This window comes from Jannaschia maritima, from assembly GCF_030973515.1.
Classification (GTDB): Bacteria; Pseudomonadota; Alphaproteobacteria; order Rhodobacterales; family Rhodobacteraceae; genus Jannaschia; species Jannaschia maritima.
In genome coordinates, this window is sequence record NZ_JARGZA010000025.1 from 1 (window position 1) to 42,090 (window position 42,090).

39 protein-coding genes are annotated in these 42,090 nt (G+C 71.0%); 13 read left to right on the top strand and 26 right to left on the bottom strand.

What is annotated here, in order from left to right; translation table 11 throughout:
- Positions 1-19: 19 nt before the first annotated feature.
- Positions 20-904, bottom strand: coding sequence for a LysR family transcriptional regulator (locus tag P0084_RS17150; RefSeq protein WP_308918107.1), 885 nt, complete (start codon positions 902-904; stop codon positions 20-22).
- A gap of 90 nt (positions 905-994) precedes the next feature.
- Here P0084_RS17150 and P0084_RS17155 point away from each other — a divergent pair, with 90 nt between their 5' ends.
- Positions 995-1,798 carry an aldo/keto reductase gene (locus P0084_RS17155; RefSeq protein ID WP_308918108.1) on the top strand — a complete coding sequence of 268 codons (804 nt, stop codon included), beginning with the start codon at positions 995-997 and terminating at the stop codon, positions 1,796-1,798.
- A gap of 38 nt (positions 1,799-1,836) precedes the next feature.
- Here the strand turns inward: P0084_RS17155 and argJ are convergent, their stop codons facing one another.
- Positions 1,837-3,213, bottom strand: a complete 1,377-nt coding sequence (gene argJ / locus P0084_RS17160) for a bifunctional glutamate N-acetyltransferase/amino-acid acetyltransferase ArgJ (RefSeq protein ID WP_308918109.1) — start codon at positions 3,211-3,213, stop codon at positions 1,837-1,839.
- A gap of 13 nt (positions 3,214-3,226) precedes the next feature.
- Entirely contained in the window at positions 3,227-4,060 is an 834-nt protein-coding gene (locus P0084_RS17165; RefSeq protein ID WP_308918110.1) for a peptidylprolyl isomerase, read from the bottom strand.
- A 174-nt stretch (positions 4,061-4,234) separates the two neighbouring features.
- Between P0084_RS17165 and secA the strand changes: the two genes are divergently transcribed.
- Positions 4,235-6,931 carry a preprotein translocase subunit SecA gene (gene secA / locus P0084_RS17170; RefSeq protein WP_308918111.1) on the top strand — a complete coding sequence of 899 codons (2,697 nt, stop codon included), beginning with the start codon at positions 4,235-4,237 and terminating at the stop codon, positions 6,929-6,931.
- A gap of 151 nt (positions 6,932-7,082) precedes the next feature.
- On the opposite strand, the gene trhA is transcribed toward secA, so the two are convergent.
- The 4 genes from trhA to P0084_RS17190 form a co-directional block, all read right to left on the bottom strand.
- Complete coding sequence (trhA, locus tag P0084_RS17175; RefSeq protein ID WP_308918112.1) at positions 7,083-7,763, bottom strand: PAQR family membrane homeostasis protein TrhA; 681 nt, start codon at positions 7,761-7,763, stop codon at positions 7,083-7,085.
- A gap of 143 nt (positions 7,764-7,906) precedes the next feature.
- On the bottom strand, positions 7,907-9,706 hold the full coding sequence (locus P0084_RS17180) for a TRAP transporter permease (protein ID WP_308918113.1): 1,800 nt from the start codon (positions 9,704-9,706) through the stop codon (positions 7,907-7,909).
- A 1-nt stretch (position 9,707) separates the two neighbouring features.
- Complete coding sequence (locus P0084_RS17185) at positions 9,708-10,640, bottom strand: TAXI family TRAP transporter solute-binding subunit (RefSeq protein ID WP_308918114.1); 933 nt, start codon at positions 10,638-10,640, stop codon at positions 9,708-9,710.
- A 64-nt stretch (positions 10,641-10,704) separates the two neighbouring features.
- Positions 10,705-10,914 carry a zinc-finger domain-containing protein gene (locus P0084_RS17190; RefSeq protein ID WP_308918115.1) on the bottom strand — a complete coding sequence of 70 codons (210 nt, stop codon included), beginning with the start codon at positions 10,912-10,914 and terminating at the stop codon, positions 10,705-10,707.
- A 100-nt stretch (positions 10,915-11,014) separates the two neighbouring features.
- On the opposite strand from P0084_RS17190, the gene P0084_RS17195 reads away from it, so the two are divergent.
- Positions 11,015-11,944: an ABC transporter ATP-binding protein gene (locus tag P0084_RS17195; protein WP_308918116.1), complete on the top strand. Its 930-nt coding sequence runs from the start codon at positions 11,015-11,017 to the stop codon at positions 11,942-11,944.
- Between the two features lie 27 nt (positions 11,945-11,971).
- Here the strand turns inward: P0084_RS17195 and P0084_RS17200 are convergent, their stop codons facing one another.
- Genes P0084_RS17200 through P0084_RS17210 form a run of 3 tightly spaced genes read right to left on the bottom strand, consistent with a single transcriptional unit; the run spans position 11,972 to position 12,645 of the window.
- The gene (locus tag P0084_RS17200; RefSeq protein WP_308918117.1) at positions 11,972-12,238 is read right to left on the bottom strand and encodes a DUF1289 domain-containing protein; all 267 of its coding nucleotides are present in this window, start codon (positions 12,236-12,238) and stop codon (positions 11,972-11,974) included.
- Positions 12,239-12,298: 60 nt separating this feature from the next.
- On the bottom strand, positions 12,299-12,469 hold the full coding sequence (gene hemP, locus P0084_RS17205) for a hemin uptake protein HemP (protein WP_308918118.1): 171 nt from the start codon (positions 12,467-12,469) through the stop codon (positions 12,299-12,301).
- A complete protein-coding gene (locus P0084_RS17210) occupies positions 12,466-12,645 on the bottom strand; it encodes a hypothetical protein (RefSeq protein WP_308918119.1) in 180 nt (59 codons plus the stop codon). The genes hemP and P0084_RS17210 overlap by 4 nt, the downstream gene beginning before the upstream one ends.
- Before the next feature lie 160 nt (positions 12,646-12,805).
- On the opposite strand from P0084_RS17210, the gene P0084_RS17215 reads away from it, so the two are divergent.
- The 5 genes from P0084_RS17215 (at position 12,806) to P0084_RS17235 (ending at position 17,513) form a co-directional block, all read left to right on the top strand.
- Positions 12,806-13,681 carry a LysR family transcriptional regulator gene (locus P0084_RS17215; RefSeq protein WP_308918120.1) on the top strand — a complete coding sequence of 292 codons (876 nt, stop codon included), beginning with the start codon at positions 12,806-12,808 and terminating at the stop codon, positions 13,679-13,681.
- A gap of 100 nt (positions 13,682-13,781) precedes the next feature.
- Positions 13,782-14,639, top strand: coding sequence for a putative hydro-lyase (locus P0084_RS17220; RefSeq protein WP_308918121.1), 858 nt, complete (start codon positions 13,782-13,784; stop codon positions 14,637-14,639).
- Positions 14,636-15,667 (top strand): TRAP transporter substrate-binding protein, encoded by a 1,032-nt coding sequence (locus P0084_RS17225; protein ID WP_308918122.1) that lies wholly within the window; start codon positions 14,636-14,638, stop codon positions 15,665-15,667. Before P0084_RS17220 ends, P0084_RS17225 begins: the two co-directional genes overlap by 4 nt.
- A complete protein-coding gene (locus tag P0084_RS17230; protein WP_308918123.1) occupies positions 15,664-16,233 on the top strand; it encodes a TRAP transporter small permease subunit in 570 nt (189 codons plus the stop codon). The genes P0084_RS17225 and P0084_RS17230 overlap by 4 nt, the downstream gene beginning before the upstream one ends.
- Entirely contained in the window at positions 16,230-17,513 is a 1,284-nt protein-coding gene (locus P0084_RS17235; protein ID WP_308918124.1) for a TRAP transporter large permease, read from the top strand. The genes P0084_RS17230 and P0084_RS17235 overlap by 4 nt, the downstream gene beginning before the upstream one ends.
- Positions 17,514-17,684: 171 nt before the next feature.
- Here P0084_RS17235 and P0084_RS17240 read toward each other — a convergent pair whose 3' ends face one another.
- The 10 genes from P0084_RS17240 to P0084_RS17285 all read right to left on the bottom strand — a co-directional run bounded on the left by P0084_RS17240 (position 17,685) and on the right by P0084_RS17285 (position 27,725).
- The gene (locus P0084_RS17240) at positions 17,685-18,347 is read right to left on the bottom strand and encodes an SOUL family heme-binding protein (RefSeq protein WP_308918125.1); all 663 of its coding nucleotides are present in this window, start codon (positions 18,345-18,347) and stop codon (positions 17,685-17,687) included.
- Between the two features lie 215 nt (positions 18,348-18,562).
- Positions 18,563-19,846 (bottom strand): TRAP transporter large permease, encoded by a 1,284-nt coding sequence (locus tag P0084_RS17245; RefSeq protein ID WP_308918126.1) that lies wholly within the window; start codon positions 19,844-19,846, stop codon positions 18,563-18,565.
- A gap of 40 nt (positions 19,847-19,886) precedes the next feature.
- The gene (locus P0084_RS17250) at positions 19,887-20,474 is read right to left on the bottom strand and encodes a TRAP transporter small permease (protein ID WP_308918127.1); all 588 of its coding nucleotides are present in this window, start codon (positions 20,472-20,474) and stop codon (positions 19,887-19,889) included.
- Positions 20,475-20,478: 4 nt separating this feature from the next.
- Positions 20,479-21,495 (bottom strand): TRAP transporter substrate-binding protein, encoded by a 1,017-nt coding sequence (locus P0084_RS17255; protein WP_308918128.1) that lies wholly within the window; start codon positions 21,493-21,495, stop codon positions 20,479-20,481.
- A 217-nt stretch (positions 21,496-21,712) separates the two neighbouring features.
- On the bottom strand, positions 21,713-22,528 hold the full coding sequence (phnE, locus tag P0084_RS17260) for a phosphonate ABC transporter, permease protein PhnE (protein ID WP_308918129.1): 816 nt from the start codon (positions 22,526-22,528) through the stop codon (positions 21,713-21,715).
- A gap of 2 nt (positions 22,529-22,530) precedes the next feature.
- Positions 22,531-23,370: a phosphonate ABC transporter, permease protein PhnE gene (gene phnE / locus P0084_RS17265; RefSeq protein ID WP_308918130.1), complete on the bottom strand. Its 840-nt coding sequence runs from the start codon at positions 23,368-23,370 to the stop codon at positions 22,531-22,533.
- On the bottom strand, positions 23,367-24,281 hold the full coding sequence (locus P0084_RS17270; RefSeq protein WP_308918131.1) for a GIY-YIG nuclease family protein: 915 nt from the start codon (positions 24,279-24,281) through the stop codon (positions 23,367-23,369). Before P0084_RS17270 ends, phnE (P0084_RS17265) begins: the two co-directional genes overlap by 4 nt.
- Positions 24,278-25,075 (bottom strand): phosphonate ABC transporter ATP-binding protein, encoded by a 798-nt coding sequence (phnC, locus tag P0084_RS17275; protein WP_308918132.1) that lies wholly within the window; start codon positions 25,073-25,075, stop codon positions 24,278-24,280. The genes P0084_RS17270 and phnC overlap by 4 nt, the downstream gene beginning before the upstream one ends.
- A gap of 71 nt (positions 25,076-25,146) precedes the next feature.
- Positions 25,147-26,118 (bottom strand): phosphate/phosphite/phosphonate ABC transporter substrate-binding protein, encoded by a 972-nt coding sequence (gene phnD, locus P0084_RS17280; RefSeq protein WP_308918133.1) that lies wholly within the window; start codon positions 26,116-26,118, stop codon positions 25,147-25,149.
- Between the two features lie 116 nt (positions 26,119-26,234).
- On the bottom strand, positions 26,235-27,725 hold the full coding sequence (locus P0084_RS17285; RefSeq protein WP_308918134.1) for an alpha/beta fold hydrolase: 1,491 nt from the start codon (positions 27,723-27,725) through the stop codon (positions 26,235-26,237).
- Between the two features lie 60 nt (positions 27,726-27,785).
- Between P0084_RS17285 and P0084_RS17290 the strand changes: the two genes are divergently transcribed.
- Positions 27,786-28,460, top strand: coding sequence for a hypothetical protein (locus P0084_RS17290; RefSeq protein ID WP_308918135.1), 675 nt, complete (start codon positions 27,786-27,788; stop codon positions 28,458-28,460).
- 85 nt (positions 28,461-28,545) lie between these two features.
- On the opposite strand, the gene P0084_RS17295 is transcribed toward P0084_RS17290, so the two are convergent.
- The 4 genes from P0084_RS17295 to P0084_RS17310 are packed head-to-tail and all read right to left on the bottom strand — an operon-like array spanning position 28,546 to position 34,852.
- A complete protein-coding gene (locus P0084_RS17295) occupies positions 28,546-29,781 on the bottom strand; it encodes a vWA domain-containing protein (RefSeq protein ID WP_308918136.1) in 1,236 nt (411 codons plus the stop codon).
- Positions 29,778-30,890, bottom strand: a complete 1,113-nt coding sequence (locus P0084_RS17300; protein ID WP_308918137.1) for an AAA family ATPase — start codon at positions 30,888-30,890, stop codon at positions 29,778-29,780. The genes P0084_RS17295 and P0084_RS17300 overlap by 4 nt, the downstream gene beginning before the upstream one ends.
- Positions 30,891-30,923: 33 nt before the next feature.
- Positions 30,924-33,293 carry a YbcC family protein gene (locus tag P0084_RS17305; protein ID WP_308918138.1) on the bottom strand — a complete coding sequence of 790 codons (2,370 nt, stop codon included), beginning with the start codon at positions 33,291-33,293 and terminating at the stop codon, positions 30,924-30,926.
- Complete coding sequence (locus tag P0084_RS17310) at positions 33,290-34,852, bottom strand: proton-conducting transporter transmembrane domain-containing protein (protein WP_308918139.1); 1,563 nt, start codon at positions 34,850-34,852, stop codon at positions 33,290-33,292. Before P0084_RS17310 ends, P0084_RS17305 begins: the two co-directional genes overlap by 4 nt.
- Before the next feature lie 101 nt (positions 34,853-34,953).
- On the opposite strand from P0084_RS17310, the gene P0084_RS17315 reads away from it, so the two are divergent.
- Positions 34,954-35,832, top strand: coding sequence for a LysR family transcriptional regulator (locus tag P0084_RS17315; RefSeq protein ID WP_308918140.1), 879 nt, complete (start codon positions 34,954-34,956; stop codon positions 35,830-35,832).
- Between the two features lie 59 nt (positions 35,833-35,891).
- Here the strand turns inward: P0084_RS17315 and P0084_RS17320 are convergent, their stop codons facing one another.
- Complete coding sequence (locus P0084_RS17320) at positions 35,892-37,505, bottom strand: right-handed parallel beta-helix repeat-containing protein (protein ID WP_308918141.1); 1,614 nt, start codon at positions 37,503-37,505, stop codon at positions 35,892-35,894.
- Between the two features lie 312 nt (positions 37,506-37,817).
- On the opposite strand from P0084_RS17320, the gene P0084_RS17325 reads away from it, so the two are divergent.
- The gene (locus P0084_RS17325) at positions 37,818-38,885 is read left to right on the top strand and encodes a hypothetical protein (RefSeq protein ID WP_308918142.1); all 1,068 of its coding nucleotides are present in this window, start codon (positions 37,818-37,820) and stop codon (positions 38,883-38,885) included.
- On the opposite strand, the gene P0084_RS17330 is transcribed toward P0084_RS17325, so the two are convergent.
- The gene (locus P0084_RS17330; protein WP_308918143.1) at positions 38,879-40,003 is read right to left on the bottom strand and encodes a glycosyltransferase; all 1,125 of its coding nucleotides are present in this window, start codon (positions 40,001-40,003) and stop codon (positions 38,879-38,881) included. The two genes, P0084_RS17325 and P0084_RS17330, sit on opposite strands and share 7 nt — an antisense overlap.
- Before the next feature lie 183 nt (positions 40,004-40,186).
- On the opposite strand from P0084_RS17330, the gene P0084_RS17335 reads away from it, so the two are divergent.
- Positions 40,187-41,350, top strand: a complete 1,164-nt coding sequence (locus P0084_RS17335) for a polysaccharide biosynthesis/export family protein (RefSeq protein WP_308918144.1) — start codon at positions 40,187-40,189, stop codon at positions 41,348-41,350.
- Between the two features lies 1 nt (position 41,351).
- A partial coding sequence (locus tag P0084_RS17340; protein ID WP_308918145.1) for a beta-galactosidase occupies positions 41,352-42,090 on the top strand: 739 nt, incomplete at its 3' end.

Below are 42,090 nucleotides of genomic sequence, written 5' to 3' on the forward strand. Positions count from 1 at the left end.
GGGACCGGATCCGCCACGGTCACGGTTCCAGATGCGCCTTCCCCCATGCGACCAACGCGTCGCGGAAGCGTTCCACCCGGGCCGGGCGGCGCGCACCGGGGGCGGTGGCCAGCGTGACCGGCAGGCGGGCCGCGCGCAGGTCGGGGGCGGCATCGACGAGGGTGCCATCGACCAGGTCGGCCGCGACCAGCCACCGGGGCAGGATGGCGACGCCCAGCCCCGCCCGGACGGCCTCCAACACGGCGAAGATGTTGCCGCTGGCCAGACGGGGGCGGACTGTGAAGCGGTGATGGCGTCCGGCGTCGTCCAGCAGGTCGATCGCGTCCCCTTCGAACGGGCCCAGGGTGATCCAGGGCCGGTCCGCCAGGGGTGACGCGTCGGACGGGCAGGGGTGGCCGACCACCAAACGCTCCACCTGGCCCAGCACCTGCGTCAGAAGGGTGTCGTCCGGCACGGATCCAACCTTGATCCAGGCATCGCAGCCCGCTTCGGCCCAGCGGATCGGTTCGTCCTGCAACCGCCAGTCGATCGACAGGTCCGGATGCGCGGTCAGGAACGGGGCGAGGCCCCGCACCAGAAGGGTCTGACCCAGCGCGACGGGGGCCACGACGCGGATCGTGCCGCGCAACGCGGCCTCCGCCCGATGGCGGTCCTGCAGGACCTCCCATTCCGCGAGCAGGCGGCGCGCATCCGCCAGCAGGGCCGTCCCGTCGGGCGTGGGGGTCACGTCATGCGTGGTCCGGCGCAGGAGGGACGTTCCGAGCGCGTCCTCCAGGGCGGCGATCTGACGGGACACGGATGGCTGGGACAGGCCGAGGTCGCGGGCCGCCGCAGTCAGGGAGCGACGTTCGGCGACCCGAACGAAGGTGGCCAGCAAGCCGAGGCGGTCGAACCGGGTCGTCATTCGTCCGGCGTATAACAGTCGTTCGCGTCATGCAGCTACCGTTTCGTGGGGTCGCGGGTATCTTCGTCGTCATACCCGAAAGGACACGACATGACCGATGCCATCCCCACGACCTTCACCTTCCCGAACGGCCGCACCGTCCGCCGCATGGGCTATGGCGCGATGCGCCTGACGGGGCAGCCCCGCAATTATGGGCCGTATCCCGATTGGGATGCGGGCGTGGCGCTGCTGCGCCGGGCGCGCGAGTTGGGCGTGCAGCACATCGACACGGCGCGCGCCTATGGCCCGCATTGGAACGAACGCATCGTCGCGGACGCGCTGTTGCGCGACGACGGCACCTATGGCGACATGTTCGTCGCGTCGAAGGGCGGCGTGGACAAGGACGCCACCTCGATGACGCGGGACACGTCGGCCGCGGCGATGGCGCGGCACCTGGGCGACAGCCTGCGCGACCTGCGGGTGGGCAGGATCGACCTCTATTACGTGCACTCGCCCGACGGCACGACGCCCATCGCCGAAAGCGTCGCGGCGCTGGACGAGGCACGCCGGGCCGGGAAGATCGACATGATCGGCCTGTCCAACGTGACCCGCGCCGACGTGGAGGCCGCGCAGGCGGTGGCGCCCGTCGCCGCCGTGCAGAACCGGTACTCGCCCGCCGACGACGCGAACCCCGAGGAGGAGGCGCTGATCGATTGGCTGGCCGGGCAGGGCATCGCCTACGTGCCGCACGGGCCCCTGGGCGCGGACCCCATGGCGCACGGCGCGAAGGCGGAGCCTGGCGCGGCGCTGCAGGCCCTGCTGATGCGGTCGCCGAACGTTCTGGTGATACCCGGCACCACGAACGTCGCGCACCTGGACGCCAACGTGGCCGGGCTGCACGGCGCCGCGGCGTAGGGCGCCTGCCCATCCCGGCCCCCCCCGGGGGGGGGTCGTCAGGAGCGGTAATCGGCGTTGATGTCGATGTAGCCGTGGGTCAGGTCGCAGGTCCACATGACGTCCGACGCCGCGCCCAGGCCCAGGTCCACCCCGATGACGATGTGGTCGCGGGCCATGTAGGCGCCCGCCGCCGCCTCGTCGTAGCCGTCGGCGCGCCGGCCGTCCGTGGCGACCGCGATGTCGCCGAAGCGGATCGACAGGGTGTCGCGGTCCGCCGCCGCCCCCGACTTGCCCACGGCCATGACGATGCGGCCCCAGTTGGCGTCACCGCCCGCGATGGCGGTCTTCACCAGGGGCGAGTTCGCGATCGAGGCCGCGACCTTGCGGGCGTCGGCGGCGTTGGCCGCGCCGTCCACGCGCACCTCGACCAGCTTCGTCGCGCCCTCGCCGTCCTTGACCACCTGGAGCGCCAGATCCTGCAGGACCTCGTAGAGGGCGGCCTTCAGGTCGCGGCCGGCCCGCGTGCGGGCCGAGGCGATCGCGGGGCCGGCCTTGCCGGTGGCGGCCAGGACCAGCGTGTCCGAGGTGGAGGTGTCGCCGTCCACGGTGATGGCGTTGAAGGTCTTGGCCGTCAGGTCGGACAGCATGGCCGCCAGCGCCTTCCCGCCGACCTTCGCGTCCGTGAACACGTAGGCCAGCATCGTCGCCATGTCGGGGGCGATCATGCCCGACCCCTTGGCGATGCCGGCGACGGTGACCGTGTCCTCGCCCAGCGGCACCGTGCGGACGGCGCCCTTGGGGAACGTATCGGTCGTCATGATGGCCCGGGCCGCGTCGGCTATGCCGCGGTCGTCCAGCCCCGCCGCCAGGTCGTCCATCGCCGCGGTGATGCGGTCGGTGGGCAGGGGTTCGCCGATCACCCCGGTGGAGGCGGTCAGCACGCGCGTGGCCGGCACGCCCGCGGCCTTGGCGGCCGCCTGCGACACGGCCGCGACGGCCTCCGCCCCCGCGGCCCCGGTGAAGGCGTTCGCGTTGCCGGAGTTCACGAGCATCGCCCAGCCCGCCTTGCCGCGGGCCGCCTTCAGCTTGCCCTGGCAGTCCAGCACGGCGGCCGAGCGGGTGGCGGACCGGGTGAACACGCCCGCGACCGTCGTGCCCGGGTCGCAGACGGCCAGCATCAGGTCGGTGCGGTTGCGGTACTTCACGCCCGCCTTGGCCGTAGCGAAGCGCACACCGGGCACCGCGGGCAGGTCTGGCAGGGGCTGGGCCAGGGGGGCCGCGGCGGGGGGCGCCTTGCCGCCCGCGGGGGCGGCGGGTTCGGCCGCGGGGCCCCCGTCGGCCACCCGGCGTTCCAGGTCCTTCACGCGGGCCTTCAGCTTGGCGACCTTCTTCCTGGCCTTCTTCAGGTCCTTGCTCTTCCGGCCCTTGCCCATCGCGCAGTCCCCTTCAGCGGTCCAGGAGGTCGGTGTCGGCGATCGTCGCGGGATCGACCTCCGCCCCCGTCTCGGTCACGTCGGCCTCCGCGCGGATGCGCTCGATCTCGGCGCGGACGGCCCCCTGGGCCAGGCGTTCCTCCAACTGGGCGCGGGCTTCGTCGAAGGTGGGGCCCTGCACCTCGCGCTGGTCGTTCAGCTTCACCACGTGCCAGCCGAACTGGGTCTGCACGGGGTCGGACACGCCGCCCGTCTCCAGGCCGCCCACGGCCTCCTCGAAGGCGGGAACCATCTGGCCCGCGCCGAACCAGCCCAGGTTGCCGCCGTTCGGGCCGGAGGGGCCTGTGGATTCGCTGCGGGCCAGGGCGGCGAAGTCGGCGCCGTCGTCGAGCTGCGCCTTGATCGCGCGGGCCTCCGTTTCCGTGTCCACGAGGATGTGGGAGGCGTTCCATTCCACGCCATCGGGCATGTCGGCGATCATCTCGTCGTAGGCCGCGCGCAGGGCCTCCTCCGTGATGGCGGACTGGGCGAAGCGGTTCAGCATCCGCCCCGCGAGCAGGTCGCGGGTCTGGTTCTCGAGCGCGATCTGGTCGGCATAGGTGAGCTGCTGCATCGCGACGTCGGACAGGGCCTGCGTGGCGATCAGGCGGTCCAGGAGCGCGGGCAGCAGGGCTTCGGGCGGGACCTGGCGCTGCTGGGGGTCCAGCCGTTCGTAGGCCGACACGACGTGGCCCAGGGTGATGGGCGTGCCGTTCACGGTGGCCAGCACCGTGTCGGCGTCCTGGGCGGGCGCGGCCAGGGGCAGGGCGGCCAGGACCAGGGCGGCGGCCAGGGTCTTCGTGCGCATCTTCGATCACCTTTCCGGGCGTCGCGCCCTTCGGCCGTGGGGCTTCGTTGACACCCGAACGGGGCGGTCCTAGGTGACCGGGATCGGATTTCCACCGCCCGGCCGCGCCCCGTCGACATCGTGTCTGACAGAACTGATATGGGCCTGCCGCCGGGGCGGCAAGGGTGAGGCAGGATGCTCGGATTCTCTAACATCGCGAAGAAGGTCTTCGGCAGCTCCAACGACCGGCTGGTCAAGACGACGCGCAAGACGGTGGCGCAGATCAACGCCCTGGAGCCCGAGTTCGAGGCGCTGTCCGACGAGGGCCTGGTCGAGCGGACGCGCGCCCTGCAGGCGCGCGCGCAGGGCGGCGAGAGCCTGGACGCCCTGCTGCCCGAGGCGTTCGCCAACTGCCGGGAGGCCGCGCGCCGCGCGCTGGGGCTGCGGGCCTTCGACGTGCAGCTGCTGGGCGGGATCTTCCTGCACCGGGGCAACATCGCCGAGATGAAGACCGGCGAGGGCAAGACCCTGGTGGCGACCTTTCCGGCCTATCTGAACGCCCTGACGGGCAAGGGCGTGCACATCGTCACGGTCAACGACTATCTCGCGCGGCGCGACGCGGAATGGATGGGCAAGGTCTTCGCCGCGCTGGGCCTGACCACGGGCGTCGTGGTGCCCCAGCAGCCCGACCCCGAGAAGCGCGCGGCCTATGCCGCGGACGTGACGTACGCCACGAACAACGAGCTGGGGTTCGACTACCTGCGCGACAACATGCGGGCCAGCAAGGCGGACATGGCGCAGCGGGGCCACAACTTCGCCATCGTGGACGAGGTGGACAGCATCCTGATCGACGAGGCGCGCACGCCCCTGATCATCTCCGGCCCGTCGGAGGACCGCAGCGACCTGTACCAGACGATGGACCGCATCATCCCGGAGGTTCAGGACGACCACTTCACCCTGGACGAGAAGACGCGCCAGGTGACCTTCACCGACGAGGGCAACGAGTGGCTGGAGGAACGCCTGTCGATCGCGGGCCTGTTGCCCGAGGGCCAGTCGCTCTACGATCCGGAATCGACCACGCTGGTCCACCACGTGAACCAGGGCCTGCGCGCGCACAAGCTGTTCCAGAAGGACCAGCACTACATCGTGCGCGATGGGGAGGTCGTGCTGATCGACGAGTTCACGGGCCGCATGATGGCCGGCCGCCGCCTGTCGGACGGCCTGCACCAGGCGATCGAGGCGAAGGAGGGCGTGAAGATCCAGCCCGAGAACGTGACCTTGGCGTCGGTGACGTTCCAGAACTACTTCCGGCTCTACGCCAAGCTGTCGGGCATGACCGGCACCGCGACCACGGAAGCGGAGGAGTTCGGATCGATCTATGGGCTGGGGGTGGTCGAGGTGCCGACCAACCAGCCCATCGCGCGGGAGGACGAGCACGACCAGGTGTACCGCACGGCGCGCGAGAAGTACGCGGCCATGGTGGACGAGATCAAGGCGGCCCACGAGCGTGGTCAGCCCGTGCTGGTCGGCACCACGTCGATCGAGAAGTCCGAGATGATCGCCAGGATGCTGGAGGGGGAGGGGCTGCCGCACAACGTCCTGAACGCTCGCCAGCACGAGCAGGAGGCCCAGATCGTGGCCGATGCGGGCAAGCCCGGCGCGATCACGATCGCCACCAACATGGCCGGGCGCGGCACCGACATCCAGCTGGGCGGCAACGTCGAGATGCGGGTCCTGCAGGCCATCGCCGAAGACCCGCAGGCCGACCCGGACGCCGTTCGCGGGCGGATCGAGGCGGAGGTCGCGGACGAGAAGGCACGCGTGAAGGAGGCCGGCGGTCTGTTCGTGCTGGCCTCCGAGCGTCACGAATCGCGGCGCATCGACAACCAGCTGCGCGGCCGGTCGGGCCGCCAGGGCGATCCGGGGCGGTCGGTGTTCTTCCTGTCGCTGGAGGACGACCTGATGCGGATCTTCGGGTCCGACCGCCTGGACAAGGTCCTGTCCACGCTGGGCATGAAGGAGGGGGAGGCCATCGTCCACCCCTGGGTCAACAAGTCCCTGGAGCGCGCGCAGGCCAAGGTCGAGGGGCGCAACTTCGACGTCCGCAAGCAGCTGCTGAAGTTCGACGACGTGATGAACGACCAGCGCAAGACGGTGTTCGAGCAGCGCCTGGAGATCATGGAGGCGGAGGACATCGCCGAGATCACCCGCGACATGCGTCAGCAGGTAGTGGACGATCTGGTGGACGAGCACCTGCCGCCCAAGACCTATGCCGACCAGTGGGACGCGCAGGGCCTGTACGCCGCCGCCCTGGAGACGCTGGGCGTGGACGCGCCCGTGGTCGAATGGGCCGACGAGGACGGCGTCGATCAGGAGGTGATCCGCGAGCGTCTGTACGAGGCGACCGATGCGCTGATGGCCGAGAAGGAGAAGGCGTTCGGCGAGCAGATGCGGTCCATCGAGAAGCAGGTCCTGCTGCAGACGATCGACGCCAAGTGGCGCGAGCATCTTCTGACGCTAGAGCATCTGCGCTCGGTCGTGGGGTTCCGCGGCTATGCGCAGCGCGACCCGCTGAACGAGTACAAGACCGAGGCCTTCCAACTGTTCGAGGGGATGCTCGATTCCCTGCGCGTGGAAGTCAGCAAGAAGCTGGCCGCCATCCGCCCCCTGTCGGACGAGGAGCGCCAGGCGATGCTGCGCCAGATCGCCCAGCAGCAGGCCGCGGTCCAGGCTGCGGCCAAGCCCCAGCCCGTGACCGAGCCCGTGGCCGCGGGCGGGGGAGAGGTCGGGTTCGTGGAGGACGATCCGAGCACCTGGGGCAACCCGGGCCGCAACGATCCCTGCCCCTGCGGATCGGGGAAGAAGTTCAAGCATTGCCACGGGTCGTACTAAGGTCCGCCTGGAACGCGCCCCCTGGCCCCGCGATGCGCCCGCGTCGTCGTCGGACGGGACCCGGACAACGGTCCGGAGGCGTCGTGGGGTCGGGGGGAACGCGTCCCGGCGTTCCTTCGATGGGCACGCGGCGCGGCCGCGCCGGGCGGCGTCAGCCGGTCATCACCGATTGCGCGGCGTGCAGGAAGACGGCGATGAAGTAGATGACGGACGCGGCGACCACGAAGGCGTGCCAGATCGTGTTGTGGTAGCGCAGGCGTTCGGCCATCAGGAACGGCGTCCCCAGCGTGTAGAGCAGCCCGCCCGCCACGATCAGCCCCAGCACGGGCCAGCTGACTGCCGCGATCACCGCGCCGCCGCCCAGCAGCACGGCCCAGCCCATCGCCAGGCCGATCCCGATGGACAGGGCGGTGGACCGGCGGCGGCGCAGGAACACGGTCGCCGTGGCCACCACGGCGGCGGTCCACATCGCGGCCAGGAACCCGGATCCGGCCCCGGACAGCAGCGCGAAGGGCGTGATGGTGCCCGCGATCTTCACATAGATGGCCGACATGTCGAGGCGGCGCAGGGCTTCCTGCCACCCGGGATGATAGACGTGATTGTACGCCAGCGACGCGGACAGCATGGCGATCAGGCTGACCCCATAGATCGTGACGCCCAGGATGCCGGTCAGCGTGCCGTGCCAGATGGCCGTCAGCGTGATGAGCACGGGAACCGCGGCCAGGGCCAGGGTCAGGCCCGCCAGGTGGACCACGGCGTCGCTGAGACGTTCCGCCCGGTCGTAGGGGCGGTTCGGGTTCGTTCCCATCGTGTCTGCGTCGGCGTCGGTCATGGTTCGATTCTAGCGTCCACCCGCGGATGTGTAAGGCGTCTATTCGTTAACGTTGCGCCACTTTCCCCGTTCCCTTTCAAATCGGTCAACGGGTTACGCCTCCGTGAACCCCCACGCCACCCCGGCCGCGGGCCGCTGGACGGTCATCGCAGCAGGCCGGGCCCCAGGATGGCCGCCAGCCCCGCCGCCCCCGCGAGGATGCGCATCAACGCCCCGCCCGGCGCGATCACGGCCCGGCTGAGCAGCGCCAGGCCCAGGGCCACGGCGGCGAAGGCCACGAGCGCCGCGCCGGGGCGGTCCGCGACTTGCAGGAGCGCGGGTTGGGCCACCATGCCCAGCGGGATCAGGTAGAGGCCCAGGCCCAGCGCCATGGCGGTGACGGCCACGCGGAGCCAGTTCTCGGCCACCATGCCGGCGGCGATGAACACCGCGCCGCAGACGGGCGGCGTGATGGTCGACAGAAGCGCGAACCAGAACACGAACAGGTGGGCCTGCAGGGGCTCCAACCCCAGCTGCTGCAGGGCGGGCCCCGCGACCGACACGCAGATGACGTAGGCAGCCGTGGTCGGCACCTCCATCCCCAGGAGCAGGCAGGCCAAGGCGGTCAGGGCCAGCGCACCCGCCAGCGTGCCGCCGCCGCCCGCCAGGATCGCGGAGGTCAGCTTGACCCCCAGCCCGGTGATGCCCAGCACCCCGATCACGATCGACGCGCACAGGATGATGGCCCCGATCATCGCCACCTGCCGGCCCGCCGCCAGGCAGGCGGCGGCCAGGCGGCCGGGCAGCCTGCCCGGTGCCGGGCCGTCCCCGTCGAAGGCCAGCAGGACGAACCCCGCGGCGATGGCAGCCACGGCGGCGTATTGCGGCGTGAAGCCGCCCGCGAACATCATCAGCAGGAGGATCGTGAAGGGCACGAGGAAGAAGGCCGAGGTCACGATGACGTCGCGCCGGGCGGGCCGATCCTCCGCCGCCAGGCCGCGCAGGTCGTGGCGCGCGGCGAAGCCGTCGATGCCGACCCAGACCGCCCAGAAGTACAGGGCCGCCGGCAGGAGCGCCGCCGCCATGATCCCGGTATAGGGGACGCCCGTCAGCTCGACCATGACGAAGGCACCCGCCCCCATCAGCGGCGGCATGATCTGCCCGCCCGACGAGGCCACCGCCTCCACCGCCGCGGCGATCCGCTTGGGATAGCCCAGGCGCGTCATGGTGGGCAGCGTGACGGCCCCCGTGGAGGCCACGTTGGCGGAGGCCGAGCCGGAGATGGATCCGAACAGCGCGGACGACAGGACCGACACCTTCGCCGCGCCCCCCCGCAGGCGACCGGCGGCGGCGGCGGCCACGTTCATGAAGCCCGCCCCCGCCTCGCCCGCGTTCAGGACCGCGCCGAAGATTACGAACACCGCGACCACGCCTGCGGATATGCCTGTCAGCGACCCCCAGATGCCGCCTTCCGCGATCGTCAGCGTTCCCAGGAACGACGCCAAGGGCACGCCCGGGTGTCCGAACGTGCCGGGGATGTGCTGTCCCAGTAGGCCATAGGCCAGGGCGGCCGCGGCGACCGCCGGCAGGGGCCAGCCGATCATCCGGCGCGCGCCTTCCAGCACGAGGGCCAGCAGGAGGACGGCCAGCGCTGTCTGCCCCGGCCCTTCGAGGAAGCCGTACTGGTTCCGCAGCGCGGCGTGGTTCGCCGCGATCCACAGGCAGGCGGCGATGCCCGCGCCCGCCAGCGCCCAGCCCAGCCCCGCGCGCCAGCCCGCGGTGCCCGCGACGAACACCCACGGCAGCAGCAGGGCCATGTGTAGCGGGCGGGCCACCAGGTTCGGGACCAGCCCGTACAGGATCAGCCCGACATGCGCCGCGATCGTCAGCGCGCCCAGCCCGACCCACAGGACGCCGGCCCCCTCCGCGCGCGTCGGGGGGAGCGCCGTCGCGGCGACCGTCACGTCAGCCTTGCGGGACGGTCACGCCGACTTCGGCATAGTAGCGGGCCGCGCCAGGATGGACCCGCGTCGTCACGGCGCCGATCATGTCGGGCGTCACGCCGTCCCACCAGGCGGCCGACCCGCCCAGGGCGTCCTTGTTCTCCCAGTACGCCTTGGTCAGTGCATAGGCCGTGTCGTCAGACATCCCGTCAGTCGCATAGGCCACCACCGGCAGGGACGTGGTCACGACGTCCGCGTCCTGCCCCGCATAGGTGCCCGCGGGGATGACCAGCCGCGTGCGGCCCGTCCGTTCGACCTGCGCGTCGTCCAGCGACAGGACGCGCACGCCGGTGCTGGCCGCCGCCTCGATCACGTTGGGCGCGGGATAGCTGCCCGCCGTGACGAACCCGTCGATCTGCCCGTTCTTCAAGGCCGCGACCGCGTTGGACAGCTCCGCGTCCGCGATCTCGACGCTGTCGGCCACACCGAACAGGTCGAGGTACTTCTCGCCCTCGCGGGCGCCGAAGCTGCCAGAACCCAGCAGGATGGTCTTGCCGGCCATGTCGGCGAAGGTCTCGATCCCGGTGCCCTCGGACACGACGAAGTGCATCGTCAGCGACGGGATGGGGAACAGCGCGCGGATGCCGTCGAAGGCGGGCGCGCCCTTGCCCTCGAACGGGCCGGTGGCGTTCTGGGCGGCCGCGATCAGGCCCGGGGGCGTCGTGAACACGTATTCCCCACCGCGTCCGCGCACCTCCATCACGTTCTGGACGGAGCCCTGGCTCTCCTCCACCGTGACGTCGGCGGTGCCCTTCAAGGCCTCGGCCAGCTGCACGGCCATCTGGTAGTAGCTGGAGCCGGCCTTCGCCGACTTGTAGGTGATCCGCTCCTGCGCGGCGGCGGGCATCGCCAGCAGCGCCAGCGCGGCGGCGGCGATCGTGGTCCTGAACGTCATGGTCGCATCCTCCCCGAATGACGGGGGAACCCTGCCTGCGACGGCGGATGGGTTCAAGCGGGTGTCAGTGCCCGTCGCCTTCCAGCACGAACCGCTTGTCGCAGTACCCGCATTCGACCCAGCCCACCTGCGGGTCGATCGTCAGCCAGACGCGCGGGTGCCCCGACGCCCCGCCGCCGCCCTCGCAGGCCACGCGCAGGGTATCGACCGTCTCGACCTCCGGCGGGGGCAGGTCGGTCTGGCGGCTGGGATAGCGCGGGGTGCCGGTCGTCATGCATGTGCCTCGTCGGTTGCCGGGCGGCGCGGGGGGGGCTAGGTGCGACCCGGCCTAGGGCATCGCCCCTGACCCCGCAAGCCTGCCCAGGAAGGTGCCCATGTCCAACGCCATCGAGATCGAAGGGTTGCGCAAGACCTATGCCGGGGACGGCCGGACGCCGCCCAAGGAGGCGTTGAAGAACCTGGATCTGACGATCCCAACGGGCAGCATCTTCGGGCTGCTGGGACCCAACGGGGCGGGCAAGTCCACGACGATCAACATCATGGCCGGGCTGGTCCGCAAGTCCGCCGGCCATGTCCGGATCTGGGGCTTCGATCAGGACGTGAACCCGCGCCAGTCGCGTGCCGCCATCGGGGTCATGCCGCAGGAGCTGAACCTCGACCCGTTCTTCAGCCCCGCGGGCGCCCTGGAGGTGCAGGCCGGCCTCTACGGCGTGCCGAAGGCCGATCGCCGCACGATGGAGATCCTGGACCTGGTGGGCCTGGCCGACAAGGCCGACGCCTATGCCCGCACGCTGTCGGGGGGCATGCGCCGCCGCCTGCTGCTGGCCAAGGCGCTGGTCCACCACCCCCACATCCTGGTGCTGGACGAGCCCACGGCGGGCGTGGACATCGAGCTGCGCCAGATGCTGTGGCGCAACGTCCGTCGCCTGAACCGGGACCGCGGCATGACCATCATCCTGACCACGCATTACCTGGAGGAGGCGCAGGAGATGTGCGACGAGATCGCCATCATCGGCGATGGCGAGCTGATCGTGCGCGACCGGACCGCGAACCTGCTGAACCGTTTGGACGGCAAGACCATGGTGATCGTCCCCGACGGTGAGGCCGGCGCCATCGATCCCCCCGACGGCGTGGAGGTCGAGCACCGCCCCGACGGGTCGATCGCCCTGACCTACATGCGCGGCAGGACCGGGCCGGAGCAACTGATCGACGCGGTCCACCGCGCGGGCATCACCATCCGCGATGTGCGCACGGAGGAGGCGAGCCTGGAGGACGTGTTCGTGTCCCTGACCCACAGGGACTGAGCCCACGGGGCGCGCGGGGCCGCGAGCTCAACCCGTCCGCCGCACGGCTTCCGGCACGGGGACGCCCTTCTTCAGGCACCGCTTCAGATAGGCGGGGCGCCAATGCCGATAGCGGCCCATCGCCTGCTGCTGTGCCACGACCAAGGCGACGAAGGCGGCCATCGCCCGTCCCTTCGCGGCCTTGCCGAGCCGCTTCTGGTCCTTCGTCATCGAACATCCGATGCAATGGGCGCCGGCGGGGCCGGGGCGCTTGAACTTGCATACGCCGATGCAGGGGCTGGGGGTCTTGGGCATGGCACCTTCCGGTCGGGGACGGGTCCGACCTAGGACGTCGGGGGCCCGTCCGCCACCGCGTCACTTGGTCAGGATCAACTTGCCCGCGCGCGTCAGCCGCAGGGTATAGACGTGCGGGCCCAGGACGATCCGCGCCTCGTCGTGGCCGCGCAACAGATCCTCGATCCGGTGGACGGGTCCGGGGAAGGCGTCCGCGCGTGCGTCGGTCGATGGGGCGGCGGTGGTGGTCACGACCCCCGCTCCCGCCGGGCCTCGACCCGGTCGAGCAGGGATTCCAGCACACCCTCCGACGGGGCGCGCCCTTCCCATAGGAGGTCGAGCACACGGATGGGGCAGGGACCCACGGGCCGGTCCGGCGCATGGGGACGGGCATCGACGGGGGTCGGGTTGGGACGATCGGACGTCATGGCGAAACCTCGCTTGGGTCCAGGCTGGCGCGGGGATCGGTGCGCGGGCTGGGTCTTCGGCAAATCTGACAAGATCACTCGGACATTGCGAGGGCGGATCTCGGTGGTTTCCCGGGGTGCCTGGCGATGGCATCATCCCGCCCATGGATCGGACCGCCCCGTGACCCTGGAACAGTTGCGCACCTTCCTGTGGGTGGCGAAGCTGGGCGGCGTGCGCCGGGCGGCGGCGCGGCTGAACCTGTCCCAGCCCGCCGTGTCGACCCGCATCGCCACACTGGAAGCGCAGTTGCACGCGCGCCTGTTCGACCGCCTGCCCGGCCGGTTGGTCCTGACCCGGGAGGGTCAGTCCCTGCTGACCTATGCCGAGCAGATGCTGTTCGTTGAGGAGGAGATCCGGAAGCAGGTCGCCGACCGGTCCGGCCTGTCGGGCCTGTTCCGGATCGGCGCCTCGGAAACCGTGGCGCAGTCCTGGCTGCCCGCCTTCCTGAAGGCGATCAGCGCCGCGTTCCCGCAGGTGCGCCTGGACCTGACGGTCGACATCTCGCTGAACCTGCGCGCGATGCTGCTGGAGCGCCGCGTCGACCTGGCCTTCCTGATGGGCCCGGTCTCGGAGTTCACGGTGGTCAACCACGACCTGCCGGCCTTCGGGCTGCGCTGGTTCAAGGCGGCGGGGGCGGGTCGGATCGACCTGACCCGGACGCCCGTCATCTCCTATGCCGCGCAGACACGGCCCCATCGGGAGCTGGCGGAGATGCTGGCCCGCGCGCACGGGCCGGGGGTGCGGATCTATACCTCCGCGTCGCTGTCGGCGAGCCTGCGGATGATCGCGGAAGGGGTGGCCGTCGGCCCCTATCCCGCGGCCATCGCACGCGCCGCCCTGGCGGAGGGGCGGGTGGAGGCGTTCGATCCGGGCCTTCCCGTCTCGCCGTTGCGGTTCACGGCATCCCACCTGACCGAGCCCCGCAACCACCTGGCCGAGACGGGGGCCGAGCTGGCGGTGGACGTGGCGCGGCGCTGGCAGGCCGACGGTGGGTGATCGCATTTCGTTATCGGGTCGGATAGCGAATGACGATTTGGCCTTATCCGACCGCGGTGCCATACCGAGGGGGCATCCGCCGGGGGATCGTTTGCCGCACATGCACCAGGATACCCATGCCGCCCTGTCCCTGCTGCCGCCGCCGCAGGTGCGCGCCTCGATCCGGGCGGGCCGCTACGGACGTCACACGGCAGGCTTGGCCGCCGGTCGGCTGCAATGCAACTTGGCGATCCTGCCCGAACGCTTCGCCCTGGACTTCCTGCGGTTCTGCCAGCGCAACCCGAAGCCCTGCCCCGTGGTGGGCGTGTCGGACACCGGCGCGCCGGGGCTTCCCGGGCTGGGGGACGGCATCGACGTGCGCACGGACGTTCCGCGCTACCGCGTGTTCCGCGACGGCGCGCTGGCGGGGGAGGTGACGGACATCGTCGATCTCTGGCGGGACGACCTGGTGACCGTGGCGCTGGGCTGCTCGTTCACCTTCGACGCCGCCCTCGCGCGCGCCGGCCTGACGCCGCGCCACGTCGCCATGGACCGCACGGTGCCCATGTACCGCACCACGCTGCCGCTGGTCCCCGCGGGCCCGTTCCGCGGCGGGATGGTCGTCTCGATGCGGCCCATCCCGCTGGACCGCGTGGATGCGGTGACGGCCATCAGCGCGGCCTATCCCCATGCCCACGGCACGCCCGTCGCGGTGGGCGATCCGGCCGCGCTGGGCATCGCGGACCTGTCCGTCCCCGACTACGGCGAAGCGGTGGACGTCCGGCCGGGCGAGGTGCCCGTCTTCTGGGCCTGCGGGGTCACGCCGCAGAACGTCCTGCGCCACGCTGCCCTTCCCGTCTGCATCACCCACGCCCCCGGCCACATGCTGATCGCGGACGTGGCCGAAGACCTGGGGCAGCCGATGCCCCCGACCGCCGGAACCGGCACATCCCCCACCCGACATGGAGCGACGACATGAAGACCCTTCCCCTGGCCCTGCTGGCCGCCACCGCCCTGTCCACCCCGCTGGCCGCGCAGGAGACGCTGTCCGTCGTGGGCAGCTGGTCCGGCCTGCCGTTGCACCAGCAATACGAGGCGCCCTTCTGGACCGAGACCCTGCCCGCCGCCGTCGACGGGCTGGCCGTCGAACTGACCACCCACAACCAGATGAACCTGGGCGTCGGCGACGTCTTTCCGTTGCTGGGGCAGGGCGTCTATGACGTGGCGATGACGGTGGCGGACTACGCCGTGGCCGACGCGCCGGAACTGGAAGGGCTGGACGTGCCGCTTCTGGCGACCACCGCCGACGAGGCGCGGGCCATGGTCGACGCGGCCCGGCCGATGGTGGACGACATCTATCGCGACCGCTTCAACGCCAAGGTCCTGGCCATCGCGCCCTATCCGCCGCAGGTCGTGTTCTGCAACGCGGACATCGCGGGCCTGGACGACTTGCAGGGTCTGAAGGTCCGCGCGTCGGGCCGTATGACCGCCAAGCTGCTGGAGGCGCTGGGCGCCGAAGGGGTCAACGTGTCGTTCTCCGAGGTGCCGGGCGCGTTGCAGAACGGGGTGGTGGACTGCGCCGTGACGGGTGCTGGATCGGGCTATTCGGCGGGGTGGTGGGAGGTGTCGACCCATCTGATGCCCTTGCCCCTGGGCGGTTGGGATCCGGTCGTCACGGCGATGAACCTGGACCGCTGGAACGGCCTGGACGAAGGCACGCAGGCCGCGATGGAGGACGCGATCGCGACCGAGTTCGAGGATCCGGCCTGGGCCTCGGCGCAAACGGCGCTGGTGGACGACATCGCCTGCCTGACGGGCAACGGCGAATGCCCCGCGGGCGAGGCGCGCGACATGACCCTGGTCGAGGCGTCGGACGCGGACTTCGAGCGGGCGCGCACCATCCTGACGTCCGAGGTGCTGCCCGATTGGGCCGAACGGTCGGGCGATGACTGGGCCGAGCGCTGGAACGGGTCCGTGGGCGAGGTCGTGGGCGTGACGATCGAGTGACGCGGCACCCGGCCCCCGAACTGGCCTGGATCGCGCGGCTGCGCCGGCTGAACGCCGGCGTGGCCGTGGCGGCGGGGGCGATGCTGCTGCTTTGCGCGGGCTTCGTCCTCCTGGACGTCGTCCTGCGGGGCCTGGACCTGCATTCCTTCGGCGGCACGGAGGAAGTCGCGGGCTATGCCATGGCGCTGGGGACGGCCTGGGGCATGGCCTATGCGCTTCTGGAGTTGGCGCATGTCCGCATCGATTTGCTGCGCGCGCGGGGCGGCCCGACCGCGCGCGCGGTCCTGGACGTGGGCTGCATGGTGGTCGTATCGGCGACGGTCACGTTCGTGGCCGCGAAGGCGTGGCCTGTGCTCGAACGCTCCGTGGTCAACGGCAGCCGCGCCAACACCCCGCTCGAGACGCCGCTGGCCTGGGTGCAGGGGCCGTGGTTCGCGGGATGGGTCTGGTTCGCCGTCATGTCCTGCCTCCTGACCCTGCTGGCCCTGTCGCTGGTCGTCCGGGGCCGCATGGCGGAGGCGGAGAGCGCGGTCGGGGCCTTCGCGGAGCGGGACGCGGCGCGGTGATCGGCGCGGTCGCGGCGGGACTGCTGGGCCTGCTGGCCTTGTCGATCCCGGTGGGCATCGTCCTGTTCCTGCTGGGCTTCGGGGTGGACGCGTTCTTCTCGGCCTTTCCCCTGTCGCGGGGCCTGGGGAACATGGTTTGGTCGACGTCGAACAACGCGACCTTGATCGCCATCCCGTTCTTCGTGCTGTTGGGCGAGATCCTGGTCCGGTCGGGCGTGGCGGCCCGGACCTATGCCGCGCTGGACCGTTGGGTCAGTTGGCTGCCGGGCGGGCTGGTCCATGCGAACGTGGCCACGGCGACGATGTTCTCGGCCACGTCGGGGTCGTCGGTGGCGACGGCCGCCACGGTGGCCACCGTGGCGATGCCGCAGGCGGAACGGTTGGGCTACGACCCGAAGCTGTTCTCGGGCGCCATCGCGGCGGGGGGGACGCTGGGCATCATGATCCCGCCGTCGATCAACCTGATCGTCTATGGGTTCCTGACGCAGACCTCGATCCCGCAGCTGTTCCTGGCGGGGCTGGTCCCGGGCCTGCTGCTGGCCCTGTGCTTCATGGCGGCGGTCGCCGCCCTGTGCCTGGTCCGGCCCGGGCTGGGCGGGCAGCGGCGGACGTTCCCGCTGGGCGACATGCTGAGGGCGTTAGTGGATCTCGTGCCGATCGTACTGCTGTTCGCCGTCATCGTCGGCTCGATCTATCGGGGGTGGGCCACGCCGACGGAGGCCGCGGCGGTCGGCGTCGCGGGCGCCCTGGCCATCGCGGCGGCGTTCGGGGGCGTCACCCTTTCGATGCTGCGCCAGGCGCTGCTGGGGACGGTGAAGGTCACGGCGATGATCATGCTGATCGTGCTGGGGGCGTCGTTCCTGAACTTCACCCTGGCCTCCGCCGGCCTGGGGCGCGAGATCGACGCCGTGCTGGACGGTCTGGGGCTGGGTCCGCTGGGCACGATCCTCGTGGTCGTGCTGCTGTATATCGTGTTGGGATTCTTCATAGAAACGCTGTCGCTGATGGTGGTGACGATCCCCATCGTGGTGCCGATCGTCGTGGCGCAGGGGTATGACCCGGTGTGGTTCGGGATCCTGATGATCGTCTTGATCGAGATGGCGCTGATTACGCCGCCCGTGGGTCTGAACCTGTACGTCGTTCAAGGCGCCAGGCGGTCGGGGTCCTTGAACGAGGTGATGCTGGGGGCGGTCCCGTTCGCGCTGATCATGCTGCTCATGGCCTTGGCCCTGATCGCGTTCCCGGGCATCGCGATGTGGCTGCCGGGGGCCTTGGGGTAACGATCTTTCGCGGCTTCGAACGGGCCGGATCCGGCGTGCACCCCCCGTACACCCCCCGTACACCCCCCGTGCATACGATCGGCGTACCGGGGGCCCGGTTCGATCGTTGCGCGATCGCCACGCCGGGGGGGTGCGTCCGGCGGTCCGCTCGGGCGGACCGTGCGCCGGGGGTCAGGGGGAGGGGGCGCCGGCGACGGGGCGCTGCACCTCCCACCGCCGCCGAGCCGACGGCACGCGGGGACCGTCGTAGCCCGTGACGACGAAGGGGCCGGCGGGGGACAGGGCGGTGCCCGCGACATAGGCGTCGAGGATCGTCTGGGCCGCCGCCACCGCGTCGCGGTCCCGCGGGCCCGTGAAGCGGACGACGGCCATGTCGCGGGCTGGCAGTTCCACCAGCCGGACGGCGGGGTCGAGCGGTTCGGGCAGGGTGTCCATCGTCCATTCGGGCGGCATCCGGAAGCGCACGACATAGGCGCCCGCCCCGTCGGCGGCGGTGGTCACGGGGGCGGTCATGGCGATGCGCTGACCCCGCTCCCCGTCCGTGGCCGGAACGGTCGTGACGGGGGCCGTCATCGCGATCCGGGCCTGGGGCCGATTGTTCCCGAAGATGTAATCGGCCAGCGGCCGGAACCCCATGGAGGACGCGGCGTCGCGCGAAGGGGCCTCGACCGTCACCTCGGCCACGATCACGGGCGCGTAGCGGCGAAGCTCGACCGCGGTGCCGTCGACCTGGGCGGTGGCCAGGACCTCGTGCGGGGGCATGTCGTCCGTGGCGGCCATGGCGGTGGGTCCGGTGGCGAGGAAGAGGGCGAGGGCGGCGAGGAAGGGGCGCATGAGGGGAGAACGGGCGCGCGGGGTGCGGCGTTCCCCGGGGGGTCCGGGGCATCGCATGGATCGCCGGAACCGCGCGTCCCGGGACATCGACATCACCGGGCTCGACCCAATGTTCCGTTCCACGACCGGGTGACGCGCGCTGAAAGGTGGGCTACCGGGTCGAGCCCGGCATCGACCGCGTTCACCGATCGGTGTCCCATGGAACGTGGATGGTTCTAGGGTCCCATCACCAAGCCGGGGAGCCACAGGGTCACGGCAGGCACGAAGGCGATGATCGCCAGGCCCACGAAGAGGGGGACGAGGAACGGCATCGTCGCGCGCAGCGTGCGCTCCGGCGTGATCCCGGCCACGCGGGCGCCCACGAACAGGCCGATGCCCACGGGCGGCGTTATCATCCCGATCAGGACGTTGAACGACAGCATCACCCCGAACGTGACCGGGTCCATGCCATAGCCCGCGACCACGTCGATCAGGATGGGCGCGATGACCAGGATGGCAATGGGCCCCTCCAGGAACATGCCGATCACGACCAGGAACAGGTTGATCGCCAGGATGCCCAGGACCGGATTCGTCACCGCCTCGGCCATCCAGATCGCCGCCTCGTGCGCGACGCGCTCGCGCGCGATCACGAAGTTCATCGCACCCGCCACGGCGAACAGCAGCATGATGACCGCCGTGGTCGTGACGGTCGAGGTCAGCGCCTGCCACAGCTTCGCCCAGTCCATCGATCGGTACCAGAGCGCCACCATCAAGGCATAGAGCGACGCGACCGCACCCAACTCGGACGGGGTCGTCACGCCGAAGGCCAGGGCCGCCAGGATCACGACGGGCGCCAGGATGGCGGGCAGCCCCTCGCGCGCGGTGAGGCGCACGCGGGCGCCCGAGAACCGCTCGGGGCGGCCCCATTCGGCACGGGTGCGCTTGACGTGGATGTAGACGTGGACCATCAGGCAGGCCGCGATCACCAGGCCCGCCCCGATGCCCGCCAGGAACAGCCGCCCCACCGACGTGTCGGTGGCCAGCGCATAGATCACCAGGATGATCGACGGGGGCACGATCGGCCCGATGGTGCAGGACGCCAAGGTGATTCCGGCCGAGAAGCCCGCCGGATATCCGTTCTCGCGCATGGCGCGCATCTCCACGGCGCCCAGGCCCGCCAGATCGGCCAGCGCCGATCCCGACATGCCCGCGAAGATGACGCTGGCCGCGACGTTGACCTGCGCCAGCCCGCCCGTCATCCAGCCGAACAGCGCACGCGCGAAGGTGAAGATCCGCTCGGTGATGCCGCCGACGTTCATGACGTTGCCCGCGTACACGAAGAACGGCACTGCCAGGAGCGCATAGCTGTCGACGCCGAACACCATCTGCGAGGCGACGACGCGCAAGGGGATGCCCGCCGCGACGAAGGCGATCAGCGTGGCCAGGGCCATCGCGATGGAGACGGGGACCCGCAAGGCGAAGAACAGGCAGGCCAGGAACAGGAGGAGGAGGGATATCACCGGCCCGGGCCGCCGCCCATGCGCTTCGCCCGCGCGCGCCTCATCGCGGTTCGTTCAGCAGGATGGCCGCCTCCATCCGCGCGATCGAATCGAACGCGCCCGCCTGCCGGGCATAGGCCAAGGCGGCGGCGGCATAATAGAGGCTCGTGGGCACGATCAGCACGAGGCATGCGATCAACGGCATGGTGGGATACAGCTTCGGAATGCCCAGGATGGGCGTCCTGAGCACCCCCAGCGTGGGCGCGAAGGCCACGAACTGGGCGACGATCACGATGCAAGTCGTGGCCGTCGCGATCTGCACGACGACGTAGAGCCATGCCGCGGCGGGATGCGGCAGGCGTTCGGTCAGGAACTCGATCACGATGTACTGCCGCGACTTGAACACGTAGCTGGCGCCCAGGAAGTAGGATCCCATGACCGCGGTCAGCCCGACCTCCTGCGCCCACCAGATCGACGTGCCGAACGCGTAGCGCAGAAGCGCCTGCGCCGCGCTGAGGGCGATGACCGCCGCCAGCAGCAGGGCCGCGACCGCGAGCTCGCACCGTCCGATCCAGTGCAGGGCGGCCCGCACCCATCGCAAGCCTGCGGGCAGGACGACCCCGTCCGCGTCCGCGGGTCCGGGCGTCAAGACCTCAGTCCAGCGCCTGGATGCGCTCGATCAGCCCCGCCTCGACCATCCCGTCCGCTTCGAAGGCCGCGTGGGCCTCGCCCGCCTTCTCGATCCAGGGAGCGATGTCGGGGTCGATCATCGTGACGCCGTACTCCGATTCCGCCGTCTCCAGGGCGGAGACGGCGCCCGCCGCCGTCGCCTCGGCATAGGCTTCGCTAGCCTCGACCATCGCGGTGTCGATGGCGTCCAGATGGGCGGGGTCCAGGGTCATCCGGGTGACGTTGCTCATCCAGATCTGGTTCAGTTGGTAGTACTCGCCGATGTTGGTGAAGTACTTGGCCTGCTCGAAATGCTTGAACTCGACGTTGTCGGCGACGGTGCCCGTCAGCCCGTCGACCACGCCCGTGGCGAGCGAGGTGTAGACGTCGCCCCAGGGGATGACCTGGATGTTCGCGCCCAGGGCTTCCCAGGTGCGGATGGGCACCTCGGACTCGAACATGCGCAGCTTGAATCCGTCCAGATCGGCCGGCGTCTCGATGGGGCGGTTGGACACGATCCCGCGGTCGTAGGGCCGAATCCAGTTCTTGACCACCTCCGGGTCGTCCAGGCTGTCGCGTGCGGGGAAGGTGATGCCCACGGCCTCCAACTCGTCGAGGATCTCGTCGAAGAGGGGGGAGGCCACGAAGGACGCGAAATGGTCGCGGTCGCGGAACACCAACGGCATCGTCATCACGCCGATCCGGGGTGCCGCAGCCGACAGGAAGTCGATGGCACCGCCCTGGAAGTCCTGCGCGCCCGCGATGACGTTCTGCAGCATCTCGGGCCCGCCGCCCAGCTGGCTGTTCCAGAACATCTGCACCTCGACCGCGCCGTCGGTCAGCTCGCCGACGCGATCGGCGAAGGTCTGGAAGGCCGCCGCCTCGGGCGCGTTCTCGCTGACGACGGTGCCGAGCCGCAGGGTGACGTCTTGCGCGAGGGCGGGCGCCGCGAGGACCAGCGAAAGGACGAGGGCGAGGCTGCGATGCGGTACGACTGTCATGGCTGATCCTTCGGAACGGGAGTGACGCGGAACGCTTCGGGTCGAGGCTAGCGGCGCTAGGGCGATGGGGCAACGTCCTTGGGGCGGGTGACGCCCGGTGTCGTTCCACCCATACGTCGGGGTCGGTCGGATCGATAGGTCGCATCGGTTATCGGGCGATGCGCGGTGGATCCGAATGGGGGCTCGTGCGAGGTCGGCGCGCTCCGCCGCCCGCCGGTCAGATGATCGCGCCGCGCACCTTGGCGGACACCCATTCGGACAGCACGACCGCGAGGAGGATGACCAGCAGGATCAGGGAGACCTGGGGCCAGGCCAGCGTGTTCAGCGACGCCTGGAGCTGCAGGCCGATGCCGCCCGCGCCCACGAGGCCCAGCACGGTGGATTCGCGGATGTTGATGTCCCAGCGGAACACGGCGATGCCCGCGAAGGCCGGCATGACCTGCGGCACGATCCCATAGGCCATGACCTGCCAGCGCGACGCGCCCGTGGCGGTGATGGCTTCGACCTGCGTCCCGTCGATCTCCTCGATCGCCTCGTAGAGGAGCTTGGCGCAGAAGCCGATGGAGCGGATCGCGATGGCCATGATGCCCGCGAAGACGCCCGGCCCGATGATGGCGATCAGCAGCAGCGCCCAGATCAACGAGTTGATCGACCGGGTCGCCACGATGATCAGCAGCGCCACGGGCCGCACGAACAGGGCGGACGGCGTGGTGTTGCGCGCGGCCAGGAAGGCCACCGGCACGGCCATGACGAGGGCGGCCAGCGTGCCCAGGGTGGCGATGTTCAGCGTGTCCCAGATCGGGACCCACAGGTTGTCGATGTAGGACCAGCGCGGGGGGGTGGCGCGGCCCAGGATGTCGCCCGCGATGGAGGGCGCGTCCCATACAAAGAACCATGTGGTCGCGTCCGAGATGCGTGCCCAGCACCACAGGAAGATCAGGGCGCCCACGAGCCAGGTGGCCCAGCGGGTCAGCGCCTCGCGCCGGTTGCGCCGCCGCCAGACGGGGCCGTTCGCGGTCTCCAGCACCGGCATGGCTATTGCACTCGGGCGCGGACGATGCCGCTGACGTATTCGAGCGCCATGACGATGACGATGATCAGCAGGAGGATCGCCGCCGCGGTGTCGTATTCGTAGCGGTCGAAGGCGGTGTTCAGCGTGGCCCCGATGCCGCCCGCGCCGACCAGTCCCAGGATGGCGGATTCGCGGAAGTTGATGTCGACGCGGTAGATCGACAGCCCGATCAGGCGCGGGATGACCTGCGGCTTGACGCCGTAGTCGATCCATTGCCCCCAGCGCGCGCCGGTGGCGCGCACGGCCTCCGCCTGGGAGCGGTCCATGCTCTCGATGTCCTCCGCCAGGAGCTTCGACAGGAAGCCGATGGTGGCGAATGACAGGGTCAGGAAGCCCGCGAGCGGCCCGAACCCGAAGATCGCGACGAGCAGGATGGCGACGATGATCTCCTGCAGGGCGCGGCTGACGGCGATGATGCCGCGGCACACCATGTAGACGGGCAGGGGCGCTATGTTGCGCGCGGCCCCCAGGGCGATGGGTATCGAGATGGCGATGCCCACGACCGACGAGGCCACCGTCATCACGATGGATTCCAGCATTCCGTCCCAGATCGCGTCCGCGCGGGTGACGAAGTCGGGGCGGGTGAACGCCATGACGAAGGCCGCGCCCCGGTCCAGCCCCTCGTAGACGCGCGCCCAGTTCACCTCCACGCTGGCGATGGCCGCGACGAGATAGAGCAGCCCGCCCACGATCAGCGCCCAGCGCAGCCAGGCCCGCCGCACCAGGGGCGGGCGGCGCCAGCGCGTGCCGAGGATGTCGTCCAGCTCGCGGTGGGTGGCGTCGGGGGGGAGGGCTGCGGTCATTCGGCAGCCTCATTCTTCGCGGCTTCTGTTTCCTGCCACTCTCCGTAAGTACAGCCGGTCCCTTGTACTCGCCATTCGCGGCGACCGTTTGCTACCCGATCTAGTACAAGAGCGGCTGCAGCCGAAGGACTCGAAAAAGCATGGGGTGCCGCGAATAGAAGTAGATCGTCGCGTATCCGTCGAAGGACGCCAGCCTGGAGCAGGGATTCTTTGAGTTTGCTGGAAGCCAAGTGCGAGACGAGACCAGTATCTACAAGCGCTTGCGATCCCTCCATAACGACAAACTCGCCGCCTTCCTCAACGGCCTTTGCCTCGACTCCAGACTTATGAACAAGTTCGAATATGACTTCACCGGCAACGCGCTGTTCTGGGTAGATTTCTACCTCCCGAGCAGCCTTCGGCTTCGGCTTCAACATTTCCAATCCAGCGACCGGAAGGACAACTCGTAAGTTGTCTAAGAACTGCTCTATGTTTGCCCGATCTGCTTCCGGTAACCGACGGCGTGACGTGTCCGGTTTAGTACTGTTATCGAGGATGACCCTTCCAGCCTCGTCTGCGACTTCAATAAGCCGAGCTTCTAGGTACTCGACATGGCCCTTTGAAAGACCATCGTCGCTGGTCGTGACTGCGTAAGCTGTCTCCCAGAAACCTCGTTGATCTGCGCTCTGAGAAATTCTTTCCGATACTGAATTTGCTGAGCCGATGTATGCGAGTGTGCCGCGACCGCGCGGGTCAGGTCCTGCAAGCACATAGACACCAGCACGATCTGCCTCCTCGCGCCGTCTCAATGCTTCGAAGGTAGCGGACCCGCTGACAAGTACGATACCTGTCCAGCCGTGAATAGTTACCTTTCGCAAGCCGGCAGCAGTACCGTCTACAAGATAGACTTGGATCGTACGGCCATGGCTCACTCCGCTGCCTCCACCGCGTCGTCCTCCTCGTCGACCTTCTCGATCGTGGCCTCCCAGTCCTCCTCGCCGTAGATCTCGGTCAGCTTGTCGGGGGACAGGCCGTCGGGGGGGCCGTCGTAGACGATCTCGCCCATGCGCAGGCCGATGACGCGGGCGACGAAGCGCTGGGCCAGGGCGACGTCGTGGATGTTGATGATCGCGGCCAGGCCGCGTTCAGCGCAGAGCTCGCAGATCAGGCGCATGATCTGGCGCGACGTCTTGGGGTCGAGCGACGCCGTGGGCTCGTCCACCAGCAGGAGCGCGGGGTCCTGGATCAGCGCGCGGCAGATGCCGACCCGCTGGCGCTGGCCGCCCGACAGCTGGTCGGCGCGCTTGTCGGCCATGTGCAGCAGGCCCACGCGGTCGAGCAGGCGGAACGCCTCGTCCACGTCCCGCTGCGGATAGCGGCGGGTCAGGGACCGCCAGAAGCCGACATAGCCCAGGCGGCCGGACAGCACGTTCTCCATCACGGTCAGGCGTTCGACGAGGGCGTATTCCTGGAAGATCATCCCCATGCGGCGGCGTTCGCGGCGCAGGGCGGCGGGGCCCAGGCGGGTCAGCTCGACGCCGTCCAGCGTGGCGGTGCCGGAGGTCGGCTCCACCAGGCGGTTGATGCAGCGGATCAGGGTGGACTTGCCCGCCCCCGACGGCCCGATCAGCGCCAGGACCTGCCCCGCGGGGACGTCGAGCGTGACCGCCTTCAGCGCCTGGTCGCCCGTCTTGTAGGTCTTGGTCAGCGCGTCGAGCGTCAGCATCGGCATCGGTCCCCCGGACATTGGATGCGCGCGGCGATCGGGACCGCCGCGCGCCATGGTTCACCCGCGGTTCAGGAGCATTCGTAGGAGACGCCGTTCGCCTCGTCGATCTGGCGGATCACGGACCAGAAGTCCTGGTAGTTCATCTCGATGAACTGCGATTCGCCGCCCTTGCCGAACTCCTCCTCCAGCGAGGTGCCTTCCCAGTCGAACGAGAAGAACGCCTCGCGGATCGCGTCCTGCAACTCGGGCGCGAGGTTGTGGGCCGTGCCGTAGCCCGTGGTGGGGAAGGTCTGCGAGGTGTAGATCGTGACCACGTCGCCCTCGTCGATCACGCCACGCTCGGTCATGCGGGTCTTGACGGTGTTGGCGATGGCCGCGGCCGGATAGTCCTGGTTGGCGACGCCCAGGATCGAGTTGTCGTGCTTGCCCGAGAAGACGGGTTCGAAGTCGGTGCCCGACGTCATGCCGAATTCCGACGACAGGATGGCGGAGGGTGCCTTGAAGCCGGAATTCGACGTCTCGGAGGTGAAGGCCATCTGGCCGCCCTTGATGTCCTCGACCGTCGAGATGCCCGAATCGGGGTGGGTGATGATCTCCATCTCGTAGCCGAACGAGCCGTCGTCGGCGGCCATGATGGTGAAGGGCCGGAAGCCCGCGCAGTTCACCGCGAGCGGGTTGGACCCGGTGTTGAAGCCCGCGATGTGCAGGCGGCCGGAGCGCATCGCCTCGATCTGGGCGGCGTTGTTCTGGACGGGGAAGAAGACCACGTCCTTGCCGGTGGCTTCCTCCAGGTGGGCCAGGAAGTCGGCCCACGCGGCCTCGTACACGGCCGGATCCTCGACGGGGGTGTAGGCGAAGATCAGGGTATCGGGGTCGACCAGCTCGGATTCGTCGGTCGGGATGTCGGCGATCATGTCGCCGTCCGCGTCGCAGTAGCGGTCGTCCAGGGCGCCCCGTTCGCAGTCCTGCGCGGCGGCGGGCGTGATCCCGAAGGCCAGGGCGGCGATCGCGGCGGCGCCCATGAGGTGGTGTTTCGTCATGGTTCTCTCCCTTTGGTGGGCGGCGATGCCGCCGCGCGCCTTCTAGCGGCGGCGCCCCCCGGAGTGCATGTCATCGTTTTGTGACGCCGATTGCCAGGAAAATCCGCAACGGCCCGTCAGGGGACCCCCGCGACGAGTGGCGTGCTGGCCGCGATGGCCCAGGCGAGCCAGACGCCCAGCGCCAGGCCCACGGATGCGGCGTTCCCCCGCCGCAGGACCCAATGGCCCGCGGTCCCGTGGACCAGCCAGAACAGGACGAGGACGGGCAGCACGGTGAAGGCCACGCCCTTGGACGGGACCAGGATCATCGCGGCCAGCAGCGTGGCGACCAGCGCGGCGCGGGGGGCCAGGCGGACGAGCCAGCCCCCGCGCCGCGCCAGGGCGGCGTCGCAGGCCATGACCGCCAGCGTGCCCGGCAGCAGGAGCGCCAGGATCCACAGGCGCGGGCCGGTGGGCCAGAAGGACGCGCCGAAGCGGTCCAGCGCCCCCGCGAAGAGGAGGCCCCAGGCCAGGAGGACGGCCAGCGCGCGGGGCGCGGGCCAGGCGGGGCGGATGCCGGCGCGCCACAGGATGGCGGCCTGGACGGTTCCCCAGACCAGAAGGACCGCCGCCAGGGGGGCGAAGCCTAACAGGCCGCCCACGCGCTCGGGGGCGATCCAGGCGGCGGCGAAGGCCGCGGGAACCGGCGCCAGGGCGACCAGCCAGGCGGTGCGGCGCGGCAGGCGTTCGGCGCGCGGCCGGCGCGGTCCGGCCAACCCCGCCAGCGGCCAGGCGAGCGCCGTCGCGCCGGCCAGCAGGACGGACGCCCAGACCGCGTAGGGGGACGGCGCGACCGCGCCGGACGCGCCCAGGGCGGGGGCGATCCAGTCGGCGGCCTCGCGCTGGGACGCGGCGGCATAGAGGACGCCGACATGGCCGACCCAGGGCACGGCCACGGCGCGCCGGGCGACGTCGCCGGCAGCGACGGTCCGACCTTCGACGGCTTGGGGTTCGACCAGGTGAACGGCGTCCAGGGCCGCGTCGCGCAGGCGGGCCTCGGTGGCGCCCGACAGGATCAGCAGGCGGGCGGGGTCGTCCGGGGTGACGGCCTCGGAATACATCGACACGGCGACGACGGCCGCCGCGTCGACCCGCGGAGCCGCGCGGACGACCACGTCGGTGGCCATGGAATGACCCAGCAGCGCCACGGGGCCCGCGATGCCGGGGCGGTCCAACGCGGCCCGCGTCACGGCCACGGCCTGCTCGACCAGGCGCTCGGTCGCGCCCTCGATCCGGGTCAGGTCGCCCGACAGGGGCACCGGGTTCCGCCCGTGGCCCAACGCGTCGTAGGAGGCGACGGCCAGCCCCGCGCGTGCCAGGCTGCGGGCGAAGGCGCGCATCATCTGGCGCGATCCGGCGTAACCGTGGGCCACGACGACCAGCGGCAGGTCCGACGCGCCCGCGGGCCGGGTCAGCGTGACGGGAGTGCCGGCTAGAGCGATGCGTTCCACGGACAGGCCCGCGCGGTCGCGGTGCAGCATCCAGGCGCCCAGCGCCATCGCGACCAGCGCCAGGGCGGCGACGATCGTGCGGGCGGAGAGAAGACGGGCGGAACGTGGTGCGGCCATGCGGCGCAAGCTAGGGCTGCGGCGTTGAACGTCCCCCGGACGCGGTGCCATGTCGGGGGCATGATCGTCGTCCTGACCCACCGCGCCATCGCCAATCCCGGCGTGCTGGAGGTGCGGCAGCTGCCGCGCCGCGTGTTCGGCCGGGTGTTCGTGCGCCCCCGGGGCGCCGGTCCGGTCCTGTGGCTGCGCCTGCTCGCGGAGGTGCAGCTGCTGCGCTATCTGCTGGCGCTGGTGCCGCTGGGGGTGATCGCGGTCGTGTGGCGCGAAACGGCGCTGCCCCTGTCGCAGGCGCCCATCCTGATGGTGATCCTGATCGTGTGGATCGAGATGCGCGTCCTGCGCCCGTCGCCCAAGCGCCGCGCGCGCCTGATCGACCCGGTGGAGGCCGACCGGGGGCTCGACGTCCTGAAGGTGCGGGGCCGCGCGATCCTAACGCGGGTCGCCGCCGGGCGGGGGCTGCGGGCGGGCACGCTGCGATTGGTGGTGGAGCAGTCGGATCTGGGCCTGCTGCCGCCCCTAACCTTCGTGTCGGTACAATCCGAGGACGGCCCGGAGGTGCTGGACCTGATGGCGGAGGAACAGGCGATGCTGCGGGACGACCTGTTCGGGCCGCCCCTGACGGAGCGCGACCTGCACCGGATCGGGCTGGCGCGGGACGAGATGCTGCACGAGGTCGCGTTCGACACGCGCGGTGTGTCGGCCCATGCCCGCCTGGAGGCGGCGCTGGCGGGGTAGGTCATAGCGTCCCGGACTCGATCCGGGACCCCGACGGCCATGGCGCGCTGTTCCGTCGAGGCCCCGGGTCGAGCCCGGGGCGCGGCTAGGCCGCCAGATTCAGGACCCGCCCGAAGGGGGCGGTGGCGCTCGTGCCGTCGGGGACGGCCCAAACGACGGTCAGGGACCGGGGCGGGGGGCCGAAGGGGCCGTCGAGGTCGGTCAGGACGACGAGGGCGGCGGCGTCCAGCGCCAGGGCTTCGGCGATCACGGGGGCGAAGTCGGTGCCGCCGTCGCGGGGCAGGGGCGGCGGCCGGGGCGTCCGGGTCGGGTCGACGGCCGCGCGGTGGCGGATGGCGTCGTCGAAGACGAGCAGGTGCAGCTCGGCCGACAGGCGGCGGGCGATGCCCGTCACTTCCCCCCAGAAGAGGGCCAGGCGGGCGTCCTCCACGCTGCCCGACGCGTCGAGCGCCACGACGATGCGGGGGCGATGCGCGAGGGGGCGGGTGCCGGGCTGGAAGCCCGGCGCGGGCGTGCCCGCGGCGCGGGCCTGGGCGGTGGCGGCCAGCCAGCGGCGGGCCGGGCGCAGGGGTGCGGGCCGGGGGGCCACCGTCACGGCGCGGGCCAGCAGGCGGCGGAGCACGATCTCCCACGGGGTGCGGGGTTCGGGGATGTCGGCCAGGCGGTGCCCGATGCGGCCGATGCCCCGCCCGGCCGCGCGCCCGGATTCAAGCGCGCGGATCAGGTGGTTGCGCCAGCGCGCGTCGTCGCCATCGTCGTCGCCCCCCGCCGCGTCGTCGCCGTCGGGCGCCAGGTCGGGGCGCATGCCCCGCGCGGCGGCGTGGTCGCGCGCGCGTCCCGCCGCGCCGCCGTCGCGGGCCAGCGCGTGATAGAGACGGTCCACGCCCCAATCCGAAAGGGCCGTGGGTGGGGGGACGTCGACCGACAGGACGTCGCGCAGCACCTCCGTCAGGCGCAGGGCGGGGCGGGGCAGGGCGTGGTCGGCTTGCAGGAGGACCTCGTTCACGACGGCGTCGGCGGCGATGTTGAAGAGGTCGGGCTCGAAGCCGTCCCCCAGCCGGTCGCGCAGGGCCCCCATGCGCCCCGGATGGCGCAGGGCCACGTGCAGGACGTGATGCGCGCAAAGCCCCATGCGTTCGTGCGGGGCCAGGTCCGCGACGTCGGGGCCGTAGGTGATGGCGCGGGCGTCGGTCCCCGTGGCGTCGCCGTCGCGATGCGCGCACCACAGCGACAGGGCGGACAGGGCGGGGTCGGCTTCGGCCAGCGCGCGCAGGGCGTCCGCCGCGTGGCGGGAATGGATGCCGGGCGGCGGGGCGGTCATGCCGTGTCGGGGCGATCCGCCATGTAGGCGGCATAGCCCGGCGCGTCGCGGAACGCGTCCGCCAGGCCCAGGGCCAGGGCGCGGTCGATCAGCGTCTCGAACCCGTGGGCGCACAGCTCGGCCAGGGGGAGCCGGGCGAAGACGGGTTCGGGGCGCAGGGTGTCCAGGCGGCGGATGTCGGCCATGACCTCGATCGCGGGGCGGATGGTGTCGGCATCCGCCAGGCCTACGAGGGCATAGACCAGGGCGGTCAACCCGTGCAGCGAGGCGGGGTAGAGTGCCGCGCGGTCGCCGGGCCGCGCGTCCAGCAGGGCCGTCGCCTCCACGGTGGCGGCCACGTCGTCGGCCACCAGCGCGAACTCGGCGGCGACCCGGTCGCCCAGGACGCCCGCGACCATGACGTCGCGCAGGGCGCGGTCGGGCACGGCGTCCAGGATGGCGCCCACCCGCGCCCAGGATCGGGGCGTGCAGGCGATGGCCGCCCCGTCGCGCAGCGCGTCTTCCGTCGTGTCCAGCAGGTCAGGGCGGGTGCGCACGAAGGCGGCAACGGCGGGGTTCACGCCGCGCGGCACCGCGTAGTTGGCCAGCCAGTCGCCGGGATCGGCGCGAAGGGACAGGTGGATCAGGCGGTCCGACAGGGCGGTCCCCATCTCGTAGGCCACGGCGCCGTCGTCCACCGCGTTGCCGGCCGCCACGACGAAGGCGTCGGCGGGCAGCGCGTGGCGTCCGACCCGGCGTTCCTGCAGCAGACCGTAGACGGTGGGCTGCAACGTGGGGGCGGCGGCGGTCAGCTCGTCCAGGAATAGGATCGCGGGGCCGTCGCCCGCGTGGGGCAGATCCTCCGGCGGGTACCACACGGTGCGGCGCGCGTCGTGGTCGTAGAAGGGCAGACCGCGCAGGTCGGGCGGCTCCACCGTGGTCAGGCGCAGGTCCAGCAGGCGGCGCCCGGTCTCGGCGGCCAGCTGCGCCACGATCTCGGACTTGCCGATGCCGGGCCGGCCGTGGAGCATCCAGGACGCGGTGAGCGTGCCGGCGTCCTGCGCGGCGAGGCCGGCCCGCAGGACGTCCAGCGCCGTTCCCGCGGCGATGGGGGTGGTGTTGATGGCCATGGCCCGGTCTATCCCATGCCAGGCGGCGCGCCGTCACCCCGCGCGGGCCAGCGTCACGTCGTCGCCCATCGCCTCCCAGTCCAGCCCGCCGGCATAGCGCCAGGCCATGCGGCCGGCCTCGTCCAGCGCGAACAGGTGGAGCCAGCGGTTGTCGAACAGCGCGCGCACGCCGTCGTGGCGGCGCAGGACGTCGGTCATCGCTTCGCGCGGGGCCTCGATGCAGACGGACAGGCGCAGGGGGTCGTGGACGTAGTCGGTGCCGTCGTGGACGGATTGCCAGGACAGGCCCGCGCGCAGGGTGCCGCCGTTGCCTTCCAGGACGCCGATGCCGCCCACGACGTTGTGCAGGAGCTTGTCGCCCGACCCCCAGAGCTTCGGCGCCACGGTGGAGCCGTAGTATTGCAGGCTGATCCAGGAGGCGACGACGACGGGGGCGGTCATTATCAGCTCCAGCACGCCGAAGCCCTCGTCGCGGCGCCAGTCGTAGTCGTGCAGGAAGGCGCGGCCCTCCAGGCTGCGGCCCGCCGTGCGGGACCGGGGGGCTGCGACGAAGGCCTTGCAGCCCGCCAGCGCCCATTCGGGCCGCACCTCCGCCCAGTCGCGGCTGCGCGCGGCGATGCCGTCCGCGTCGGCGCGGGGCAGGCGGGTGGCGCGCTCTGCGCGGGTCATGGCGCCCGCGCGGGCCAGCCAGTCGCGGGCCCGGTCCAGATCGGCGGCGTGGTCCGGCGACGGGTGATCGGCGTCGTAGATCGCCACCGCGTCGGTCGTGGTGTCGTGCAACGCGCCCAGGAACAGCGTGTCGCGGGGGATGGCGATGCCCCGTTCGGCCACGCCCGCGCGGACGTCCGCGTCGTTCAGCAGCGCCGCCAGGAGGCGGGCGTTGACCTCGCCCGAATAGCCCCCGCAGGCGCCGCAATGCAGCGCGGAGGCATAGGGATCGTTCGTGACGTTGGCCCCATGCCCCGCGATCAGCACCAGGCGCGCGAAGTCGTCCGTCAGCGACATGGCGCGCAGCACCGTTTCCGCGGCGTCGATGCGGTCGGGTAGGGACAGCGCCGGGTCCAGGCGCGGGGCGGGTTCGGGGGCCGCGGGCCTGCGGCCGGGCAGGCCCAGCGCGTCGCGAACCAGCTTGGCGGCATAGACGGGGCCCATCGCCTCCACGAAGGCGAAGGAGGACACGGCGGCCAGCTTGAACCGGCCCCAGGCGCGCCTGGCCCGCGCGTGGAAGCGGGCGGTCCGGTCGGCCTGCGCGGCGTCGTCGGTCCCGTCGCCCGCGACGGAATGGACGGCGGGGGTCAGCAGGACGGGGAGGCGCATCTCCTCCACGTCCGACGCGAAGGCGCGGTGGGCGGCGCGCAGGCCGAAGAAGCCCGCGAAGCCCAGGGTCCGGATGGCAGGGTCGACGGCTTCGAGGGCGCGGCGGAACACCTCCGAGCGGACGTCGATGCAGAACGCGGCCTGCAGGGCGGGGCGTCCGCCCCGGGGGGCGGGTCCGGGCGCCGCCAGGGTGGCGGCCAGGTCCCGCTGCGCCGCGCATTCGGCGGCGTGCTGCAGGGCGGCGTCGATCCCGGCGTCGCGGTCGGGGTCCAGCGGGGCGGCATAGGCATCCTTCGCCGCCGCCCAGGCGTCGGCGATCGCATCCGCATGCTGGCCGTGCAGCGCCTCCTCCCACACCAGGCGGATGGCCAGGAGGTCGAGCAGGGTGGCGTCGGTGCCGTTCCGAAGCTCCGCCTGCCACAGGCGGTAGCGGGCGGCCTGCGCCCAGCCGCCCATCGTCAGCAGGAGCCGGTGGAAGTAGACCTCGCGCGCGTCGTCCCGCACCCCCAGCGTATCGACGGCGCGCGCGATGACCTTGGCGGGGTTGCGGTGCGTGTCGAGGGCGAACTGGGCGAAGCCGCGCAGGCCCGCGACCTCCGGCGTCAGGTCGTGGGTGGCGTTCCGGCGCCACGCGTCCCAGGCCCCGCGGCCCCGGGGCGCGGCCCAGAGCGCCTGCCCCTCGTCGAAGAAGCCGCCCGCCCAGGCGCCGATGCGGTCCGCCACGAGCCCGGGCCAGTCGGTCCCCGACGCGGCGGCGGCCAGCTCCGCCACCGTGGGCAGGGCGGGGGGGACGGGGTGGGGCCGCGTGGCCGCGTCCCGCAGGTCCCGTTCCGTCAGTCCGGCGGCGTCCGCGGCCCGCGCCAGGTCCGAGGCGGCGATGGCGCCGTCGGCGATGCGTGCGGCGTACCACGCGCGGGGCATCGTCACCGGGGCACCCGCCACGCGCGACATCAGCGCGCCGGTCTGTGCCAGGGTGCGGTCGGTCTGGCCCAGGAACGGGTTCACCGCGACGGTTGCGGCCAGGGGCCAGGCGGGGGGGATCGCGCGCGCGGCACGGTCCGCCGCGGCCATGATCGCGTCGGTCATCTCGCGTCTCCCCCGTGGGTCCAGCCGCCGACCAGACGGTCGAACACGGCGTTCATGTAGAGCCCGTTGGACAGGTGGACCCGCAGGCCCGCCGCCGCCGGGTGATACGCCCAGAGCGGGAACATCGCCTGCGCCACGGCCACCAGGCCGAACGAGGCGACGGCCAGGACGATCACCGCCCATTCCAGCGGGCCGGGCACGGGCGTCGGCGGCAGGGTCCCGGCGGTCAGCCATTCCGACAGCCGCTGCAGCGCGAAGTAGCCCACCGCGGCGGCCGCGGCATAGAGCGCGGTCCGCCGGGTCAGCATCGCGGGCGCCGCGTCCGCGAAGCCCTGCGCCAGGAGGTACGCGATGCCGAAGATCAGGATGGCGCCCAAGGCCACCGCCTGCGGGGACTTGCCGTCGAAGCCGAAGACCAGCCCGATCAGGCCGTAGATCACCAGCGCCACGACGAAGGCCAGCGCGACCGCCCCGGGGCCCGGCACGGCGACGGGGCCGGGCCGCCTGATGGCGGCCACCACGTCGACCGCGGTGCCCGACGCCAGGAACGCGTGCGCCTTGTAGAGCGAGTGCGCCACGATGTGCAGCAGCGCCAGGGGGAACAGCGCCAAGCCGCATTGCAGGATCATGAACCCCATCTGCGCCACGGTGGACCAGGCCAGGGACGTCTTGACCGCCGACTGCGTCAACATCGCCAGCCCGCCGAACAGCGCCGTGACGCCGCCGATCATCGCCAGCACCGCAAGCACGGCGGGCGACAGCAGAAGGACGTCGGCGAAGCGGATCAACAGGAACCCGCCCGCGTTGATGACCCCCGCATGCAGAGTGGCGGAGACGGGGGTCGGCGTTTCCATCACCTCGGTCAGCCAGCCGTGGGTGGGGAACTGCGCGGACTTCAGCAGCGCCGCCAGGGCGAGCAGGCCCGCGATCCAGGGGGCGGCCTCGACCCCTTCGCCGATGCGCGCGCCGATCAGGATCGTCGCGATGTCGCCTGTCCCGTAGGTCAGGACCATGACGAAGGCGGCCGCGACCACGGCCGCGTCGCCCAGGCGCGCGGTCACGAACTTCTTGCGCGCCGCCCGCCGGGCGGCCACCCGGTCCGGATAGTGCAGCAGGAGGCGGTGCAGGAACAGGCTGGTGGCGATCCAGGCGGCGACCAGCTGCAGGAGGTTGCCCGCCGTCACGAACAGCATCACCGCGGCCAGCGTGGCGCACAGCCAGCCCGTGAACGCGCCCTGCCGGGGGTCCCCGTCCAGATAGGTCGCCGCATAGCGCAAGACGACCCAGCCCACGAAGGCCACCAGTAGCAGCATGGTCGCGCTGACCACGTCCAGGCGCGCCGACAGCCCCAGCCCCGCGGCACCCAGGGTCGGCATGGCCGCGGGTCCCGCCGCGATCAGCCCGACCACCGCCGCCGCCGCGACCCCGAGCGCCGCCAGCGCCGCGCCTTCGGCCACGCGCAATGTGGGCCGGGGGTGCAGGCCGGGAGTGCGCGACGCGTGGATCGCGGCGGCGATCAGCGTCAGCGGGGCCAGATAGAGGAGAAGGGCGAGGAGCATGGCGTTGGGGCCTGGGCTTGGGACGTGACGCGCAACCTAGGGGGTGCGCCATCCGAAGCAAAATTCATTGTTTATGCGAAACCGTTCTATATCGTCAATGGATGACGGGGTTGAACTACAACCACCTGCGGTACTTCCAGGCCGTGGCGCATGACGGGAACCTGACCCGCGCCGCCGTGCGCCTGAACCTGTCCCAATCCGCGGTGTCGCTGCAGATCCGCAAGCTGGAGGACCGCCTGGGCCATCCCCTGTTCGAGCGCCGCGGCCGCCGCCTGCACCTGACGGAGGCGGGGCGCATCGCCCTGGACCACGCCGACGCGATCTTCGCCGCGGGGGACGAGCTGCTCGACACGCTGCGCGACCGGGGGCAGGCGCGGCAGGTGCTGCGGGTGGGGGCGCTGGCGACGCTGTCGCGCAACTTCCTCGTGGGGTTCCTGCGGCCCGTGCTGGGCCGGGGGGACGTGCGGGTCACCCTGCGCTCCGGCGGGCAGGACGAATTGCTGGCGGCGCTGGACGGGTTGAACCTAGACGTCGTGCTGACCAACCGCCCGCCCCTGGCGGACGAACGCGCGCCCGCCATCGTCCACCGCCTGACCGAGCAGTCCGTCAGCCTGGTGGGCACGCCCGCGCTGGTGGCGGGGGCCACGGACCTGCGGGGCTGGCTGGACGGGGTCGCCGTGGTGCTGCCGACGCCGGGGTCGGGGATCCGCGCGGGGTTCGATGCGATGGCCGACCGCATGCGCCTGTCCCCCCGCATCGCCGCGGAGGCCGACGACATGGCCACCCTGCGCCTGCTGGCCCGCGAGGGGCTGGGCCTGGCCGTCGTGCCGCCCATCGTGGTGCGCGACGAACTGGCGTCCGGCACCCTGGTCGAGGCCGCGGCCCTGGACGGCATCCGAGAGACGTTCTTCGCCGTCACCCCCAAGCGCCGCTTCCCCAACGCCGCCCTGGCGGAGATTCTGGACGCGGCGGCGTCGTAGCGGTCGGGGGGCGACGGGTGGGGCGCGGGTCCGGCCGCGCACCGTGCGCGCGGCGGACGTCAGAAGACGTCGAAAACGTCCAGGGCGTCCAGGAGGGCGAGGTAGTCCTCGATCCCGAGGCGTCCGGTCGCGTCGTCGCCGTCCGTCCGCGCGTCCCCGCCGCGCAGCACGTGCCGGACGTGATCGATCCATGCGTCGTGGTGGTCCGGGCTTTCCCGCGATGCCGGCGGCGCGAACACGAAGTCGTCGTGCGACGCCTCGCCCACGGGGGCCGCGCCCGGCTCGGCCCCGCCGAACTCGATCCAGGCGAGCGAAAAGCTCGCGCCGTCGGCGGCGGAGATCCTCGCCTGGTTGAACGGGCGGTCGAGCTCCATGTCGATCACCTCGTCCGCCGGTCGTTCGTATGTCGCGATGGTCCGTCCATCGTGGAGCAACTCTATCCGCGCGCGGTCCCCCGTCGAGGCGCCTTGTAGGCCGACCAGGAGCTGCTGGACGTCGCCGACGGGGCCCTGGCCGATCTCCACGATCAGGACGTCGCCGCCGGCGATCCCCCCGTCGAAGGCTGCGCGCGGGGACGACACGGAAAGGCCCCCCGCATCGACCCCAAGCTGCGCTGCACCGTCCTCCGAGGCCGCGCTGATCCGAATGGCCATCTCGTCGATCGTCGCCCGCCGGAGGGTCGTCTCGGGGTCGACGGAGAACGCCTCCTTGTGGTAGTCGCCGTGCGACAGGAGAACATCGGTCTGCCCCAGGCCGTCCTCCGAAAGGGTCAGGCGCATGTTCCCGGGAGCCTCAAGATCGGGGAACAGCCCGGCGCCGGGGCGGGGATCGGACGGCGATCCGGCGTCGGCGGCGCTGCCCGCGCCGCCGTACTCGCCTCCCTCCAGGAGGGCCAGGATCTGGTCCGGATCGGCCACGGCGTTCCCCCGCTGGGCGACGGTCGCGTCGGCGTGCCCGTAGCCCGGGGCTATGCGAATGGCTCCCCCCTCCATCGGGGCAACCAGGTTCTCCTCGATCACGATGTCCGAGACCACGTTGCCGATGTTGGGGACCCGGAGGATGTCGATGGCGCCCCTGTCCGTGCCCTGCCCGGCATCGCGGATGACGTTCCCGGCGATCACGAGGCGGTCCTGCTCCCCGGCAGGGTGGTCCGCGAAGTAGGCGATGCCGCTCTTGAACGCGCCGTCGATCGCGTTGTCGCGTATCTGTCCCGAACTCCGCGCCGAGATGCCGTTGCCGTCCGTCGACGCCAGGATGAGGTTGTGCGCGATCACGAAGTCGGTGCTCTGGACGTATATCCCGTGCATCAGGCCCGAGCCGCCGCCGGACAGGCCCGTCTGCTCGATCGTGTTGCCCACGATCTCCAGGCCGGGGTGGTCGACGGACGTCCGCTGACTGACGTTGATGCCGTCCTGCCCCGTCCGGCTGATCACGGAGTTCGTGATCCGAACGCCTTCGGTCGAACCCATCGAACTGAGCTTGATTCCGTCGCCAGAGATGTTCCTGACCGTGACGCCGTCGATCGTCACGTTCTGGACGTCCCGCAGCATAATGCCGTTGCCGTCCACGTTTTCGATCGTGACGTTGCGGATCAGGGTGTCGTTCCACGCCGGGCCTTCCAACAGCAGCGTCTCGTTCAGCACGAGGTTCTCTATGACCCGACTATATTGCATGGCACCCTCTGGAATTCGTGACCCGAACCTGAGTGTCACGCGCGGGTAAACATCCCCCTAAGGGCCGCAACCCCATCACGAGCACTTCGTCCGACCGGCGCGTTTGAGCCGGTATCGGTCACGGGAATGAGCGGGGATCGGCGCCTTCGGAGGCGATCCGGCCCTTGCCCGTTCCAGTGGGTGCGGAGGGCGGCGGCGGAATTCGGTCCTTGCGGTGGACCCCCATCGGCGGAGAAAGATCGCTCGCATGCGGGGTGGCGATCCTCTTGTTCGTCGACCGTCCGAACGAAATCTCGATGACGGAGCGATTTGATGAGCGGATATGAGTTGGTGGAACGAGGACGCGAGTACCGTGACCTCTATCTACAGATGACGCGAGCGGTCTTCTCGGAGGATGCGGCACGGCGAAAGATGCTGGCCTGGGACTGGCTCTTCGACAATCCCCACTCCGTGGAGGGCAACCGGACCCGTCTATTCGTCATGGAAAGGGATGGCGGTCCGGCTGCCGTGAGCGTCGGATTGCCGGGCCGCTTCGCGCTGGGGGGGCGAACCTATGCCAGCCTGTCCCCGATGACGACGATGGCGTATCCCGAGCATACGGGCGAAGGGCTTCGCATCCTTCGGAACTACTTCCGTAGGCGGGAGGGGCTTCTGACCTGGGGGCTGACCAACAGCTTGCGGCTCAACAAGGTGTGCGTGCGCATGGGGGCGTCGCAATCCCCGCCCCGCACGCTGCGGCGCCACGTGATCCGCCCCGGAAGTGCCGTTCGCGCCAAGCGCACGCTGCCCAGGTCGGCCGCGGCCGCCCTGGATGCCGTCGGCATGCCGATCCTCCGGGCCGGCGCGCTCCGGAGCCCGCGCATCCGGACCGGTGAGCGCATCGTGGCGGTCGAGCGGTTCGGCGAGGAGTTCGATGCTGCATGGGGCGACGCCGTGGGGCGGCAGGCCTGCATGCAGGCCCGCGACCGCGCCTTCCTGAACTGGCGCTACGTCGATTGCCCCGTGGAGACCTATGCGAGGCGGGCCCTCTATCGGGACGGCACCCTCGTGGGGTTCGCGGCCCTCTGCCTCCAGGCGGAGGCCGGCGTCGCCGTCGGACGGGTGACGGACATCTTCTTGTACGGGGGATCCGAGCGGGACTTCGCCCTCCTCCTTGCGGATGCGAACCGCTTCTTTCGTCGATCGGGCTGCGTTTATTCTGAGGTGGTGTTCGGGCGCTCAACCGCACTGGACGCGGCCGCACAGCGGACCGGCTTCTCGATCCGGAAGGATCAGCGTCCGGCCGTGATGCTCCTGACCCAAGACGGCGGCCATGGCGAGGTGGAGGCGCACCTGCGCGACCTGCACATGTGCCGGGGCGACCAGGACGAGGACTACTGACCGCGGTGCGTTCCCGCCCGGGCCGCGCGCGATGCGATGGCCGCGTCGAACGCATTGGCGTACCCCCTTACGGCCGAGGCGGCATCGTATGCTCCGATTGCGTCCTGACCCACCAGGACGTGACGCTGCCGCAAGGCGGGATCGGCAATGACATCAAGTATGCCGGTTGCGATGGCCACGGCGTCGTCGCTCGCGAGCAGCGTTCCCGCCGCACCCCCACGCAGCAGCCTTCGAGGCCCGAACGGGCAGTCGACGCTGAGGACGGGAACGCCCCGCGCCATCGCCTCGATGATCGCGTTGCCGAGACCTTCGCGGCGGGAGGTGCAGACGAACAGATCGGATTCGGCGTGCACCGCGTCCACATCCGCCCTGTAACCAGGGAGGGAGACGACGCCGCGCAGGTCCGCCGCGTCGATCCGTGTCTGGAGGGCGCCGCGTTCCGGGCCTTCGCCGACGATGGTGAGACGGATGTCCGGTCGTGCGGCATGCGCGATGGCGAAGGCGTCGATCAGCAGGTCGAACCTCTTTTCCGGCGCGAGGCGCCCGACGGAGACGATGCGCGTCGCGACCTTTGGAACCGTTCCGGGGGGATGGAGCCGGTCCACCACTGGGTTGGGCAACGTGAGGTAGGGCGGCGCGCGTTCGCCAAGGAACCCGTCCAGGTCGGACCCGATCTCGTCCAGCGGCCCGGCGGCGAGGTCGGCCTTCGGATAGAGGGCCCCCATGAGCCACCGACGCAGCATGGGGCGCTTGGCCTCCCGGAGGAAGGCGGACGGAGGTGTGTGCTCCATGACCAGCGTGGCGAACGCGGCACCCGGCATGCGCGAGGCGGCCAAGGCATAGAGGTTGTTCGCGTTGTTCACGGCCGCGACGAGCGCCAAGCCCCGTTCCCGCGCGCACCGGGCCAAGGCCGGCACGCAGAGCGGGGGGCGCGAGGGTCGGAGCCCGACGACGGGAACGTCGCCCGGGAGGCGCTCCAGCAGCGCACCCCGGCGATCCTGCAAGAGCAACTCGGGCACGAAGCGGTCTCGATCGAGGCCGTTCAATACCCGAAGCACGACGCCCTCGGCGCCGCCGCTGTCGAAATGAGGCAGGAAGAATGCGATCTTCGTCTTCACGTCGCCTGCCTTTCCCTGCCGAACCGGGTCCGGCAACCACGTCCGTCCGCCGTATTCGAAGGTTGCATTCCTGGTTGAATAAATGTGATTACACCAATGCGTGTATAAATGCGATTGGCGTGTACAATCTCTCGTAAGAACATATTAATGTTTCCTTTTTTGGCTAGGCATATACCGGTTGCAGTGATTCTGCTGTTCGGCGCTGCGCATGCGCAGGAAGGTCCGGTCCTCGGTCCGGGCGATCAGATCGACCTGTCGGTCTTCGCCAGACCCGAACTGTCGCGTCCCTATCGCATCCGGTCGGATGGCACGATCAGCATTCACATCCTGGGGCCGATCGAGGTCGCGGGCCTGAGCGAGGGCGACCTCGAGGATGTCATTGGCGCCGCGATGGTCGAACGGTTCGAAGGGCCCGTATCGGTGACCGTCGAAGTGTCGTCGTGGCGGGACGTGACGGTCGCGGGCGCGGTCGAGGATGAGGGGGCGGTTCCGTTCGTGCCAGGGCTCGACGTCCGGGCAGCGGTCGCGCTGGCCGGAGGGGTGGAGACGATGGGTGGGCTGGGCGACCAGACCGATACCGTCCGGATGCGCGTCCGGCAGGAGGCCGCTACCGTCGCGCGCCTGGAGGCTCGCCTCGCCGCGCTTCTGTCGGACCGGGCACGTTTGGCGACGCTGGCGTCCGAAACGGCAGGAGCCCAGCCCGTGGCCACGATGTCCACCCTGGTGGGGGAGGAGACGGCCGAGGTTCTTGCGCGGTCGCAGGCCGTCCTGGCGGAGGCACAATCGCGCGCGGACGCCCTTGCCATTTCTGCCAGCCGCTCGCAGGAGGCGCTGGCCTCCGAGGAGGCGGATGCGTTCGCCGCGCGGCAGGAGGTCGTGAATAGCCAGCTCGCCACCACGCGCGCGGCCTTGGCGGAGCAAGAAACCCTTTTCGAGCGGGGGCTGGCGCGGTCGTCGAACCTCCTGGACCTGCGCGTGGATGTGGATCGCCTGCGGGCCGACGAGCTGGAGGCCATCGGGCTGGCGGCATCGGCCCGGCAAAAGATCGATCGGGCGGCCGACGGACGCGAGATCACCCTAGCGGAGCAGGAGCGCGACGCCGCCGGCCAGCTGGTTGCCCTGGAGGCCGAGATCGCCGAGGTCCAAGCTCAACTGGACGGGGCGACGCGGTTCGTGCGCGAGTTCGGCGGTTCAAGCCTTCTGCGCGACGGGTCCGACCTGCCGCCCCTCTACGTGATCCACCGCCGCAGCGGCGGGATCAGCAAGGGCCTCGCCGCCGATCCGACGTCGCCGCTGATGCCGGGGGACGTCCTGGAGGTAATGCTGCCCGAGGCGGAGGCACTGTGACATGAGGGGCAGGGGCATTCGGTACTCGGTCCGGGCGGCGGCGTTCGGGATCGTCGCCGCCTGGGCCGCGGCCTGGGCTGCGCCCGTGGGGGCGGACGTCGATCTGGGCACGCTTTCCGTGGCGCCGAACCCGCGTCTCGGCCTGGCGTTTCCCGGCTCCCTGACGCGCTACTATCCGCTGATGGCGGATGCCGGGCTGGGCGTGGTCCGCATCTCGGCGTCTTGGGGGCGGATCGAGCCGCGCGAGGGTCGGTTCGACTTCTCCGGCCTCGACGACCGGATCCGTGCGCTCCAGGCGTCGGGGCTCGGACCCTTCGTGACCTTCGAGTCCACGGCCGACTGGGCGACCGATCCCGCCACGCGCGGCGTCAAGAACGCCCGTCCGCGCGACATGGCGCAGTGGGGCCGTTTCGTCGCGGCCGTGGTCGCACGCTACGACATGGACGGGCGGGACGACATGCCCGGCCTTCGCGCCGCGGTGCCTTACTATCAAGCCGCGAACGAATGGATCAGCGAGACGAACGGGTCGGGCGGCTGGGCCGGCAGCACCGATCAGCTCGTCGACTACGTGCGGACCGCGCACGATGCGGTAAAGGCGGAGGATGCGGCTGCGACGTTCCTGATGGGTGGGATTGCAGCGTTCAACCTCGACGTGCTGCTTGTGGCGGGGGACGGTCGAGACATCCCCGTGCGCCAGACCTGGAGCGCCACATCGGAAACGGTGCTGAGGCGGGCCGACA

Bases quoted from the DNA above. Each gene is read 5' to 3' on its own strand.
- P0084_RS17150 (WP_308918107.1), bottom strand. From the start codon at position 904: ATGACGACCCGGTTCGACCGCCTCGGCTTGCTGGCCACCTTCGTTCGG.
- P0084_RS17155 (WP_308918108.1), top strand. From the start codon at position 995: ATGACCGATGCCATCCCCACGACCTTCACCTTCCCGAACGGCCGCACC.
- argJ (WP_308918109.1), bottom strand. From the start codon at position 3,213: ATGGGCAAGGGCCGGAAGAGCAAGGACCTGAAGAAGGCCAGGAAGAAG.
- P0084_RS17165 (WP_308918110.1), bottom strand. From the start codon at position 4,060: ATGCGCACGAAGACCCTGGCCGCCGCCCTGGTCCTGGCCGCCCTGCCC.
- secA (WP_308918111.1), top strand. From the start codon at position 4,235: ATGCTCGGATTCTCTAACATCGCGAAGAAGGTCTTCGGCAGCTCCAAC.
- trhA (WP_308918112.1), bottom strand. From the start codon at position 7,763: ATGACCGACGCCGACGCAGACACGATGGGAACGAACCCGAACCGCCCC.
- P0084_RS17185 (WP_308918114.1), bottom strand. From the start codon at position 10,640: ATGACGTTCAGGACCACGATCGCCGCCGCCGCGCTGGCGCTGCTGGCG.
- P0084_RS17190 (WP_308918115.1), bottom strand. From the start codon at position 10,914: ATGACGACCGGCACCCCGCGCTATCCCAGCCGCCAGACCGACCTGCCC.
- P0084_RS17195 (WP_308918116.1), top strand. From the start codon at position 11,015: ATGTCCAACGCCATCGAGATCGAAGGGTTGCGCAAGACCTATGCCGGG.
- P0084_RS17200 (WP_308918117.1), bottom strand. From the start codon at position 12,238: ATGCCCAAGACCCCCAGCCCCTGCATCGGCGTATGCAAGTTCAAGCGC.
- P0084_RS17210 (WP_308918119.1), bottom strand. From the start codon at position 12,645: ATGACGTCCGATCGTCCCAACCCGACCCCCGTCGATGCCCGTCCCCAT.
- P0084_RS17220 (WP_308918121.1), top strand. From the start codon at position 13,782: ATGCACCAGGATACCCATGCCGCCCTGTCCCTGCTGCCGCCGCCGCAG.
- P0084_RS17225 (WP_308918122.1), top strand. From the start codon at position 14,636: ATGAAGACCCTTCCCCTGGCCCTGCTGGCCGCCACCGCCCTGTCCACC.
- P0084_RS17240 (WP_308918125.1), bottom strand. From the start codon at position 18,347: ATGCGCCCCTTCCTCGCCGCCCTCGCCCTCTTCCTCGCCACCGGACCC.
- P0084_RS17255 (WP_308918128.1), bottom strand. From the start codon at position 21,495: ATGACAGTCGTACCGCATCGCAGCCTCGCCCTCGTCCTTTCGCTGGTC.
- phnE (WP_308918129.1), bottom strand. From the start codon at position 22,528: ATGCCGGTGCTGGAGACCGCGAACGGCCCCGTCTGGCGGCGGCGCAAC.
- phnE (WP_308918130.1), bottom strand. From the start codon at position 23,370: ATGACCGCAGCCCTCCCCCCCGACGCCACCCACCGCGAGCTGGACGAC.
- phnC (WP_308918132.1), bottom strand. From the start codon at position 25,075: ATGCTGACGCTCGACGCGCTGACCAAGACCTACAAGACGGGCGACCAG.
- phnD (WP_308918133.1), bottom strand. From the start codon at position 26,118: ATGACGAAACACCACCTCATGGGCGCCGCCGCGATCGCCGCCCTGGCC.
- P0084_RS17285 (WP_308918134.1), bottom strand. From the start codon at position 27,725: ATGGCCGCACCACGTTCCGCCCGTCTTCTCTCCGCCCGCACGATCGTC.
- P0084_RS17290 (WP_308918135.1), top strand. From the start codon at position 27,786: ATGATCGTCGTCCTGACCCACCGCGCCATCGCCAATCCCGGCGTGCTG.
- P0084_RS17295 (WP_308918136.1), bottom strand. From the start codon at position 29,781: ATGACCGCCCCGCCGCCCGGCATCCATTCCCGCCACGCGGCGGACGCC.
- P0084_RS17300 (WP_308918137.1), bottom strand. From the start codon at position 30,890: ATGGCCATCAACACCACCCCCATCGCCGCGGGAACGGCGCTGGACGTC.
- P0084_RS17305 (WP_308918138.1), bottom strand. From the start codon at position 33,293: ATGACCGACGCGATCATGGCCGCGGCGGACCGTGCCGCGCGCGCGATC.
- P0084_RS17310 (WP_308918139.1), bottom strand. From the start codon at position 34,852: ATGCTCCTCGCCCTTCTCCTCTATCTGGCCCCGCTGACGCTGATCGCC.
- P0084_RS17315 (WP_308918140.1), top strand. From the start codon at position 34,954: ATGACGGGGTTGAACTACAACCACCTGCGGTACTTCCAGGCCGTGGCG.
- P0084_RS17320 (WP_308918141.1), bottom strand. From the start codon at position 37,505: ATGCAATATAGTCGGGTCATAGAGAACCTCGTGCTGAACGAGACGCTG.
- P0084_RS17325 (WP_308918142.1), top strand. From the start codon at position 37,818: ATGAGCGGATATGAGTTGGTGGAACGAGGACGCGAGTACCGTGACCTC.